We start from the raw sequence: 42,278 nt of genomic DNA, 5'->3' as shown, positions 1-42,278 counted from the left end.
CCCTGCCCCAAACACCACCGGCTGAAACACACCACCGCCTGGACACCCACCGAAGCCAGCATCGACAAACCACCCGGCTGGACCTCACCCACCGGCCGCCACTACCAAAGCGAACACCAAGACTGGGAACCACCCCACTGGCCAGCTCAAGTACAGAGCGAACTGGTTCCCGACCAGCACCTTTAGCGCTGGCCCAAGGCTAGCGCTGGTCCAAGGCGGCCAGCAGCCGTTTAACAGAGCTGCCCAGATTCCAGTCGACAGCAAGACGCTCCAGTTCGGCGCGCGAGTCGGCGCCGACGGGATGAAGCTGTGCTCCCGCTTCCTCGAGGGTGGGCAACTTGAGGTCGCGTACCACTTTCACTACCGTGGGCGCGACCATGAGGTAATCGGCAGCGGCTTCGAGTCTTGCCCGCACGGATGCGGAAACGCCGCCTCCCCCGTCAGCTGCCGCCGCGAGCAGATTGTCCAGCGTGCCGAACTGCCCGAGCAGCGACGCGGCGGTCTTTTCACCGACACCGGCGACGCCTGGCAGCCCGTCCGATGCGTCGCCGCGGAGCGTGGCATAGTCGGCATACTGTTGGGGCAGCACGAGGTACTTGCCGACGACGACCACCTCCGTCAACACTTCGAGGTTCCTCATCCCCCGCGCAGTGTAGATCACGCGCACTTGGCGGGCGTCGTCGATCACCTGGAATAAATCGCGGTCTCCCGTGACGACGTCGACCGGAAACTCGGCGTGGCTGGCGTACGTGCCCACGACGTCGTCCGCCTCGTGCTCGTCAGCCCCGACGACGGCTATGCCAGCGAGGTCAAGAACGTGGCGGATCATCGGAATCTGGGCCTCCAGCGCATCCGGAACAACCTCGATATCGGCGGCATCCGTCATGACCTCCGCGACCCGGTGGGCCTTGTAGGTCGGAATGAGATCCACCCGCCACTGCGGGCGCCAGTCGTTGTCCCAGCAAGCGATCAGGTGTGTCGCACCGTAGTCGGTGGTGAGCCTGGCAATCATGTCCAGAAGGCCGCGGACAGCGTTCACTGGTGTCCCGTCGGAGCGACGGATGCTATCCGGCAGGCCGTAGAAGGCGCGAAAGTACAGTGACGCGGTATCGAGCAGCATCAGGCGGTGTGGCATACCTGATCCTGACACGGATGCGTCGGCAGCGTTAGACCGCGCCCGCCCACCGTGGCCCGGCGGGCTGACGGATCGGCCTGATACGGCCATGAAGGTCAGCGGCCGGAATACGCCGGACCTCATGGGGCTGGACAACCGGGAGGTCGTAATTATCCGGCCGCGCCTCCTTCATGGCCTTCGGGCAGAGATCGGTGATGTGTCCCATGCCGGCATACTCACGCACCTCGGCAATGCCGGCAACCGCTGCGGTCTTGGTGTCAAAGGCTTTGGAAATGGCCATCACCGTTCCATCCGGTGCTGTGAGACGAAACCTGAAACAGGATTCTGGGTCCACGTAAAGTTCAAACATGCCGGCCATGGCTCTCCTCAAGTCTGCGCGATCAAACCCCGCGACGGCTTTGCCGCTGAGCTGAGGGACGCGACGCTGCGTCCCTTACCGCTGGTTTTGTTGTGCAATCCCATTGATCGGTGCATCAAGTTCCTAAAGAGTCTCGCTCAGCCGTGGGAGGGTGCGCAAGAGTCTTCAGTTAAGCTCTCCGCGTTCCCGATGGCCTTGCACGCGGGCCTTTCGCAGGTTAACTGACAGGCCTACGCTGGTGGCATGCCTCAACCCCGCGTCAGCGGTGTCGAGCTCTACTACGACGAAAACGGTAACGGGGTCCTCGTCGTGGGCCTCCACGGAACGCCCGTTTCAGCCGCGATATGGGAGGACGCAGGCAAGGGACTGGTCCTGCTCGGCGGCTCAGACTCCTGCACCTAGCCGGACGTCACGGACCCTGCAAATCTTGTTCATATCTTGAGGGCCACGCCGCGCTGCTCACCTTGGCGCTTCCTGTGACATCGGGCACAATGTGCTTCATGGGGCGATGGAGCGAGCAGCAGGTGATAAGCGCCGCTCCCGACGCGTCGTCCCTCGCGGCCGCGCGGAAGCTGGCACGGCCGGGGCCGTGGTCGGATACGGGCAGCAACGACGACCTGGTCTGGGGCAAATGCCAAGGCAGTGGAAAGACGCCCTATCAGGTGAGCGTGGACACCGTGGCCCCCGCCTACCGGTGCTCCTGCCCCAGCCGGAAATTCCCCTGCAAGCACGCCCTGGCTTTGCTGCTTATGTGGTCCCGGGGTGAAGCGGCCGACGCCGGCACAGAGACCGCCGGTTTCGCCCAGGAATGGGCGGCCCAGCGGGCGGAACGGTCCGCTGCGCGGGAAAAACGCCCTACTGATCAGCCGACGGATCCTGCAGCACAGGCCAAGCGGCTGGCCGACCGAATGGCACTGATGGATGCGGGGATCGAGGACTTCGCCCGGTGGCTGACGGATCTGGTCAGGACCGGGTTGGCGTCCGCACACACCCAGCCGTACTCCTGGTGGGACGGCGTGGCAGCCCGCCTTGTTGACGCCCAGCTTCCGGGTTTGGCTGAACAGGTGAGGGCCATGGGTTCGGACGTACACGCCCGGGCCGACTGGGCCGACCATCTGCTGTTCCGGGCAGGCCGCTGGTGGGCCGTGACCAAGGCCTGGCGCATGAGAGAGATCCTGACGCCAGAGGAGGTCGCCGAACTCCGGGTGGCCGTCGGCTGGGCAGTTCCGACGGCGGACGTCCACGGCACCGAGGCCCTGCACGGTCCCTGGCTGGTCCTGGGCGCCCACCGCAGCGACGACGGCAGGCTCAAGCAGCAACGGACCTGGCTCCGAGCCCCCGACGGAACGGTCGTCGTCGTCCTCGATTTCGCTGCCCAGAGTGAGTCCCTGGCGACGCCCCAGCTCGCCGGCGCTGTCCTGGACGCCACGCTCGCACGGTACCCCGGCTCCGCACCGAGGCGCGCTATGTTCACCAGCCCCGCCGCACCCATGGGAACGGCAAGCAGCCTGGGCGACGGTGGCAGTATCGCCCAAGCGATGGAAGCCGAATCGGCCGCGGTAGCCCTCTCCCCCTGGCGTGAGCGCCACCCCGTGCTGCTGGGCGGAGTGCGCGTCTGTCCAGGTGACCACGGCTGGCTGCGGGACGGAGCGGGAGACGCCCTCCCCCTGGTCGACGCACCATTGGACGCCTTGCTGGCCCTGACCGGCGGTCATCCCGTGGACGTGTTCGGCGAACTGGACGAGGGCCACCTACGGCCACTGTCCGCCGTCGTTGGTGGAACGGTGGTGACGCCATGACCTGGCTGGCCGAGCTCAGGACGGCGGCGCTCGTCGGGACCGCCCGGCATCCGGCACCGCCGCCGCCCAGTGAACTGGGCGTCCGCCCCCGGGAAGGCCTGTCCAGCGAGGAATTGGTGCTTGACCAGGCGGCCCTGGCCGACGCCGTCAGCCGTTCCTCCCGGGAATCCACCACTTTGGATGCAGCTGACTTGCCCGAGCCAGCCCCACCGGATGATGCCCCCATAGCCTCTGATGCGGCCGCCCGACTGCTGGAACTGCTGCTTACCCAGCCGCCGGTCGGACAGGAGCTTCGGGGCCTGCTGGTGGCCGATTGGCTTCAGCTGGCCCAAGCCTTCGGCCGACGCGTTCCGCACAGACTGCTGCCTGTGCTGCTGGCTTTGGCGGAAACGAAGCCCGGGGTCGCAGCGTTTCTGCAGCCGGCGATCGGCACCCGGGGCCGCTGGCTTCAGGACCTCAAAGCGCGGGCGTCCGACCTTCCGGCAGCCAGTGCAACGGATTGGGCGGAGCTGAAAAGCGCGGACGCCACCAAAGAACTGGAACGCCTCCGCAGGAGTGACCCCGCCGCCGCCCGCGAATACCTTGCCGCCCACTGGGACACGCTCGGAGCGCGGGAGCGGGCCGCCCACCTGGGCACCTTGGCGATGAACCTCGGGGACGACGACGAGGACCTGCTCGAGCAGGCGCTCGATGACAAAGCCAAGGTGGTCCGCGAGGTCGCCGCCGGCCTGCTCGACCAACTCCCGGCCAGCGCCCGCGGCCGCCGTATGGCCACCCGGCTTCTCCCGCTGCTGCGCGTCAAGGGCATGCTGCGCAAGCAATTCGAGATCGACCTCCCTTCGGAACCGGACGCGGCCGCCCTGCGGGACGGGATCGCGCCGGACCCGCGCACCGGTGAGCCCGACCTGCTGGGCCGGCTCGACACCGTCGTCCGCGGCGCCCCGCTCGACGTCTGGACAAAGGCCTCTGGCCGCAGCCCCGCGGCAACTGTGGCACTGCTTAAAAGCGAAAAGCGCGTCCTCGAAACGATCCGGGACATTGCCGCACTGCGGGGTGACGGTGACTGGGCTCGTGCGCTCCTGGAGCTCCGCTTGGACTTGCGGCTGCTCAATTGCCTGCCTCAGGATGAGCGCGAAGAGACACTGATCCGGCACATCCGGGCCAGCGCCGCAAACCCCTTCGCACTGGCCACACCGCTGCGTGACATGCCACGTCCCTGGGGAACTGCCCTGGCTGAAGCCGTGCTTGAGCAGATTTCGGCCAAGAACGGCGGACAGCTGGCAAGCATGCTGGCCGACGTCCTGCCCGCGGCACTACCGCCGCAGGCGGCCGAGCAGGCCCGGCGATTGCTGGAGCGTTCAGACGACGACGCCGCGCGGCGCCGCGTGCTCCGTGAGGCCCTGCAGTACCAATCATTCCGACAATCCCTGACGGAGGCTTTTCCATGACCAATGCCCCTAACGGCACCGATGTCCTTCGCGCCCACGCCGAGAACGCGTACGCCGACGAGCTCAGCGCGCTGGCCACCGTCGACGACCGGCCCCGTCCGCCCAGCTGGCGGCTGTCACCCTGGGCGGTAACCACCTACATCCTCGGCGGCACCCTGCCAAACGGAGTGCAAGTCACGCCCAAATACCTGGGCTCGGAACGGCTGGTGGAAATCGCAGTGGCATCCCTGGCAACGGACCGGGCCCTGCTCTTGCTTGGTGTGCCGGGCACCGCTAAGACCTGGCTGGGAGAGCATCTCGCCGCAGCCGTTTCCGGATCCTCAAAGCTCGTGGTCCAGGGCACCGCCGGAACTCCGGAGGAGGCACTGAGGTATGGCTGGAACTATGCGCGGCTGCTCGCCGACGGCCCGTCCCGGGCGGCCATGGTCCCCGGGCCGGTGATGCGCGCGATGGAAACCGGAAGCCTGGTTCGCGTGGAGGAACTCACCCGTATCCCGTCCGACGTCCAGGATTCCCTCATCACGATTCTCAGCGAGAAGACGCTGCCGATCCCCGAACTGAACGAAGAAGTGCAGGCACGCAAGGGCTTCAACATCATCGCGACGGCCAACAACCGCGACAAAGGCGTCAACGATCTCTCCTCGGCACTGCGCCGCCGCTTCAACACCGTAGTGCTGCCGCTGCCGGACAGCATCGACCAGGAGGTGGAGATTGTCACCACCCGGGTCCGCAGCCTGGGTGAGGCCCTTGAGCTTCCGGCTGACCTGGCCGCGCTCTCCGAGATCCGAAGGGTGGTCACCGTCATGCGGGAACTGCGCGCAGGCGTAACCCAGGACCAGCGAACCACCCTTAAATCGCCCTCGGCGACCCTGTCGACAGCAGAAGCCATCTCGGTCATGACCAACGGGCTCTCCCTCGCTGCGCACTTCGGTGACGGAACCGTCCGGGCCCAGGACGTAGCGGCCAGCCTGGTGGGCGCGGTGGTCAAGGACCCTGTCCAGGACCGGGTGATCTGGCAGGAATACCTGGAAACCGTCGTGCGGAACCGGCCAGAGTGGAAGGACCTTTACCGGGCCTGCCGCGACCTCGAATCGACCAACTGACTGTGGCTTCTGACCGATCGGCCCTGACCGATGAGCCCTGACCGATGACAGACGTCCACATCCTGGGGATCCGGCACCATGGCCCCGGCTCAGCACACTCCGTCGCTGAAGCACTGGCCAGCCTCAAACCGGATTTGGTGCTGGTCGAGGGACCTCCGGAACTGGACCAGGTCATCCCCTTACTATCCGATCCCGAGATGGTGCCGCCAGTCGCCGGCCTCATCTACGTAGCAGATGAGCCACGGCTGGCTTCCTTCTATCCGATGGCCGGTTTCTCGCCGGAATGGGTGGCGATCCGCTGGGCCCTCTCCACCGGCACTCAGGTGCGGGCGATCGACCTACCGGCCGTGCACACCTTCGCGCTGCAGATGGCCCCTGCGCCCTCTGTGCCTCCCGTGCCGCCGTCGGACGTGCCAACTGTGCCTCCCGTGCCGCCGTCGGACAGTGAGAGCGAGGACGACGACGGCCCCTCCGCAGAAGGTACGGAACCACCTGCCCCTCCACAGCAGCCTTACCGGCCCGACGCGATCGGGATGCTCGCCGCGGCCGCCGGCTACAGCGACGCCGAACGGTGGTGGGAGGATGCCATCGAGCACCGCAACACTGACCCAGTCGACCGGTTCACGGCACTGACCGAGGCCATTGCAGAGATCCGTGCGGCCGACGGCCGGCCGGGCGACCACCCCGACGTAATGGAGAACAACCGGCGGGAAGCCGCGATGCGGCGCCTGATCAGGGCGGCCATGCGTGAAGGGCACGCACGGATCGCCGTCGTGTGCGGTGCCTATCATGCCCCGGCGCTGGTGCCCGCCGACTTTCCCCCGGTGTCTGCAGACAATAAAGTGCTCGCCGGCCTGCCTAAAGCCAAGGTCGCCGTCACCTGGGTGCCATGGACCTCGGGCCGGCTCAGCCTGCGCAGCGGATACGGTGCCGGGGTCACCGCACCGGGCTGGTACCAGCATCTTTTTTCGCACTGGATGACCCGGGGCTCCGGCCCGGACGTGTCCACCACCTGGCTGGTCCGGGTAGCCCATGCCCTGCGCCGGGAAAACCTGGACGCATCAACAGCCTCGGTGGTGGAAGCGAGCAGGATGGCGACTGCCCTGGCCGCCGTCCGGGGCCGGCCGAGCCCGGGATTGGCGGAACTGGACGACGCCGCCCAGGCAGTGCTGTGCGACGGTTCGCCCCTCCCGCTGGCTCTGGTCCATCGCGAACTCACCGTTGGACTCGAACTCGGGAGCGTGCCGGACTCCGCGCCGACCCTCCCCCTGGCCGCCGATCTGGCAGCCACACAACGCAGGCTCCGGTGGAAGCCCAGCGCCATGGAAGAGGTCCTGACCTTGGACCTGCGCAAGCCTAACCAGCTGGCCCGCTCGGTCCTGCTGCACCGGCTGGCACTGCTCGGAGTGCATTGGGGCGCGCAGAGCGAAACCGGCCGGACCACGGGCACTTTCAAGGAGGTCTGGACGCTCCATTGGCAGCCGGAACTCGCGGTTGCAGTGGTTGAAGCCAGCCGCTACGGCACGACGGTCGCCTCGGCTGCCTCGACCTGTGTGTCCGAACGTGCGCAGGCCGCCGGCAGCCTGGCCGAGCTTAGCGAACTGCTCGCAAGCTGCCTGCTCGCTGACCTGCCCCACGGCATAGGTGGCGTCGTCACGGTACTTGCTGAACGCACGGCCCTGCAGCAGGACGTCGCGCCGCTGCTGGAAACCATCGCCCCGCTAGCCCGGACCTGTAGGTATGGAAACGTCCGCGGGGTTGACGTCACGGGTGTACGGAAGATCCTGGACACAACGGTGGTGCGCGCCTGCGTGGGACTGCCCACAGCCTGCGCAGGCCTGGACGATGAAGCTGCGGACGCCATGCGGCGCGCCATCGACTCGGCCCAGCAAGGACTGTCCTTGATGCCCGACCTGCCGCTCGGCGACTGGCACCGGGCGCTCGCTGCCGTCGCCGGCTCGGACCGGATCCACGGTTCGGTGGCGGGACGCGCCACCAGGCTGCTGCTGGACGCGGGCCTTGTGGACGCGGACGACGTCGCCGCCCGGCTCAGTCGCCGGCTCTCAGTGGCCACTCCGGCGCGGGAAGCCGCTGCCTGGCTGGAGGGCCTGCTCTCCGGCGACGCGACGCTGCTGGTTTATGACCGGCGCCTCCTCAAGATCGTGGACGACTGGGTCGCCGGCGTTGACGACGACGTCTTCGACGACGTCCTCCCGCTGCTGCGCAGGACCTTTTCGGCATTCAGCCAGCCGGAGAGGCGGGAGATCGGCGAGCAGGTGAGCCGCATTGACGACGCCGGGCAAACGGACAGCCAGACAACCCTGGACTTGGCGTCGGCCGGCCCTGCGATCCGGACCATGGCCAGGTATCTCGGATGGGAGGTGGTCGCGTGACGGACGCGAACCCTGATGTCATCGGCCCGCGCGGCCGGCTGAACCGCTGGCGCCTGGTTCTAGGCGGGCAGGCTGCGGACGGCATCAGCACGGCGGACGGCGATAGCGTGGTGCTTTCAACCGCAGACGCGCGCCGGGACCAGGCCCTGGAGGCTTTGTACGGGGCGGAAAAGAACGGCCGTGGTGGCCTCGGCGCCTCCAGCCCACGGGTGGCCCGCTGGCTGGGTGACATACGGAGCTATTTCCCGTCCAGTGTCGTGCAGGTGATGCAGGCCGACGCCATGGACAGGCTCGGGCTGCGCCAGTTACTCCTCGAGCCGGAGATGCTGCGAACGGTACAGCCCGACGTCGGCCTCGTCAGTACGCTGGTAGGCCTCGGCCGGGTGATCCCCGAGCATTCCCGCGAGACTGCCAGGACAGTCATCCGGCACGTGACGAATGAGCTTGAGGACCGCCTGCGCGCCAAGACTGTCCAGGCGGTCTCCGGGGCGCTGAACCGGGCGGCACGGTCCCGGCGGCCCCGCCATCGGGACATTGATTGGGCCAGGACGATCGCGGCCAACCTCAAGCACTACCAGCCCAAATACCGGGCGATCGTGCCCGAGCGGCTGGTCGGCCATGCCCGGCGCAGCACCGAGATCCAGCGTGAAATCATCCTGTGCATCGACCAGTCCGGGTCCATGGCCGAGTCTGTGGTGTACTCCAGCGTGTTCGGGGCTGTGCTCAGCTCGCTGCGGTCCGTGCGCACCCGGCTCGTGGTCTTCGACACCGAAGTCGTGGACCTGACCGACGAACTGGACGATCCCGTTGATGTGCTCTTTGGCGTGCAACTTGGCGGCGGCACTGACATCAACCGAGCCCTGGCTTACTGCCAGGAGCAGATCACCCAGCCCACCGAAACGATCCTGGTGCTGATCAGCGACCTCTACGAAGGAGGGATAGCGGAGGAAATGCTTCGGCGCGCGGCCACGATCGTGGGTTCGGGGACCACCATGATCGCGCTGCTGGCGCTGAGCGACAGCGGCCACCCGTCCTTCGACTCGGGCCATGCCGCGGCCCTCGCGGGAGTCGGCGTCCCTGCCTTCGCCTGCACGCCCGACCTGTTCCCTGACTTGATGGCAGCGGCCATTGAACGCCGCGACGTGGGCGAATGGGCGGCGTCCCAGGACATTCCAACGACCCACGAAGCGTAGGGGGTGCTGGGGTTTCGCCGGCGCTCTGGCACACCACGTTGAACGGGGCGAGAATAGCCTCGTGTTCCTAACTCGCCGCGGCGGGGACGGCGAAACGATGAACGCTGCCGCCCGAAAGATTCAGCGCATCTATCTGACGTTGACGCTGGGCAATACCCTTGCGGCCTCCTTCATCTGGGGCGTCAACACGCTATTCCTGCTTGACGCGGGGCTGACAAACTTCGAAGCTTTCGCCGCGAACGCCTTCTTCACGGCCGGAATGGTAATTTTCGAGGTTCCCACGGGAGTGATCGCCGACGGTTGGGGCCGTCGGGTTTCGTTCCTGCTGGGCACCGTAACCTTGGCCGGTTCGACCTACCTTTACTACCTGCTGTGGCTGCTGTCTGCGCCGTTCCCCTGGTGGGCTGCGGTGTCGATACTGCTGGGCCTGGGTTTCACGTTCTTCTCGGGGGCGGTTGAGGCCTGGCTGGTGGATGCCCTGCACTTCTCGGGGTATGAAGGCGGGCTCGAGTCGGTCTTCGGACGCGGGCAGATGGTGTCCGGGGTGGCGATGCTCGGTGGCTCGGTGGCCGGCGGCGTCATTGCCCAGGCCACGGACCTCGGCGTGCCGTTCCTGGTGCGGGTGGGCGTGCTGTTGGCCATGTTCGCGTTGGCGTTTTGGCTCATGCACGACGTCGGGTTCACCCCTGAGCGGTCAGCGCACCCCTTGCGTGCGACGCGGGCTGTGCTGTCCGCTTCGATCGACAACGGCCTGAAAATCCCGCCCGTGCGGTACGTGATGCTGGCTGCCCCCTTCAGTACCGGCGTCGGATTTTACGTCTTCTATGCCCTGCAGCCGTACCTGTTGGAACTCTTCGGGGATCCGCGGGCGTACTCAGTGGCCGGCTTGGCGGCGGCAATCGTGGCCGGCGCGGAGGTAGTGGGCGGCTGGCTCGCCCCCCATGTCCGAGGCCTGTTCCGCAAACGCACGTCCGTGTTGATCCTTAGCGCCTGTATCAGCGCGCTGCTTCTCCTGGTGCTCGGGTTTACCCAGGTGTTCTGGGTGGCCTTGGCACTGCTGACGCTGTGGGCTGTGGTCGACTCCGCGGCAATGCCCGTGCGGCAGGCCTACGTCAACGACATGATCCCGTCCAAGCAGCGGGCCACAGTACTCAGCTTTGCTTCGCTGATGGGATCGAGCGGTGGCGTAGTGATCCAGCCGGCGCTCGGCCGGGGTGCCGACGTGTTCGGCTACCCCGCATCCCTTGCCATGGCCGGTGTGATCCAGCTCTTTGTGGTCCCGTTCGTGCTGGCGAGCCGCCGGCAGGGCTCCCCCGCCGACGTAGCCAAAGCTTCGACGACGCCATCGACCGAGGAGACCAGCCCCTAGGTGCCGTAGCGCTTGTCGAACCGTACGCGTCCCATGCGGCCAAGCCTTTCCACGGTGTGCCAGCTGATCACCGCCACGAGCAGGGTCAGCACGATGGCCAGCACTGCCACGAGCGGTGGAAGGTTGGCCGTTGATCCGTGGTTGAGCCACAGAATGATCGGATAGTTCCAGAGGTACGTCGCGTAGGACACCGTGCCCAGCAACTGCAATGGCCGGGACCATTGAGGCATTTGGTGTTGAGTGGAAGAGGCCAGGACCACCAAGACGGCGGCGGCAACCATGGCCAGGGGGCCGCCGGCGAAAAAGAACGCCGGGGACTCGTTGGCCTTGGGAAAGAACATCAGCGCACCCAGGACCGCGGCCGCACCAAGAAGGGCCGCCCGCCGGGTGCTGCGCCCCGAGAACCAGCCGGACAGCCGCACACGATACAGGCGCAGTGCGGCACCGATGATCAGCCCGAGGCCCCACGTCGTCGGAAGCGCGTAGACCAGGGAGTGCAGGTGCGGGGCCAGGATCAGCATCCCCAAAACGCTCGCCGCCATTAGTGAATAGACGACGGCGGCCGACCAGCTAATCAGGAGCGCCTGCCGGTTCGTCCGCAGGGCAAGCACCAGGAGGGCCGGCCAGATGAGATAGAACTGTTCCTCCACCGCAAGTGTCCAAAGCGGCCCGATGGCCATGCTGACATCGAACGGCAGCGGCAGGTCTTTGAGGTACCCGAAACCGGCCAGGAGTGTGTAACCGATGATTCCCTTCGACCGGTCCCCGAGGACGTCGGCCATGAGTTCCACGATGGCGTATACGCCCAGGAAGGCGGTCAATGCCGGCAGCAGTCGGAAGGCCCGGTGCGCGTAGAAGCGTCCGTAACGGACCTTTCGGTGCCGCTCGACATCCCTCATCAGGACGCCCGTGATCAGGTAACCGCTCAGCACGAAGAACACAATGACACCGACGATTCCGGCGCCCTGGAAGACTCCGGGCCACGAATGCCCCAGCAGGACGGCGCCAACAGCGGCGCCGCGTAGAACATCCAGTCCGCCCAGCCTCTGGCGAACCGTAGTTTGCGGGGCGGCCGTCTTCACGGGTCCACCAATGAGTAACGTCACATAACCTCCGGGGCTTTCGTCCGGCCAGTGCCGGCCTTGGCTGGTCCAAGGCAGGAACTGGGCCCTCGATGCTCGACTGAATTTCGCGGGCGCAAGGCCCGCAGCCTTCCACTCTTCCGGAGTTTTCTGGATGAAACCTGACTGCCGAGCCCCCTCCGGCACGTGTGGGCGGCTGACTGAAGAGGAATGCAGAAGGGCCCGTTCGTCCGAACGGGCCCTTCTGCATGTGGTGGGTCAGCTTCGTGGGCTGACCGAGTTGCGAGCTAGACGCCCGCCGGCCTGTCGTACTTCTGGCCTTCCGGTTTGGACGGCAGGATCGTCAGGACCAGCACCGCCAGGGCGCCGATGAAAGGCACCAGCAGGAGCAGGGCCAGCAGGCCGCTGAAGCCACCGTCGTGGAGACGACGCACAACCAGCGCCAGGGACGGGACGATCGTGGCCAGCCCCCAGATGAGGGCCAGAATGCTTCCGACGCCAAAGTTTGGCGTGCCGTCGGCCGTCGTCGCCGGGCCGCTGATGATGTTAAGGACAATGCTCACAGCAAATGAAACAAGGGCCCACCACCAGAACTCGCTTCGGCTGGCCCGGCCGGAGAAGGTGGCGTACTTCTTGAAGAACCGCTTGACGGCAGCCGGGAACGGCGCTCCGTAGTACGGTGCCCAGAGCGGCGGCTCGCCGCCCTGGAAGGTCTGCGGCTGTGCCTGCTGCTGCGGGTATTGCGGATAGCTCATGGTGATTTCCCCCAAATTTGAGTGATAGGACGAGGCCATCGTACGACTCCACCCGGGGAAGTTTGGCATTTCAATGGACAAAATTTACCTGAACTTACGAAGCGCAGGCGCAATGGCCCCCAAGCTGTTCGGGCTTCTCCTTCATGTCCTGCGTCAAAATTACTGGCGGCTGGACTGCCTCCCCTATGGCGTCACGCCACGGGGCAACCGTCAGGCAAGGAGTGGGATGCGGAAGACTTGGCCGGGAAAGATCAGGTTCGGGTTGCTGATTCGATCCCTGTTGGCTTGGAAAATGTCGTCGGCCGTGGTGTTTTGTCCCTGATCCCGGGCGATCTTTGTCAGGTTGTCACCGCTAACCACTTCGTAGAGCCTGAAGCCCTCCAGCCCCGTGAATACCGTAACCGGGACGACGTTCAGATCCGTCCCGGGCGGATTCATACCGGAGGCGTCCTCGCCGAAGACCTGAAGCATCATGTGGGCGGCCCGGGCCGTGAATCCGCCGAGTGAAACCTGATGCCCAAAGTCACGGATCACCCCCATGCTCCCCGCGCCCTGGATGTGGCCGGTGGCCACGATGTGCCCGGCAGCGTCGAGCACCCGCCACAGCACAGTGGCTTCAAAACCCGTGCCGAGGCCGGCGATCGTAAAGTCCCGGCCAACGACATCGTTTGATTTGGGCTGACGGACTTCGATGAGTCGCGGCGCCATGGCTTACCTCCCACTGGTCGGTTCGGTCCACCTTGAACTTACGGAAGTGCCGTTACTGCGGCGTTATTGCTGAACCTTCCCGGCTCACCCCAGCGACGAGGCGTCAGTGGGGGCGGCCCGGTGGTCTATTCCCCCGGTCAAGTCGTCGATGCGGTCCAGGGCGGCATTGAAGCGCTCAACAGTGGCCCACAAGACAGGATGCTGTTCCCGGATCTGTTCGAGCGTGGCACCGGCGGCGGTCAGTTGTGCCAGGTCAAAACTGACGTTGGTGCGTGCCCCTGTCACCGCGGCGCGCAGGGCACCGAACGCGACGACGACATCGGAAATGAGCGCTGGGTTTCCGTTGGATGCCAGCCACCCCAGGTCATCGATGGCGTCGATAGCGCGTTCGCCGAGCACCGCCGATGCCTTCGCGGCTTCGATGGAGGCACGGTGTATCGCCTCCTCACGTTGCGGCCCCGGTTCAAGCCTGAAGGCAGCCCCGAAAGCAGCAGACGCCGAAGCATCGTCGTCGGCCAGCCGAAGAGCGGCTTCCCGCAGGGAATGCGCCCGCGCGTGGAGAGCCTTGAGCTCCCCGTGCTGGGCCGCCCCTGGTTCCGTGTATCCGGCAACCATGGACGTCAGTGACGCGGCGATGGCCAGCATCACTCCGGTGCCGGCCCCACCGCCCGGCGAACCGTGGGACTCCGCTAAAGCCCGCGTCCAGTCTTCAACCGTCGAACGTTGCGTTGTAACCGCTTCAGAATCAGCCATGACTCTAAGTTAGCGCTACGGTTGAGGCTCAATGCGTGGTACGCCTTCCAATGAAAGGTCCGCCGGCGGGGCCGTGACGACGCTAAACGCTTGCGTCCGGCCATTGATCCGGGTCGTAGCCGTGCAGGCCTGGAATGCGGCGCGGCCTTTGTGCTTGGTCAGGACGGTCCTCATGAACCTTCTCACCGCTGTCTGCCGATTCAGAAGCTTCGTCTCCGGCCTGCTCCTGGGCTTCGTGACGTTCTCCATCGTTGTGCTTGCTGTCAGCCATTCGGTGCTCCAACCACTCAGAGTGGGGGTCCATCTGCCTGAACCACTACGGAAACAGTAGCTTCAGGAGTACTTGCGGACACGCCGGATCGGCTCAAGATCCGGGCAATATTGCCTAAACTCCAAGGAACGGAACGTACAGGGGAAGACCCCTAGCCGTGGTGGCGAGTGAGGATTTCTCCGCTGCGGGCGAGGTGGTCGGCGACGTCCCTGAGTTTGATATTGGATTCGGAACTGGCCCTCGTCAGGATTTGGAACGCCTGTTGGGAGCTGATTTTGAACCTTTCCATCAGGATTCCCTTGGCCTGTCCGATGAGGTCTCGTGTGTCCAGGGCATGGTTGAGCTGGCTGATTTCCTGTGCGTCGGAAAAAGCGACCGCCGCGTGGGCGGCTACCAGCAGGCCGACCTGTTCTGATTCCTGATCGAAGACGTCAACGTCGTCGCCGTACAGGTTGAGGGCGCCCAGGTTGTCCCCCTCGACGAAAAGCTGGAATGACAGCATGCTCCGGGCACCGGCGTCGTAGGCTGCGCGCGCGAAATCCGGCCAACGTTGCTCACGGCCCATATTCGGGACCCGGACAATCCGTTCCTCGTAGGCGGCATCAATACAGGGTCCCTGACCCGTGGCGCTCTGCAATGCGTCCACCTTCCTGGGGAGATCTCCTGAGGCTGCCCGGGACTGGACGGTCCTCCTGCCCATGACGAGACTGACGGAGGCATCGGCAACGTGCGGGATCAGGTCCAGGGCAGCGTGAACAATGTCCACCAGCAGCGCTTCAGTGTCCTCCTCCTGCTGAAGCTCCCGGGCGAGATCGCTGAGCTGGCCGGCGAGATCGCCACCAACCGCCGGTTCAGAGGCAGCGGCTGCCCGGGCTTCTCCCGTCCTGAAGGTCATGTCCTTCATCTCTGCTACGGTCCTTGCTCCTGTTCGCCTGCCTGGGATGCCTGCTTGTCCTCCGGTTCGGGGACGACCTGATTGGCAATCAGGTCCACGCGGTCGGCGGCGGTCAGCCGCTCATCGTTCTGTATGGCGGCTACATCCCCACCGTTGACCTCCGGAGCACCGGAACTCCCCGTTTCCGTACCCGGCTTGGCCGTCTCCTCATGGTGTTCGGCCTTATGGCGTGCCTCATCGAGGTGATGCTCCAGCTTCTCCTCCGCGTCCCGCCGGCGCTGTCCGACAGTCCGTATCTGCTGCGTGGTTGGAGCCGCATGCGCGTGCTGGTGCGGGCCAAGATCATGCGGCTGTTCTGGGTATTTATCACTCATAAAGGCATCGTCCCACCGGACGCGCGCTGCGGGAAGAGGACCTCTGGACCGGGAGGATCAATCGTCCGGACTGTCATTCGTTAACACCTCGACAGCGACGACGTGCACTTCCGACAGCCCCTGCGCCGGAGCCGGCTTCTCCAGCAGGACCGGCTGGTGATGGTTGTGGGCCCATTCCCGGGCGTCGGACCCCAGCACGTCATCGATCCACACCACGGCGTCCCAGTCGGCTTTGCCCAGGAGTTCCATTGTGGCCAGCCACCGGCGCACCGACCGGAGCTTCGGCGTCGGCTCTTCGATGTCCTCGGCACGCATGGACACCGTTACTCGCAAGGGTTCCTCGTCCAGCTGCAGCTGCGACTCCAAGCTGGCCGTTGAGTCTCCCGGCCATGTTGAAACCCACGCGATCCGGCCGCACCGGGCAAGTCTTCTGACGAGGGAAACGGTGCCATCCGACAGCACCAACTCCGTCGGATCCCCTTCCCTGCCAGGGCGGACCACAGGGTTGAGCACGCCATCAACGTCGAGGAGGATAATCGGCTTCACAGATGCGGCCAGGAACTAATCGCAGCGGTTCCCGCAACTAACCGGCGGGCGCAACGACGTCCTCCAGCATCGACCTGTCAAAGAAACGGATCTCGCCCGTCGCCTCGAAGAAGACCGGGACTACTGATGTGCTGGGGTCCTTGGACGTTTCGTAGATGTCAGGCGCATTTCCATGCTTCCGGGCAATTGTTCCAACCAGGTCGGTACCGCGAACCCGGACGGTTCGGTATTTGTAGCTCATGGTGACCCCTTCGTCGACTAGGGCAAACCCTACTCCTGGAGTTGTACTCCTGGGACCTTGCGACCCAGCCGGGACCCCGGTGTTGCCGCCCGAAAGGAGTCTTCACCGTGCCCATGTTGTGCAACGCTTGGTACATGGATCTGGAAGTGTCGCCCGCGCTCACGATACCCGCCTCGGAACTCGGCTGGCGGTTTTCGAGGTCGTCCGGACCTGGCGGACAACACGTCAACACCTCAGACAGCCGCGTGGAGCTTTTCTGGAACGTCTGCACCTCGTCGGCGCTGTCGGACGTCCAACGAGTGAGGCTGCTGACGCGTCTCGAACCGCGTCTCATCGCCGGGGTGATCACTTTAACCGCCTCCGAGCAGCGCTCCCAGCTCCGCAACCGCGAGATCGCCCTGGCCAAGCTCGCCGGCCTGGTGGCAGAGGGTATTGCTCCCGAAGCGGCCCGCCGCCGGGCGACCAAACCCACGCGGGGCTCGAACCGCCGTCGCCTTGCCGCAAAGCAACAGCGTGCGGCGACCAAACAGCAAAGGAAGCGTCCGCCCGCCGAGTAGCTCAGCCGCCACGGGTGTCCATTCGGATAGTCAGCTCGCCTCGGATTGCAGGTTCTGCGCTACCACTGCCAGCGTACGGGCGAGCTCGTCGGTCGGGCTGAACTCCACCAATTCCGTACCTGGAGCAAGCTCGTCGGTATGGCCAGGAGCCGTGTAGTAGGCCTCACCCGCTTCGACGATCTCGTCCCCCGCGGGCGTGTGCATGATGAGCCTGCCCTTGACGACATACCCCCAGTGGTGGCTCTGGCACAGGTCATCCGGCAAGCCTTGGTAGAACGGCGTGTAATCGCCTCCCTCCTCGAATTTTTCGAATGCGATCGTGTATCCGTCGGCTTCCCGATAGCGGCCCTCATAGCCGGTCATGCGCTCCACCCGTGCGGTCTCGTCGTCTTTTGATAGCTTTGCCATCGTCTTGTTCCTTTTCTAGTCTTCTGCGCGGGTCACGCCCGTGCTGTGGTTTCCGCCGCCGCGATCAGCCGCTGCAGCCCTGCCCTGCTTGCCCGCGCCCACGCACGCGCGGCGAGTGACCGCAAAACGGGAGTTCCAAACATCGCCAGCATGCCGGGCAGGGCGGTCGCCCGGACCAGGCGGCAGGTGTAGGTCACGTCGCTCTGGTTTCCGTCCGGACGTATTTCATACCGGTGCACCAGGAGCCAGTCCGCTGGCGTCCCGTTTTTCTTGGACTCCAATGCCGACTCCGTGACCCGCTCGAACGTTGATGGTCGAATGGCTTCCGTGACCACTGAGGAGTCCCGCATCCGGCATATGGAGTCCTCGGCCGTGGACGTGAACTCCGTCCCGGCCGTGGCCTGCCCCGGTGGGGCATCCATGGACAAGAGCGTTGAAGCCTCGGCGCCTCCCCACCCGGGATGGCCTGCCAAATCAGCGAGGACATCGAAAACCATATGTGCTGGGGCGGCGCTGTGTTCACGGACGGTCACGGCAACCTCGCGATTAAGGACGTTGGCTGCTGTTCTTTGCTGCTTCATTTCCGCACCTCCTACGGCAATATTCTGCGGACACCCCAAGAATGCGCTGCGGCCGGATGAAAAGGATGGGGGGCATCCCCCATTTGCGGTCCTATTCCACGAGGGAGTGCCGCAGCGCGAAGGCGGCTGCTTCGCCACGGCTGCGAAGCTGCAGCTTGGCCAGGATGCTGCTCACGTGGTGCTCGGCTGTTTTGGCGCTGATAAAAAGGCGCTCCGCGATTTCGGCGTTGGTCATGGCCTCTGCGAGCAGGGCGAGTACTTCACGTTCCCGCCGCGACAGCAGGCCCAGTGCCTTCGGTCCCGTGCGGGCAGGGCCGCCCAGGGATCGAAGGAGCGCAGCCGCCTTGTCGGCCAAACCGTTAGCGCCGGCGCCGTCGAACACTGCCAGTGCCACCCCGGCCTCGTGCACAGCCACTTCACGGTCCGACTCGCGCAAGGCTTCGGCTAATGCGAGCCGTGCCCGCGCAGCCTCAAGCGGCATGGTCAACTCGCCGAAGATCGCGATCGCTGAGTCGAGCCGTTCGTGCGCCAAGTCGGTGTTACCGACGGCGGCCGCGACGCGACCACCTGTCAGGAGGGACGACGCGATGGCGCGGGGCCAGCGTGTCGCGGAAGCAATCCTGTCCAGGCGTTCTGCGGTCGCCACGGCCTGGCTCGGGACGTGTTGAGCAAGTTCGACCTCGGCAAGCAGCGCGAGCAGTGGAACGGTAAGCAAGCCCTCCCCGACCTGATGGATCCGGCGGTGCAGCAGCGCCGCAGCCACGGCTGTGTCACCAGCCGCGAGACGAACCGCCGCCGTCGCCCGCAACGCGTCGGTGCGGTCTTCAAAGCCCGCGAGCAAGCGGCTTGCTTCCTCCACGCGGCCCTGCAGCAGCCGCAGCTCCGCAAGCTTTGCTGCCGGGTGCACGCACCGGGCACGGTGACCGCCCTGTTCCAGCTCGCGGAGCGTCTTGCTGAGCCAGTCCTCGGCACTGGCGATGTCGCCGGAGGCGAGGAAGATCTCCGCGCAGCACGTGCCACAAAATTCCAGGAGCGCGGGGTGCCCCGTACTTTGCATAAAGCGCAGGAGGATCTTGTTCCACTGGCCCAGGCGGGAGGTGTCGCAGGCCTCTTCGCTGGCCCGTGTAACCATGCAGCAGATATCGCCGAAAACTATCTTGTCGCGAAGTTCGCCCGCCGTAACCACCACCATTGCCTCATCAACCAGCGTCATCCCCTCCGGCACGTCGCCAGCGGCAATGGTCCCGAGGCCCAGGAGCGCCAGGGCCGTTGCTTCAAGATCCGGATCTTTGCAGCTCCGCGCAACTTCCAGCGCGGTCCGGGCGTCGTCGCGCGCCGTTGCCGGGTCAGTGCGCAACAGCCCGCGAGTCACAGCCAGCCACCCGCGGTCGACGCCGTTCGGGAGGCCGGCCGCGATGCCCTCGGCACGCGCAAGCCAGCCGCGGCTGACCGGCTCGTTGCCCAGCGACTCTGCATATTCCCGCGCCAACCACAGTGCTGAGCGGAATGCCCTCGCGTCCTGGCCGAAACGACGAAAGCCGGCGTAAGCCGCCGTGCGCGCGGCCACAGCCTGGTCCACGTTCCGAAGCCACCACAAAGCGGTTGCCAGTCCGTCGTGGGCCTCTGGCTGGTCATGGACCGCCAGCACGGAGTCGAATACGGCTGCGGCCGCTGCCCAGTCGGCAGACGCAAGGAGGCTTTCGCCTTCTCCAAGGCGTTCAGACACCGCGGCGTCGACCATGAATCCATTCTGCTCCCGCGAGTGCCCCCCTCATAGCGTCCGGGTCCCTGTCGCCCGTGTTAAGCCGGCGATAAACTGGCCCTAGCTTGATCTCCAGACACTGCCGGGGCGGAGCCCGCGCCGGATGTGCCGCCGAAAATTGCTGACGGGCCGCAGGGCCGGGGTTGGAGCGTCATGAGCGCGAACCGTGCCGTCATTGTGGGCGCCGGCGCCGCAGGGTTGTCCGTTGCCCTGTCGCTCGTGGACCGGGGCGTTCATCCATTGATCCTGGACCGGGCCGCTACCGCCGGTTCATCCTGGCGGAGCCGGTATGACAGGTTGCGCCTCAACACAAGCCGTCCGTTCTCCCATCTTCCGGGCAGGCGGTTCGCGAAGGGCACGCCGATTTTCCCGACACGCGACCAAATGGTCGAGTACCTTGAGCGCCATTCACAGAATCCGGGCATCACACTGCAGCTGGGGACCGGGGCCGACCGCATCGAACGGGTACCGTTCCGGCATGGATGACGCCGCCATTCGATTCCTATCCTGAGTACAGGAACATCCCCGAAACTGTCTCGTCCCGCGGGATCAGGGTCACCATGGTCGGCCGCTCCGTCTGCCCAGGGTTTCCTGCCCTTGAGCGACCTGCGCTGTGGACGGCCGTTGCCACCCCGAAGGGCTAACGCAATGGCGAGTCTACGCAAACACCCCGCAGGCGCGAGTCGCGCCCTCCTGAGTAAAGCAGTACCCGGTCCGTCCAACGTCGGCTTCACCACCTTGTCGAAACCCAACAAAATCTCGCCTGCAACCGGGAACTACCGTCAGATCACAAGAAATATCCGCACCTAAGCACCCTAGGACGATCAATGACGATGCAGCCAGACCTCCAGGCCAAGCCCGGCACCATCCTCGAAACCGCCCGCACGCAGGTCCTTGACCAGGGTATCGGCCTCTCCGAAAACCAGCTCCTGGAAATCCTCCGGCTGCCGGACAGCGACTTGCCCGCCGCCCTGCAACTGGCGCACGAAGTGCGGCTCAAACACTGCGGCGAGGACGTCGAAGTCGAGGGCATCATCTCCATCAAGACCGGCGGCTGCCCCGAGGACTGCCACTTCTGCAGCCAGTCCGGCCTCTTCGACTCCCCCGTCCGCGGCGTCTGGCTCGACATCCCCGAACTGGTGAAGGCCGCCAAGGAAACCGCCGCCACGGGAGCCACCGAATTCTGCATCGTCGCGGCTGTCCGCGGGCCCGACATCAAGCTCATGAATCAGATCAAGTTCGCCATCGACCGAATCAACGAAGCAGTGGATATCAACATCGCCTGCTCCCTCGGCATGCTCACCCAGCGGCAGGTGGACCAGCTCGCCAGCTGGGGCGTGCACCGCTACAACCACAACCTCGAGACCGCCCGCAGCTACTTCCCAGAGGTCGTCACCACCCACAGCTACGAGGAACGCCTGGACACCTGCAACATGGTCAAGGACGCCGGCATGGAGCTCTGCTGCGGAGCGCTGATCGGCATGGGCGAAACAGTGGAGCAGCGGGCAGAACTCGCAGCCCAACTGGCGGCACTGGAACCCCACGAGGTGCCACTGAACTTCCTCAACCCCCGGCCCGGCACTCCCTTGGAAAACCAAGGCATCATGGACGGCAAGGACGCCCTCCGCGCCATCGCCGCGTTCCGCCTCGCCATGCCCCGCACCGTGCTCCGCTACGCCGGTGGCCGGGAACTGACCCTCGGCGACCTCGGAACCCGCGAAGGCCTCATGGGCGGCATCAACGCCGTCATTGTGGGCAACTACCTCACTACCCTGGGCCGGCCGGCTACCGCGGACCTGAACCTTCTGGTCGAGCTGAACATGCCCATCAAGGAACTCCAGAAGACGCTATGAACCGGGTTTCGCTCCCCCACGCTTCCACCACCGCCGACGCAGTGGGCCCAACCACGGCTGCGTTCTGCGGTCTCTGCGGCGAGCCGTCCGACGGCGGCACCGGCCCGGCGTCGGACGTTCACCACCGTTGCCGCGAACGGCTCGCCATGGAGCCGCCGCGGTACTGTGCCACCTGCCGGCGCCGCATGAAGGTCCAGGTGACTCCGCTGGGCTGGTCCGCCGAGTGCTCCCGCCATGGGGTGCTCGCACCATGATCGATGAGGCGCAGCCGGGCCTGATCCAGCGGGACCGTGCGCGGTTGTGGCATCCGTATGCGCCCGCCTCGCCGGGCCTTCCGCTGTGGGAAGTGGAGGCGGCCGACGGCGTGCGGCTGCGGATTCGGGGCGAGGACGGCACGCGCCACGAGGTGGTGGATGCGATGTCTTCGTGGTGGTCGGTCATCCATGGTTACCGCAATCCAGTGTTGGATGCGGCGGCAAAGCGGCAGTTGGACAGCTTCAGCCATGTGATGTTCGGCGGCCTCACGCACGCCCCGGCGGTTGAACTGGCCGAGCGGCTGGTGGAGATGGCGCCGTCCGCACCTGGACGGCCGGGGCTGGAGCGGGTGTTCCTGGCCGACTCGGGTTCGGTGGCCGTCGAGGTTGCGCTGAAGGTGGCCGTACAGTTCCAGACCGCCTCCGGGCACCCCCAGAGGCAGCGTTTCCTCAGCATCCGTGGCGGGTACCACGGCGATACCTTCGCGGCGATGGGTGTCTGCGATCCCGTTGACGGCATGCACTCCGCCTTCCCGGGCCTGCTGGCCGCCAATGTCTTTGCACCCCGACCGCCGGCGGCTTCTTCCGCGACACCGGAGACCGTGCGGGTTTGGGCGTCCGAACTCGGGGACATTGCGGCCGCGCATGCCGGGGAGTTGGCCGCGATTCTCGTCGAACCGGTCCTCCAAGGTGCCGGCGGGATGCACGCGTACCCGGCCGAATGCCTGACGGTGCTGCGAAGAGTGGCGGACAGGCATGGGCTGCTGCTCATCTTCGACGAGATCGCCACCGGTTTTGGCCGTACCGGCGAACTGTTCGCGGCTGATCATGGTGGCGTTGTGCCGGACATCATGTGCGTGGGCAAAGCCCTCACCGGCGGGTACCTGACCCTGGCCGCCATGCTCTGCACGGGGGAAATTGCGTCGACGGTATCCGGCGGCAAGGTCGCGGCGCTGCTTCACGGCCCCACGTTCATGGGCAACCCGCTGGCGTGCGCAGTGGCCAACGCCAGCCTCGGCATCATCGACGGCGGCGGCTGGCGGGCCGACGTCGCACGGATCCGTGCAGGCTTGGAAGCGGGGCTCGCCCCTGCAGTTGACCTTGAGTCCGTCCGTGATGTCCGCACCATCGGCGCCGTCGGCGTCATCGAACTGCACGACGCCGTCGACGTCACGGCGGTCACTGCCGCCGCCATCCGGCACTCGGTCTGGCTCCGGCCGTTCCGCAACCTCGTCTACACGATGCCACCGTATATCAGCACCGCGGCCGATATTGGGCAGATTACCGCGGGGATGAGGGCCGCCATCGCCGAAGTCCATGAGCGTATCCCGGCACGGAAGTACGTCCCTACAGGATTGGGTGATCGGGGATGACCGGATCGATGACCCAGTGGCTTGAGCGGCAGGCCGCAGTCCGGGACCGCCGGGGCCTTGTCCGCCGCCCACTCGCCCGTGGCGCGGACGAACGGTTCACCGACCTGGCCAGTAACGACTATCTGGGCCTCTCGGCCGACCCTCGGGTGGCTGCTGCTGCGGCGGCGGCCGCATCTCTGTGGGGCGCTGGGGCCACGTCCTCACGCCTCGTCGCCGGCACCACCAGGCTGCACTTGGACCTGGAGCAGGAACTGTCCGGGCTGGCGGGAATGGAGACGGCGCTGGTGTTCTCCTCCGGCTATCTGGCCAACATCGGGGTCATCACTGCGCTCGGCGGCCCCGGGACCCTGATCGTCGCTGATGAACACTGTCACGCCTCGATGATCGACGGCTTCCGGCTTAGCCGTTCCCGCACCGAAACGTTCGCCCACAACAGCGTGGAGGAAGCCGGGCGCCTGCTGGCCGACCGGAATGAACCGCGCGCTCTCATCGCCGTCGAATCCGTTTACAGTGTCCTGGGCGACGAAGCCCCGCTTCCAGCCCTGCTGGCCCTGGTAGAACAGTACGACGCCACGCTGCTTATCGACGAGGCGCACAGCCTCGGCGTCACCGGGACCGGTAACTTCCGGGGCCACGGCTCTGTGGCCGGAACTTTCCTGGCCGGACATCCGAACGTGGTGGTGACGGCGACGCTGTCCAAAGCCTTGGGGAGCCAGGGCGGGGCTGTCCTGGGATCCGGACTGCTGCGCGAGCACCTCGTCAACAGGGCCCGGAGCTTCATCTTCGACACTGGCCTGGCGCCCACCTCTGCGGCGGCAGCCCTCGCCGCGGTACGGATCATTCGGGACGAGCCCTGGCGGGCCGGAGCTGTTCACCGCAACGCAGCGGCGCTGGCCGACGGCCTCGCCCCGGCCCTCGAGGCCCGCGGCACGGCTGACGTCGTGCCCGTCGTCGGCCGTCCCGTCGTCGAACAAACAGCAGGGGCGGTCCAATCTGTCGCCATGCCGTCCGCCGAATCGGCCTTGGCGGCTGCCGCTGCCGCGCGCACCGCCGGCGTCCGGATCGGCTGCTTCCGTCCCCCATCCGTCCCGGATGGGATTTCACGGCTGCGGCTCACTGCCCGCGCCACCCTTACCCTCGAGGAAATCGAAGACGGCTGCGCAGTGCTGCGCGGCATTTTGGAGGAGCATCAATGAGTTTGCCTGGCATCATCCTGGTCACTGGAACCGACACCGGCGTTGGCAAAACCATTACGACGGCGGCCCTCGCCGCCGTCCTCCGCGGAGCAGGGCGCAGCGTTGCGGTGTACAAACCGTGCCAATCAGGCGCCGCCGAGGGCGATTCCGACGCCGCCGAGATCGTCCGGCTCGCCGGCGCCGTGACTGCTGAGACGGGAGTGGTACTGCAGCCGCCGCTGGCACCCGTGGCCGCAGCCGCCGTCGACGGGACGCTGCTCCCACGAGTGGCTGCGCACGCCGAGAGGGTCCGCGAGCTGGCAACGTCGCACGACCACGTCCTGGTTGAGGGCGCGGGTGGCCTGCTGGTGGAGCTGGATTCCGACGGCGGCACCCTGGCGGAGCTCGGGTCAATCCTGGCCGCGGCATTCGTACTGGTCGCCCGGCCGTCCCTCGGCACGCTGAACCACACTGCCCTGACACTCGAGGCGCTGGCCGCGCGGGATCTTCTGGTCCTGGGCGTGGTACTCGGAAGCTGGCCACACACCCCGGACGTCGTGCACTTCAGCAACCGGCAGGTGTTCGGATCGCTGCGTGTGCCCTTGCTGGGCGCCCTCCCGGAGCACGCCTCTGACCTGTCCCCTGCGGATTTCCGTACCGGGGCAGCTGCCTGGCTCAACGGACTGCCCGCATGAACCCCGCGTTGATGGGCCAGAAACCCGCGGAGGGTCTGGTAGACAGCCCGGGACCGCAGGGCGTCCCAGGAGTGGTCGACGGCGTTGCCGGGGCCCGCTGCCCGTACCTCGTGGTGCGTGACCCGGACGCGGTCCGTGACGTGTTGCACCGGCCTGGCGACTTCAGCCCAGGGAACGCACTCGTCGCGGTCACGCCCCTCGCAGGGCCTGCCCTGCGCGTGCTGCAGGGGGTGCGCTTTGCGCTGCCTCCCGTTTTGGCCAGCAACGATACCGACACGCACGCCGGAATCCGCAAGGTCGTGGCGGGATTCTTTACTCCAGCTACCGTTGCGGCCTTCGAGCCGCGGATCCGTGAACTGGCCCGCGAAGCTGCACGGAACGCCGCGGACGGGCTCGAATCTTCCGGCCACGTGGACCTCGTGCAGGCAGTTGCGGCGTTTCCGCCCGCCGTCGTGATGCTCGAACTTCTCGGGCTTCCCGTTCGGGATCTTGTTGACCTCAAGCGCTGGGGCTTGGATTCCATGGAGCTGTTCTGGGGCTGGCCCGATGAGGACCGGCAACTGGAACTGGCCCGCAGCGCCGCCGATTTCTACGTCTGGCTCCGGCAGCTCGCAGCGGAATCCAAGAAGGCCCCCGGGCGCAACCTGTTCAAATCCCTGGCCGAACACGGGCTGTCCACACCTGAAATCTGCTCGCTGGGCTACTTCCTGCTGATCGCCGGACAGGAAACAACCACGCAGCTGATCAGCACCACGCTGTTCCGCCTCCTGGAGGGGTCTGGGCCCGTGGGCTGGAAAGACGCTGCCACCGAAGCGGGTTCCAGGACCATGGTCCAGCATGTCCTGGCCACCGAGTCGTCCGTGCCGACCTGGCGCCGCGTGGCAGCCCACGATACACAGCTTGGTGGCGGCCTGATCCCTGCCGGTGCGGAAATTCTCCTCGAACTCAGTGGCAATCACATCACCGCTCCGGGCGGAGCCGAGCGTCTGTCCATGTCTTCGAAGGAGGCCCAGCATTCGAAGGAGGCCCAGCGCTGTAGAACTACAGGCCCTGGCCTGGTCTTCGGCTCCGGCATCCACCGCTGCCTCGGGGCCAAGCTGGCGGAACTGGAAGCTGCTGTCATTGTTCAGGAGGCCGCCACTGCACTGCCGGAAGTGCAGTTGCGGGTGGACCAGCCCGACTGGATCAGGCTCCTGTCCTTTCAGGCTCCCCGGACTGTCACCGTTGCAAACCGCGGGTGAGCCATTGCGGCGGGCGGGCGGGACAACAAACTGAGCCGCTGCCCACGGTTTGACTCAGGCCGGACTGCTGCCAGGCGGGCCGCTGAGCACCGTAGGGATGTATTCGAGCAACTGGAGCCTGCCATCGAAGATCCTGCTATCCACCATCTCGAGCGATACGTCCGGATAGCCGTCGTAGATCCGCTCCTGCCCGGTGCGGCCTGTGATGACCGGGAAGATGACGAGCCGGAATCTGTCCACCAGGCCAGCCGTCAGCAGCGAACGACAGAGGCTGAGGCTGCCGAGGGTGCTCAGGGATCCAGTCCTGGTCCTTTTCATCTCCCTCACGGCCTCCACCGCGTCCCCGGTGACCAGCTCCGAGTTCGGCCACGTCAGGGGCGCCTGCAGCGTCGAGGAGAAGACGACTTTGGGGACGGCGGCAAGGCCGGTCAGGCTGGCACCCTCATTTTCGGAGAATCCCGAGCCCTCAGCCGCGGCTTCCTCAGACATGCTGGACATGAGCCGGTACGTGTTGGCCCCGAGAAGGAAGGTGTAGTCCTTCTCCCCTTCCTGCTCCAGCCAAGCCAGGTACTCCGGCCCCTCCAAACCCCACCAGCCGGGCCATCCCTCGGCTGAGGCATACCCGTCAAGGGAGATGATCAGGTCAATCATCAATGTCGCTGATGACGTTTCCGCAGTTTGCTCGCCCATGGCCGTCTCCTGAATCTGGTCGACGTCGCTGTTTGCCCGGGACGCTCAGTCCATGACCGGCGCCACGCTGCAGAGGTGCGCCGTCGGCGCCCGTGCCGGCAATGCTAGCCCCGGGGCGAACAGGAGTTCAAGGGGGCAGGACTGAGGGAAAGTGGCGCCTTTGATCTTCGTGGCGTTCACCATCCCAGACCATCGCCAAAAGATGGGCGTGCCCTCAATCTGAAGTCAGTGGGAACATACAGGCATGGCATCCATACAGCGCATCCGTCCCCAGGGGCTCGTCTCGAGCCCGGCCTTCAGCCACGTCGCCATCGTGCCGCCCGGCGCGACCACCATCTACGTCGGCGGTCAGAACGCGGTCGACGTCGACGGCTCGCTCGTCGGCGGGGGCGACGTAGCGGCGCAGTCCGCCCGCGCCCTCGAGAACGCGAGAACCGCCCTCGCCGCGGCCGGCGCGACCCTCGCCGACGTTGTGCACTGGACGGTGCTCTTCGTCGACGGCGCCGACCTCGCGGCGGGGTATGGGGCGATCGCGTCAGAGCTGGCGTCCGATGAACCTGCCCTGGTTACAGCAGCACGAGTGGCCGGGCTGGGTGTGCCCGGCGCCCTCGTCGAGATCAGTGCGGTGGCCGCCGTGCTGCGATGAAGGTCCGGAGCGCTTGAGATGCTTGAGCGCAGCCTCTGAAGGCCATCATCCAAGGTCAGGAGCCAGCGTTACGCCGGAGTGCCCGGCTCAACATGACGTGCTTCCTGATGGTTCTCGTCGTACCTTTCTTCACGCGGCTCGTCGAACGGGGACCCACCAGGAAGGCCTCCTTCCGCCAGGCCTCGAATAAGCACATGCCGCAGCGATGGCTGGCTGTCAGCACCGGCAGCGAAGGCGGTGACTGAGGCGGTGTTCGTCACCATGGTGTTTGCGATCTGGTCCACCCCTGCAGCACCAGCCGCCGCCAACAGAACGACCGCCACGGCCGCCAGCGCAGGAACAACGGTCTTCTTCCAAAGCCTCATAACCCGATCATGATGCTGCAGGTTGAGAACAGATCCAGAAACCTCTTTGGAGACGCTATGAATTTCCTCCGCACAAACGTTCGCCCATAACCGAATGGCGTGCGGCACGCCCGCTCCCTTTTGTTCACCTGGTCCGCGAAAGATTCATCATGCTTTATGTTGCGCCCAGGGCCACTGATCATTCAGACTGACTACAGATCCGCAGGAGTTCTTCCGCCGATCCACACAGCCGGCCCTCGCCGACCACCGCCCCATCAGAGCATGCCGGGCACCCCTTTCGAATCACAGCCCTTCAGCCTCCCGGGGGCGTTCCCGCCCCGAAACAAGCCCGAGGCACGGGCATCTCTCCCCTGAGAAAGAGACCACAATGATCCAGCGCCACTCTGACCTCGTCCTGGAAATCACCGGCTACGATCCCCACACCATAGAAAATGACCTCAATACCGCCGTAGAGATCGCGCGCGAGCACGCCATGCAGCAAGGACTTTACGGAATACTGGTCACCCAGCACGGCTACACCAGATACACAGTGGCAGTCAGCCGCGACGTCCCCTTCGGTCAAACACTCGAATACCGCGAATAACGCCTCCCACGATGTTCCGCACCTCATCCGGCGGCCCGAAACGACTTCACGAAGAGTTGGGCTACTCCGGTGTCTGCATAGAGCTGGGGGCCGGGCAGAGGCCATTGACCGCGTCCCGAAGTTCACCAGGATGGAAAGGTTTGATGAGGTACGCGGAAGCTCCCGCAGCCATGCCGTTGAATTGGTCGGCTGCTGAGGCCCGTGCCGTGATCATCAGCAGTGGGGCGGCGCTCAGTTCCCGGACGTTTTTGGCTATTTGAAGCCCGTCCAGGTCAGGCAGGCCCAGATCCAGGGTAATGAGTGCCGGGTCAAGGCCCCGAAGCTGATGCAGGGCGGCAGAAGCTGTTCGCACGGCGCGGACTTCAAACCCAACACGTTTGAGGACGACGCCGATCAGGCCGGCGATATCCTCGTCATCCTCGATGACAAGGCAGATTCCCCTCGACATGGCGCCCCCCGGCTCGTGTATGGCATCAGCATAGCGATCCTGGGCCTACTCCACCTAGGACGGCCAGCTATTAACCGTGCGACCCCGGCCAACGGATGCAATCCGGGTACGGCAGAGGCGCACGCGCGGCAGTTGACTGTCCTGCCTGTCGGGCCGAAACTTTGGGGACCAACGAACCCGAAGTCCGGGACTACGTTCCACTTCTTGTCGAACGGGCCGAGAGACTTCGCCTGTCCCGTCCCGGCCGGCTTCGTTAGCGCGTACCCAAGTTCAGGTGTGCGTCCCTGATACCAGGGGGTGTCATGCCCTGCAAGACCCAGCGGTTGCCGTCCGGGTCACCGAAGTAGGCAAATTGCACTCCGCCCATGTCGTGGATTTCACTGATGTCTGCGCCCCGCCCCAGGAGCTCCGCGCGAACTGAGCCGATGTCGGGGACAACGAGCTGTAGCCCCTCCAGGCTGCCAGGCACCATACTCGTCATTCCGGTACCTATGACGATCGACGTAGCGGATCCTGGAGGTGTCAGCTGAACGACCCTCATCCCAGGGATGTGCTCAACATCGTGGTCGAGGACAAATCCCAGCTTTTCCGTGTAGAAGGACTTGGACGCGTCAACATCCGCGACCGGCACTTGCACAACCTCAAGGCGCATCTCCATGTGCCCCACAGTACCTCCATGGCCTCGGGACACTGGGGGTCACGTCCGTCATACCTCAGCACTCCGTGGTTCCACAGAATAAAGTAAGTTGCCTTATGATTTGGAGTGTAGTGTGCCGTGGGGCGCCGGGAGGAACGAATATGGTGGCGGAATCGCCCAGCTCCATCAGGACTGAAGTCGTCGGCGGCCGTTACCGCCTCGGTGATGTGATCGGCCGTGGCGGGATGTCGTCCGTGTACTGCGCGCGGGACGAGAATCTGGGCCGCGACGTTGCACTGAAACTCTTCGCGCCGCAGGCCCCGGATGCGGACGAACTCAAACGCCAGGAAGCTGAAATCAGGCTGCTGGCCACCCTGAACCATCCCAGCCTTGTAACGCTGTTCGATGCTGGCATCGACACGCGCATCCCGGATGAGCCACGGCCGTTCCTGACCATGGAACTCGTCGAAGGACAGGACCTGCGCAGCCGCATCCGGCACAGCGCTGTTCCACTGGACGAGCTGGCCGTTATTGGAGCCGGAATCGCTGACGCCCTGGCCTACGTCCACGGCCTCGGCATCATCCATCGGGACATCAAGCCAGGAAACATCCTCCTGGTGCAGACCCGGCCAGGGGAACCACTCAGGGCAAAGGTCACCGACTTCGGCATCGCAAGAATTGCCGACAGCACACGCCTGACTGCCACCGGAGCCATGGTGGGCACCGCAGCCTACCTCAGCCCTGAACAGGCCATGGGATCGCCGCTCAGCCCGGCCACCGACGTGTACTCGCTGGGACTGGTCCTGCTCGAATGCGTCAAGCAGACAATGGAGTTCCCGGGCAGCGCGGTGGAATCCGCTGTGGCCAGGCTGCACCGCCCGCCAGGCATTCCCGAGGATCTGCCGGCCGAGTGGACCGACCTGATCCGTTCAATGACCGCGATCGAGCCTCTGGACCGCCCCACAGCAGCTGACATCGAGACCGCGCTCCGGCAGGCCCTCATCTCCCCGACATCCACCCCTGGCCAGCTTGCACCGGAAACTACTCGAGTGCTGCCCGCCATGCCGTTCAGGGCACCCGCCATCACTGCGGAGCCACGCTCGCCAAATTCACGACCGGCCGATTCCGGTACCAACGATAGTGGCCAGGTGGGCCCGCTCTCCGCCGGCGTCGGGTGGTCGGGGTTGGTGCCTGGTGAAGATCAGCCCGGCGGCCCGTTAAGGACGCGCAGGGCTGCGCGCTCCACCCGCCCCACGCGCAAAGGCCGGCTCTGGGCGGCGGCCAGCTTGGTGGTTATTGCACTGGCGGGCGGCGGCGCGGCACTCACGGCGGCCCAGACCCCGGACTCAACGTCCGGCGTCGTTCCTTACCCTGCGGTTACTGGCACGCTGGGTGACCACCTCCTGGAACTGCAAAAGAGCGTGGAACCGTGACCCGGTTTCATGCCGCCATTCGGCGGCCCGGTACAGGGGCAGCCGGTCCACGAAGAGCAGGTACACGGGGAGCCGGCTTCGCCGCGGCCCTGATGCTGGCGGCGTCCATGGCCGGCTGCGCCCCGGCCGATACCGGCCTGCAGCCGGACACGGCCCGGCACTTTCAGGAACTGGTGCTGGGCGTAAGCCAGGCAGCGGCAGCGAATGATCACCCGGCTGCGCTCACAGCCTTGGAGAGCCTGGAAGCGGACGTAGCGTCGGCGGCGGGCAGCGGCCAGGTTTCGGAGGAACGGCGCCGGGCCATCATGACCAGTATCACCGCTGTCAGGACCGACCTCACCACCGCCATCCAAGCGGCCGCCGAGGCTGCCGCGAAAGCACGCGAGCAAGAAGCAGCCGCTGCCGCAGCAGCAGAAGCGGAGAAGGCAAGTGCCGAAGCAGAAGCGGCGGCGAAGGCAGCCCAGGAACAGGTATCGGTGGTCCCGCCGCCGGCCCCTGTACCTGCGCCTGCTCCCGAGCCGGCAAGAGGCAGCGAGGGTAAAGGCAAAAATAAGAACGGCTAGCCCGGAGGAGCAAGCAAGCGAGGCGCCGTTGGAAGGCCGTGCGGGGTGCAGACCAAGCGCGGAAGCATAGTTGCTAAGTGTACTTACGGAATCGGATCTAGACTTGATCATGGACACGATCCCGGCGGTTTTCCTCGTTATTGGGGCAGCATTCGTCTGGCTGGGCCTGACGGCGATCGCGATGCTCCGGCTACGGCGGCGCAGAAGTGGCTCGACGCTGGTACGTTCCGCTACCGCCCCCGCAGACCAAGCCCCCGGCCGCCCCGACCGGCCAATGCGCCGACGCCATGCGATCCCGGACCGGAACGCCGGAGTTCCCGTGAGACGGCGCAGGCTGAAGGTCAGGAAGGTCCGTCGGGAAAGGCCCTCGTCCGGCAAGCGGCCGTCGTCGCTGTAAGAGAGTCACCGGGTCGGGGAAGAGCGGCCAACGCCCACAGCCCCGGCCATACGCGCTACGCGCCACGCTCGAGGGGGCACATTTCTGGCCCTTCACGCAAGGCTCGGCTGGCTCCACAAAATGTAATCCACCGCGGCCGGACCGTCATGCCCAGGCCTGGCCTGACGGCCGGCCTCGACTCGACGCTGATTGTGCGGAACAGGCTCCATCTGCAGGTCAGCCCTGTCCCGTACTCACCGTCGGGGGAATATACCAAAATATGATCATCATGCTTACTATTGACTGGCATTAGGCACATCGGTGTAGGAACTGCTCACTGGGGGCAGCGGCGACCGTGCCGGAACTGGAGTTTCGCATGAGCACTGAACAGGGAATGACTCCGCTGACCAACGAAGAATTGCAGGCACAGGGCGGCACGGCGCTCCCCGACAAGGAAGTAGCTTCCGTGCTGGACCTCAACGCCGATCTTGACTTGGGCATCAACGCTGCGGCCCCCATCGACCTCGCCGTCGCGGCCAACGCCAACGTAGCAGCTCCGATCGACGCGGCAGCGTCCGCGAACATCCTCTCCTACGGATCCGAGGCCCAGGCTCTAGCGGACCAGGGAGTGATCATCGAACAGGGCATCACTGCCGATGCCACGGCAGACTCCACGCAGGACAGCAGCATTGACCAGGGCGCAGATACAGAGGCCGGTGACGCCGGAACTGCGGACAGCGGGACCGCACCGGACGGAACCGCAGGCGGTGACCTTCTCCCGGATGGCACACTCCCCGACGTCGGTGCCTTGCCGGTGGATCCGGCTGCCGCGCTGGACGGGGACCTGCTGAACGTCAACGTTGACCTGGCGGCGCAGGCAGACATTGCGGCCCCTATCAACGGCGCCGTGGCTGCCAACGCGAACGTCGCCGCGCCGATCGACGCCGCCGTTGCCGCCAACATCGGTTCCATCGACAGCGACGCTTTCGCAGTGGCCCAGCAGGACGCCATCATCAGCCAGCACATCGACGGTGAAGCAACCGCGTCCGCCAACCAGCAGTCAGACCTGAGGCAGTAGAGTCCGCACACTACCTCCGAGAATGAGCACTGCTTCATGAGCACAGTAAACGGCGGGCCGTCCCGGCCGGACGGCCCGCTGACTTCTCCCGCGTCTGCCGGTACCGACACTGTTAACCCTTCCCACGTCCTCCTGCCTGACGTTCCTGTGCTGGCCGACGGCGTGGAACTGATGGGTGAAACAAAGGGATCGGGGTACCGGGAACCGCCTTCGCTGGTCCGCCGGGCAGACGGCCAGGCCATCCAGCTGACCCGCCTGCTGTACCTGGTACTTGAAGCAGTGGACGGCCAGCGCACTACCGAACAGATTGCCGCCCACGCCAGCACACGCTTCGGAAGATTAGTCAGCGAAGACAACGTCCGCACACTGGTCGCCTCGCAGCTGCTGCCGCTGGGACTGCTCCGGCTGGGTGACGGTTCACAGCCAGAGGTGCGGAAAGCGGACCCCCTGCTGGGCATGCGCTTCCGCTACACCGTCACGGATCCGGAACGTACCCGAAAGCTCACGGCGCCGTTCGCGTTGCTCTTCAACCCGGTCATCGTGGCGGCCATCTGCATAGCCTTCATCGCCGCGTCCTGGTGGGTTCTCGGGGTCAAGGGACTCGCCTCCGCGACCCACGACGCTTTCGCCAACCCGGCCCTGGTACTGCTGGTCCTGGCCGTAACAGTGCTTTCGGCCGGCTTTCACGAGTTCGGTCACGCCGCGGCCGCACGCCGGGGCGGCGCCACGCCCGGTGCCATGGGGGCGGGTCTCTACCTCATCTGGCCTGCATTCTTCACGGACGTCACAGACTCGTACCGGCTGGGCCGCGGGGGCCGGATCCGGACCGACTTGGGCGGGCTGTACTTCAACGCGATCGTTGCCGTGGCCATAATGGGTCTCTGGTGGGCCACCGGCTTTGACGCCCTGTTGTTGGTTGTGGTCACCCAAATTCTCCAGATGGTCCGGCAGCTCCTGCCCCTGGTCCGATTCGACGGGTACCACATCCTGGCCGATGCCACCGGGGTCCCGGACCTCTTCCAACGTATCAAACCGACGCTGCTGGGGCTGCTCCCCTGGCGCCGCACGAGTCCCGAAGCACAGGCCCTCAAACCATGGGCACGGGCCGTAGTCACTGTCTGGGTGTTGGTCACTGTGCCGCTGCTCGTGGTCAGCATGGCCATGATGGTCCTCTCGCTCCCTCGGCTCCTCGCGACGGCGTGGGCCAGCGTCCTGGATCAGCAGGCGCAGTTTGCCGGAAGCCTCGCCGACGGCGACCTTGGCGGCGCTGCGCTGCGCGCCTTGGCGATCGCCGCCGTCGCCCTTCCCATTCTTGGCATCCTCTACATCCTGCTCCGACTGGCCCGGCAACTGACCCTCGGGCTCTGGCACAAAACGCGCGGAAAGGCATTGCAGCGAGCCGCCGCGATGGCCACCATCGCAGCGGTGACCGCCGGGCTTGGCTGGGCCTGGTGGCCCGGGGCAGACACCTACCGGCCCGTCCAGCCGTACGAACGCGGAACCCTGGCAGACGTAGCCACCGCCGTTTTCCCCGCTGCGTCGCACTCTCCCCTGCGGGAAGGGCATGCCGGGAAGACCGTAGCGTTATGGCCCGCAGGGGCAGCCATGCCGACACGCGAGAACCCCCAGCTCAGCACGGTCCTGGTACCGCATACTGGTCCCGCCAGTGCTGGGACCCGGGCCGACAGCGCTCCAGGGGCCCGCCCGGCGCCGTCGTGGGTGTTCCCGTTCAACCAGCCTGCCGCACCAGAGGAGGACGGAAACCAGGCCCTTGCCGTGAACACGAGCGACGGCTCTGTGGCCTACGACGTCGCCTTCGCGCTGGTCTGGGCAGAAGACGGCAAACCCGTCGATACCACCAACGAGGCCTACGCCTTCGCCAGCTGCACAGACTGCACCGCAGTCGCCGTCGGCTTCCAGGTAGTGCTGATCGTGGGTCAGGCCGACGTGATAGTTCCGGAGAATTTGTCAGCCGCCGCCAACTACAACTGCCTTCGGTGCCTCACCTACGCGCTGGCCAGCCAATTGGTCCTCACCTTGGACGGACCCCTCAGCGAGGACAGCACAGCCCGGCTCAACACGCTGTGGGCCGAGATCGCCGAGTACGGCCGGGAGCTCCACAACGTCCCCTTCTCTGAGATCCAGGGACGCCTCAACGCATTCAAGGAACAAATCATGGAAATTGTCCGCAGCGACCCCGGCGCCATGAACGGTACTCCCCCGGCCTCGGCCCCCTCTGCCGGCACAACGGCCCCCTCTCCTGGAACCACTGCTCCGGCATCCGGGACGTCCAAGGCCACGACGGCGGCACCCACTCCCGCCGCGCCTGTCACTGGTGGTGCGGCTACCGACGGCAGCCCCACGCAGGAAGGTCTCACCCAGGAAGGTCCCACGCAGGAACCGAGTACCGCGCCCGCTGAACCAACTGTTGTCGCCCCGACGCCCAATCCCACCCCGACCGCCGCTGGGGCACCAGGCAGCTAGGCTCGCGCGGCCGGTGGCAACCCTTCGCGTTTCGTGGATTGAGTCCGCCCGCTGTTGACGGGTTTCCCAGGGGCTGCAGTTCCCAAGCGAAGCAGGCGGCCCATGATCCTCATGGACACTGCCCAGTACGCCACTCCTACGGCCAGGGATAGGACCACTGCCAGCACGGGGGTGTGCTCCTTGAAATCGGGAAAAATCACCCAGTGCGTCACATATGCGTAGAGGGAGGCGCTGGCCAGCGTGCCGAACAGTCCATGAAGGACTGCAGGCAGGGGAAGGGCAGGAATCCAGGCGAGCAGGAGGATCCCGGCGAGGATTGTGGCTTCGCGCCAGGGGTTGTCAAAGTAGCCAGGAAGGGCCAAAGCCGCGATGACGGAGAGGATGAGCCGTTGGGGAACCGTGCGGGCCCGCGCCAGGGCCCACCCGAGCGCGAACAGCCACAGGACGGGCCTGGTGTGCAGGATGTCGATCGGTACGAGGTTGTAGCGGGCCAGCAACCCCACCCCGATAAGCGCCACGGGAAAGGCCAACGGGAACCGCTTTTCTGCCCGGTCCGCCCACGGGATGGCCAGAAGTGCCATCATGGCCACCAGCACATAGACCAGGACTTCCACGAACCAGAAATGCCAGGCATCTGTCCAGCCGCTGGGCCCGATCATCGTGTTGAGCATCAACAGGTTGGCCGGTGTGTAGTTGAATTTGTCCGTCAGGAGCATCACAGCGCCGATGAACGCGACAGTGGGCACCACCACCCGGGCCAGGCTCCGTGCCTGGCGTTTCAACCGGGGAAGCCGGTCCCCGCCCAGTTGGAAGCGCGCGAAGTTGTAGCCGGCCAGGGCCATCAGGACGTGTGCGGTGCCCGGCCACGCAATGAGGTCCATATGGGTGCTGATGATCACCACGATGGCAACGGCGCGGAGCACAATGCTTGTCTCCAGTGGCGCAAAGAGCCTCCAGCGTTTGCGAGCTGGCCGCGCCTTGGCAACCAGGTTCCCGACCGGGGTTACGTGCCAGTCGGCAGGCAGGTGCCCGAGGGCTTTCTCGAGACGGACCGAGGCCGCCACATATGAAAGCGAATCGCCTCCGAGGGATACGAACGTGTCGCCGTCGTCGATGTCCGTGATCTCGAGCGCTTCGGCGAAGATTCGGCGGATGTCCTCGGGGGCCGCTGACGCTTCGGCGCCGGGGCTCGCCGTCGTCCGCACCGGCCCTTCGGGCGGAGCCGCAAGCCCAAGGATAGCCGGGTAGTCGGTTTTGCCTGTGGCCAGGCGCGGGAGGCGCTCGACGGCGCGCACCTCCACCGCGGCCCGCGGCAGGCCCAGGCTCTGGGCAAGGGTTTTGGTGAGCAGGCGCTCGTCGTGGTTGCCCTCGACGGCGGCCACGAGTCTCTGGTCTGTTCCGGCGCAGGCGGCCTGGAGGCCAAGGTTGTGGAGCGTCTTCTCCACCTGGCCGAGGTCGATGCGCAGCCCGACGATCTTGACGAACCGGCTCCTTCGGCCCACTACCTCATAGAGACCGGAATCATGCTTGCGGGCGAGATCGCCCGTGCGCAGTTCGTGGACGGCACGGCCGGCCGCGAGGTCGGCCGGACTTTCCGCGTAGCCGAGCATCACGTTGGGTCCGGTGTAGACGAGTTCTCCATCGTCCAGGCCAGGGACGGGTTCGATGCGGAAGTTCCCGCCCGGCACCGGGATCCCGATGCTGCCGGGAAAGGTGGTGGCCAGGTGCGGTGGAAGATAGGCCATCCGTGCCGTGGCCTCCGTCTGCCCATACATAACGAACAGCTCCCAGCCGTTCCGATGGCCCTCCTTGGAGTACCGGACGATCGTTTCCGGTTCCAGGCGGCCCCCGGCCTGCGTGATGTAGCGCAGGCTCGGCAGCTCCATGTCGGTGAACCGGACCCGGTCCAGCAATTCGAAGGTGTACGGCACGGCAGCAAAGGAAGTGGCACGCCGGTTGCGGAACAGTTCCCAGAAGCAAGGATCCACCACAGACAGCTCAGTGAGGACGATCCCGGCCCCGCGGAGAAGGTGGCTGTTGATCACTGACAGCCCGTAACAGTAGTACATGGGGAGCGTTGTCATGGCCCGGTCGCCGGCATGGATGTTGAGATACTCGGCGATCGACTCGGCGTTGGACTGCACGTTCTGGTGCGACAGGCGCACGAGCTTCGGAGATCCTGTGGAACCGGACGTGCTGAGCATGAGCGCGAGGTCCGGGTGCAGCTCATGCCGGGTACCGGGCCGGAGTTCTTCCAGGAGCGGCCCCGCCTGATGGCCCGGCACCGTACTCGGCAGGGAGGCGCCCGGCCGGATGATGACGTCGGGATCGTAGGAGGTGATGAGCGATTCCAGCGCGGCGTCGTTGCCGGCGGGAGCGAGGATGAGGGGGTGTCCGGATGCCAGGGCCGCGAGGTAGGCAACGAGCGACTCAATGCTGTTGTCGGCGGCAAGCACCACAAGGCGGCGCACGGTACCGAGGCGCGCTGCGAAAGCTTCCACGCGTTGGGCGAGGTCGCTGTAGCTGAGGACGCGGCCGCCGGTCAGGACGGCGGGCCGGTCACCGTGGCTTGCCAGATTGGCGGCAAGGGCGACCCCTGTGAGTTCGAGGGGTAAGGTCACGGCGTAACCATAAAGTAAGCCTTGCCTAACTACAACTGGATAAATGGCAACCCAAGCAACGGCGCGAATTACGTTATGCAACAGTTCCGTAATTGATGTGATCTCCATCACTTTAAGCGCTTTCCTTGTTGGGACTTAGGTTGGGCTAACCTAAAGTTCCTTTGTGGGCAATCTCAGCCCGTCGGCCCCAGGGTCCACCAGACTTGTTCCCAGAAAGCAGCCTCCATGAAGATCCGCACCCACGCGCTGGCCGGCATCGCCATCGCCGCCACCGCAGCCCTTGGGCTGACCGCCTGCGGCGGCAGCACTGCCCCCGCAGCCTCCGGTTCCGCTTCCGCCGAAGCCGGAGACATCACGGTCTACAACGCTCAGCACGAGAGCCTGACCAAAGAGTGGATCGAGGCCTTCACGGCCGAGACAGGCATCACGGTGACTATGCGGCAGGGCTCGGACACGGAACTGTCCAATCAGATCGTCCAGGAAGGCACTGCCTCGCCGGCCGATGTTTTCCTCACCGAAAACTCCCCCGCCATGGCCCAGGTGGAAAACGCGGGACTTTTTGCGGATGTTGATGCGGCCACCATCGCGCAGGTCCCCGAAGAGTTCCGCCCGTCTACCGGCAAGTGGACCGGCATTGCCGCCCGCTCCACCGTCCTGGTCTATGACAAAGCCAAGGTGGCCGAGGATAAGCTGCCCAAGTCCATGCTTGATCTGGCCAAGCCGGAGTGGAAGGGCAAGTGGGCCGCGTCCCCGTCGGGCGCCGACTTCCAGGCCATTGTCTCCGCACTGCTTGAGCTCAAGGGCGAGGCCGCAACGGAGGAATGGCTCAAGGGCATGAAGGAAAACTTCAAGGCCTACAAGGGCAATAGCACGGCCATGAAGGCCGTCAACGCCGGCGAAGTTGATTCCGCACTGATCTATCACTACTACTACTACGGCGACCAGGCCAAGACCGGCGAGAACTCCAAGAACGTCACGCCGTACTACTTCAAGAACCAGGATCCGGGCGCGTTCGTGTCCGTCTCCGGCGGCGGAGTCCTGAAGACCACTAAGAATGCAGAAGCTGCCCAGGCGTTCCTGAAGTTCATTACCGGCAAGAAGGGCCAGGAAGTCCTGCAGAAGGGCACCTCCTTCGAATACGCCATCGCCTCTGACGTCCCCGCCAACGAGAAGCTGGTTCCGCTGGCGGAACTGCAGGCTCCCACCGTGGATCCCGCCAAGCTGAACTCCGAGAAGGTCACCGAGCTGATGACCAAGGCAGGACTCCTGTAATTCAGTGACAACCGATCTATCGGCTTCCCCGTCAAAAGGGAGCACGACGACGGCGGGCCGGGGCAGCAGCCCCCGCCCGCCTTTCGGCGTCTCAGCAGTGTCCGTCATCGCGGTGCTGATCGCACTCTTTTCGCTTATTCCCCTGGGCTACGTCGTGTTCATGACCGCAGCCACCGGCTGGGACACCGCCGTCGAACTGATCTTCCGCCCCCGCGTGGGCGAGCTGCTCCTCAACACCGTCCTGCTGATGTTGGTGACAGTGCCCCTTTGCCTCGTCCTGGGAATCGGAGGGGCTTGGTTGGTGGAACGCACCAAACTGCACGGCCACAAACTCTGGGCTGTCCTGCTGGCCGCTCCCCTGGCCATCCCGGCTTTTGTGAACAGCTACGCGTGGGTATCCGCTGTTCCGTCCCTGGAGGGCCTGGGCTCCGGCGTCCTGATCGCCACACTGTCCTACTTCCCCTTGGTCTATATCCCCGCAGCAGCGACTCTAAGCCGGCTAGACCCGGCCATTGAACAGTCCGCCGCAGCTCTGGGGCTCGGGGCCTGGCGGGTGTTCTTCCGCGTGGTTCTCCCGCAGCTCCGGCTTGCCATCACCGGCGGCGCACTGTTGGTGGCCCTGCACCTGCTGGCCGAATATGGGGCCTTTGCCATGATCCGTTTTGATACGTTCACCACCGCGATCATGGTCCAGTTCCAATCCACGTTCAACGGCACCGCCGGCAACATGCTGGCCAGCGTGCTCGTGTTCTTCTGCCTGGTCTTGCTGCTCCTCGAAGCCCGCGGCCGCGGATCGGCCCGGTATGCGCGAATCGGTTCCGGAGCCCAAGGAAAGGCCCTGCGCCTGCCGCTGCACGGCTACCACGTTCCTGCCCAGCTCTTCCTCCTGACGCTCACCGCCCTGGCCTTTGGGCTGCCGCTGGTGTTAGTCCTGCGCTGGGTCTTCGCCGGTGGCCCCGTGATTTGGGTTGCAAACGAATTCGTGCCCGCCCTTCTGACGACCCTCGGCTACGGCCTGGCCGGGGCGGCGGTGACTACCGTGGTCGCCTTCCCCATGGCCTATCTGGCAGTGCGGCACCCAGGCTGGTTCAGCAAGGCCCTCGAGCTCTCCAACTACGTCACCAGCTCCCTCCCCGGCATCGTGGTGGGCCTGGCGTTCGTCACCGTCAGCATCAGGGTGGTTCCCGGCGTTTACCAGAGCAGTGCGGTCCTGGTTGCCGCCTACGTCCTGCTGTTCCTGCCGCGGGCGCTGGTGAACCTGCGTGCCGGCCTGGCCCAGGCCCCCAAGGAACTCGACGAAGCCGCGCGGGCACTGGGTAAACCTCCGCTCCTTGCCTTCATCAGGGTGACCCTCCGGCTCACTGCGCCCGCCGCTGCGGGCGGCGCCGCCTTGGTGTTCCTTGCCATCGCCAACGAGTTGACCGCAACGCTGCTGCTGTCCCCCAACGGCACACGGACGCTTGCCACGGAATTCTGGATCAAGAGCAGTGAAATCGACTACACAGGTGCGGCACCCTACGCCCTGCTGATGATCCTGCTCTCCGCCCCTATGACCTACCTCCTCTTCCACCAGTCCAAGAAAGTGGCCGGACAGTGACCGAACAATCCCCCTCGCGGCTCCCGGAGCCGCGGATTGCGGCGTCGGTGGCCCCCAGCACCAACAGCCATCTGCAGATCACCGACGTCACCAAGAATTTCTCATCCCAGGCGGTCCTCAAAGGCGTAAATCTGTCTGTCGCCAAGGGTGGGACTACCGCCATCGTTGGTCCCTCCGGGTCCGGCAAAACTACTCTGCTGCGGCTCATCGCCGGTTTCGAGCACCCCACCACCGGCAGCATCTCGCTGAACGGTACCAAGGTGGCGGGCGACGGCGTCTGGTTGCCGGCGCACAAGCGCCACGTGGGATATGTGGCGCAGGATGGTGCCCTCTTTCCCCACCTCACCGTGGGGCAGAACGTCGCCTTTGGCCTGGACGCTGGAAAGCTCGACGGCGGGCGGCGCGCCGTGGCGGGCCGGATCAGTGAACTGCTGGAGATGGTCTCCCTGGACCCGGCAATGGCCGGGCGGCGGCCGCATCAGCTTTCGGGCGGGCAGCAGCAGCGGGTCGCCCTGGCCCGCGCCCTGGCCCGCGAACCCGAACTCATGCTTTTGGACGAGCCGTTCTCGGCCCTTGACGCGGGCCTGCGCGTTGCCACCCGGCGTGCGGTAGCCAAAGTCCTCAACCAGGCTGGCGTCACCACCATCCTGGTCACCCATGACCAAGCCGAAGCACTCTCCTTCGCGGACCAGGTAGCCGTGATGCGCGGTGGCAAGCTGGCCCAGATCGGCAATCCTTTCGTCGTCTATACCCGTCCCGCAGACCGTGCCACAGCGGAATTCCTGGGCGACGCGGTCATCCTCGATGCCTGGCTGGAAGGCTCACTGGCCACCTGTTCGCTGGGCGGAATCCCGGTCCGCCGGCCGCCCGCCCAGGGCCGTGTGCAGCTGATGCTGCGGCCCGAACAGATCCGGATTGCCGAGGACGGCCCGATCCGTGGCGTGGTGGTGGATACCGACTACTTCGGCCCTGAGACGACCGTGCGCCTCAAGCTGGCAGTTCCCCCGGAGCTGGCGTCCGGCGCCGACCACCGCTACCCCGGTGGGGGCGAGGTCATCACCATCCGCCACTGGAATGCGTCCATCGCGCGGCCAGGCATGGAACTGTGCCTTCGGGTTGTGGGCGAGGCCGTCGCATTTCCGCTGGACGACTAGAAAATACGG

General features: G+C 65.6%; 44 protein-coding genes and 1 pseudogene. 26 read left to right on the top strand and 19 right to left on the bottom strand.

Going from position 1 to position 42,278, the window contains the following annotated elements:
- Positions 1 to 186, top strand: a pseudogene (locus ACFC25_RS17295) (endonuclease); the annotation flags it as partial.
- A gap of 13 nt (positions 187 to 199) precedes the next feature.
- Here the strand turns inward: ACFC25_RS17295 and ACFC25_RS17290 are convergent.
- The gene (locus ACFC25_RS17290; RefSeq protein WP_376047382.1) at positions 200 to 1,135 is read right to left on the bottom strand and encodes a 5'-3' exonuclease H3TH domain-containing protein; all 936 of its coding nucleotides are present in this window, start codon (positions 1,133 to 1,135) and stop codon (positions 200 to 202) included.
- Positions 1,136 to 1,166: 31 nt separating this feature from the next.
- On the bottom strand, positions 1,167 to 1,415 hold the full coding sequence (locus ACFC25_RS17285; protein WP_376047368.1) for a hypothetical protein: 249 nt from the start codon (positions 1,413 to 1,415) through the stop codon (positions 1,167 to 1,169).
- A gap of 321 nt (positions 1,416 to 1,736) precedes the next feature.
- Here ACFC25_RS17285 and ACFC25_RS17280 point away from each other — a divergent pair, with 321 nt between their 5' ends.
- From ACFC25_RS17280 to ACFC25_RS17250, 7 genes are all read left to right on the top strand, one after another.
- Positions 1,737 to 1,895, top strand: a complete 159-nt coding sequence (locus ACFC25_RS17280; protein ID WP_376047366.1) for a hypothetical protein — start codon at positions 1,737 to 1,739, stop codon at positions 1,893 to 1,895.
- A 98-nt stretch (positions 1,896 to 1,993) separates the two neighbouring features.
- Positions 1,994 to 3,292: an SWIM zinc finger domain-containing protein gene (locus ACFC25_RS17275; protein ID WP_376047363.1), complete on the top strand. Its 1,299-nt coding sequence runs from the start codon at positions 1,994 to 1,996 to the stop codon at positions 3,290 to 3,292.
- Positions 3,289 to 4,740, top strand: coding sequence for a DUF5691 domain-containing protein (locus ACFC25_RS17270; RefSeq protein ID WP_376047360.1), 1,452 nt, complete (start codon positions 3,289 to 3,291; stop codon positions 4,738 to 4,740). The genes ACFC25_RS17275 and ACFC25_RS17270 overlap by 4 nt, the downstream gene beginning before the upstream one ends.
- Positions 4,737 to 5,843 (top strand): AAA family ATPase, encoded by a 1,107-nt coding sequence (locus ACFC25_RS17265; protein WP_376047357.1) that lies wholly within the window; start codon positions 4,737 to 4,739, stop codon positions 5,841 to 5,843. Before ACFC25_RS17270 ends, ACFC25_RS17265 begins: the two co-directional genes overlap by 4 nt.
- A gap of 44 nt (positions 5,844 to 5,887) precedes the next feature.
- Positions 5,888 to 8,236: a DUF5682 family protein gene (locus ACFC25_RS17260; RefSeq protein ID WP_376047354.1), complete on the top strand. Its 2,349-nt coding sequence runs from the start codon at positions 5,888 to 5,890 to the stop codon at positions 8,234 to 8,236.
- Positions 8,233 to 9,429 carry a VWA domain-containing protein gene (locus tag ACFC25_RS17255; protein WP_376047351.1) on the top strand — a complete coding sequence of 399 codons (1,197 nt, stop codon included), beginning with the start codon at positions 8,233 to 8,235 and terminating at the stop codon, positions 9,427 to 9,429. The genes ACFC25_RS17260 and ACFC25_RS17255 overlap by 4 nt, the downstream gene beginning before the upstream one ends.
- Before the next feature lie 97 nt (positions 9,430 to 9,526).
- Positions 9,527 to 10,798 (top strand): MFS transporter, encoded by a 1,272-nt coding sequence (locus ACFC25_RS17250; protein WP_376047379.1) that lies wholly within the window; start codon positions 9,527 to 9,529, stop codon positions 10,796 to 10,798.
- Here the strand turns inward: ACFC25_RS17250 and ACFC25_RS17245 are convergent.
- From ACFC25_RS17245 to ACFC25_RS17205, 9 genes are all read right to left on the bottom strand, one after another.
- Complete coding sequence (locus ACFC25_RS17245) at positions 10,795 to 11,904, bottom strand: acyltransferase (RefSeq protein ID WP_337347231.1); 1,110 nt, start codon at positions 11,902 to 11,904, stop codon at positions 10,795 to 10,797. The two genes, ACFC25_RS17250 and ACFC25_RS17245, sit on opposite strands and share 4 nt — an antisense overlap.
- A 263-nt stretch (positions 11,905 to 12,167) precedes the next feature.
- A complete protein-coding gene (locus ACFC25_RS17240; RefSeq protein ID WP_337347230.1) occupies positions 12,168 to 12,635 on the bottom strand; it encodes a DUF805 domain-containing protein in 468 nt (155 codons plus the stop codon).
- A 210-nt stretch (positions 12,636 to 12,845) separates the two neighbouring features.
- Positions 12,846 to 13,343, bottom strand: a complete 498-nt coding sequence (locus ACFC25_RS17235) for a LysM peptidoglycan-binding domain-containing protein (RefSeq protein WP_376047346.1) — start codon at positions 13,341 to 13,343, stop codon at positions 12,846 to 12,848.
- 84 nt (positions 13,344 to 13,427) lie between these two features.
- Positions 13,428 to 14,096: a cyclodeaminase/cyclohydrolase family protein gene (locus ACFC25_RS17230; protein ID WP_376047344.1), complete on the bottom strand. Its 669-nt coding sequence runs from the start codon at positions 14,094 to 14,096 to the stop codon at positions 13,428 to 13,430.
- An 82-nt stretch (positions 14,097 to 14,178) separates the two neighbouring features.
- The gene (locus ACFC25_RS17225; RefSeq protein ID WP_337347227.1) at positions 14,179 to 14,367 is read right to left on the bottom strand and encodes a hypothetical protein; all 189 of its coding nucleotides are present in this window, start codon (positions 14,365 to 14,367) and stop codon (positions 14,179 to 14,181) included.
- 151 nt (positions 14,368 to 14,518) lie between these two features.
- Entirely contained in the window at positions 14,519 to 15,262 is a 744-nt protein-coding gene (locus ACFC25_RS17220) for a GAF and ANTAR domain-containing protein (protein WP_376047341.1), read from the bottom strand.
- A 14-nt stretch (positions 15,263 to 15,276) separates the two neighbouring features.
- Positions 15,277 to 15,636 (bottom strand): hypothetical protein, encoded by a 360-nt coding sequence (locus tag ACFC25_RS17215; protein ID WP_337351276.1) that lies wholly within the window; start codon positions 15,634 to 15,636, stop codon positions 15,277 to 15,279.
- A 57-nt stretch (positions 15,637 to 15,693) separates the two neighbouring features.
- Positions 15,694 to 16,182 (bottom strand): HAD domain-containing protein, encoded by a 489-nt coding sequence (locus ACFC25_RS17210; protein WP_376047339.1) that lies wholly within the window; start codon positions 16,180 to 16,182, stop codon positions 15,694 to 15,696.
- 37 nt (positions 16,183 to 16,219) lie between these two features.
- On the bottom strand, positions 16,220 to 16,423 hold the full coding sequence (locus ACFC25_RS17205) for a hypothetical protein (protein ID WP_337347223.1): 204 nt from the start codon (positions 16,421 to 16,423) through the stop codon (positions 16,220 to 16,222).
- 134 nt (positions 16,424 to 16,557) lie between these two features.
- Here ACFC25_RS17205 and arfB point away from each other — a divergent pair, with 134 nt between their 5' ends.
- On the top strand, positions 16,558 to 16,980 hold the full coding sequence (gene arfB, locus ACFC25_RS17200; protein ID WP_337347222.1) for an alternative ribosome rescue aminoacyl-tRNA hydrolase ArfB: 423 nt from the start codon (positions 16,558 to 16,560) through the stop codon (positions 16,978 to 16,980).
- A 30-nt stretch (positions 16,981 to 17,010) separates the two neighbouring features.
- Here arfB and ACFC25_RS17195 read toward each other — a convergent pair whose 3' ends face one another.
- The 3 genes from ACFC25_RS17195 to ACFC25_RS17185 form a co-directional block, all read right to left on the bottom strand.
- Entirely contained in the window at positions 17,011 to 17,388 is a 378-nt protein-coding gene (locus tag ACFC25_RS17195; protein WP_376047335.1) for a hypothetical protein, read from the bottom strand.
- A 32-nt stretch (positions 17,389 to 17,420) separates the two neighbouring features.
- A complete protein-coding gene (locus ACFC25_RS17190; protein WP_376047332.1) occupies positions 17,421 to 17,969 on the bottom strand; it encodes an SRPBCC family protein in 549 nt (182 codons plus the stop codon).
- Between the two features lie 91 nt (positions 17,970 to 18,060).
- A complete protein-coding gene (locus ACFC25_RS17185) occupies positions 18,061 to 19,710 on the bottom strand; it encodes a response regulator transcription factor (RefSeq protein WP_376047329.1) in 1,650 nt (549 codons plus the stop codon).
- 174 nt (positions 19,711 to 19,884) lie between these two features.
- Here ACFC25_RS17185 and ACFC25_RS17180 point away from each other — a divergent pair, with 174 nt between their 5' ends.
- The 7 genes from ACFC25_RS17180 to ACFC25_RS17150 all read left to right on the top strand — a co-directional run bounded on the left by ACFC25_RS17180 (position 19,885) and on the right by ACFC25_RS17150 (position 26,322).
- A complete protein-coding gene (locus ACFC25_RS17180; RefSeq protein WP_376047326.1) occupies positions 19,885 to 20,217 on the top strand; it encodes an NAD(P)-binding protein in 333 nt (110 codons plus the stop codon).
- A gap of 341 nt (positions 20,218 to 20,558) precedes the next feature.
- Positions 20,559 to 21,584, top strand: coding sequence for a biotin synthase BioB (gene bioB / locus ACFC25_RS17175; protein WP_337347217.1), 1,026 nt, complete (start codon positions 20,559 to 20,561; stop codon positions 21,582 to 21,584).
- On the top strand, positions 21,581 to 21,838 hold the full coding sequence (locus ACFC25_RS17170; RefSeq protein WP_376047323.1) for a hypothetical protein: 258 nt from the start codon (positions 21,581 to 21,583) through the stop codon (positions 21,836 to 21,838). The genes bioB and ACFC25_RS17170 overlap by 4 nt, the downstream gene beginning before the upstream one ends.
- Positions 21,835 to 23,211: an adenosylmethionine--8-amino-7-oxononanoate transaminase gene (locus ACFC25_RS17165; RefSeq protein WP_376047320.1), complete on the top strand. Its 1,377-nt coding sequence runs from the start codon at positions 21,835 to 21,837 to the stop codon at positions 23,209 to 23,211. The genes ACFC25_RS17170 and ACFC25_RS17165 overlap by 4 nt, the downstream gene beginning before the upstream one ends.
- An 8-nt stretch (positions 23,212 to 23,219) precedes the next feature.
- Entirely contained in the window at positions 23,220 to 24,407 is a 1,188-nt protein-coding gene (locus ACFC25_RS17160) for an 8-amino-7-oxononanoate synthase (protein ID WP_376047317.1), read from the top strand.
- Entirely contained in the window at positions 24,404 to 25,081 is a 678-nt protein-coding gene (gene bioD / locus ACFC25_RS17155; protein ID WP_376047314.1) for a dethiobiotin synthase, read from the top strand. Before ACFC25_RS17160 ends, bioD begins: the two co-directional genes overlap by 4 nt.
- Positions 25,078 to 26,322 (top strand): cytochrome P450, encoded by a 1,245-nt coding sequence (locus ACFC25_RS17150; protein ID WP_376047311.1) that lies wholly within the window; start codon positions 25,078 to 25,080, stop codon positions 26,320 to 26,322. The genes bioD and ACFC25_RS17150 overlap by 4 nt, the downstream gene beginning before the upstream one ends.
- A gap of 54 nt (positions 26,323 to 26,376) precedes the next feature.
- Here the strand turns inward: ACFC25_RS17150 and ACFC25_RS17145 are convergent, their stop codons facing one another.
- On the bottom strand, positions 26,377 to 27,012 hold the full coding sequence (locus ACFC25_RS17145) for a dihydrofolate reductase family protein (protein ID WP_376047308.1): 636 nt from the start codon (positions 27,010 to 27,012) through the stop codon (positions 26,377 to 26,379).
- A 244-nt stretch (positions 27,013 to 27,256) separates the two neighbouring features.
- On the opposite strand from ACFC25_RS17145, the gene ACFC25_RS17140 reads away from it, so the two are divergent.
- On the top strand, positions 27,257 to 27,658 hold the full coding sequence (locus ACFC25_RS17140; protein ID WP_376047306.1) for a RidA family protein: 402 nt from the start codon (positions 27,257 to 27,259) through the stop codon (positions 27,656 to 27,658).
- Between the two features lie 68 nt (positions 27,659 to 27,726).
- Here ACFC25_RS17140 and ACFC25_RS17135 read toward each other — a convergent pair whose 3' ends face one another.
- On the bottom strand, positions 27,727 to 28,131 hold the full coding sequence (locus tag ACFC25_RS17135; protein WP_376047303.1) for a hypothetical protein: 405 nt from the start codon (positions 28,129 to 28,131) through the stop codon (positions 27,727 to 27,729).
- Between the two features lie 259 nt (positions 28,132 to 28,390).
- On the opposite strand from ACFC25_RS17135, the gene ACFC25_RS17130 reads away from it, so the two are divergent.
- Positions 28,391 to 28,606, top strand: coding sequence for a hypothetical protein (locus tag ACFC25_RS17130; RefSeq protein ID WP_337347208.1), 216 nt, complete (start codon positions 28,391 to 28,393; stop codon positions 28,604 to 28,606).
- Between the two features lie 61 nt (positions 28,607 to 28,667).
- Here the strand turns inward: ACFC25_RS17130 and ACFC25_RS17125 are convergent, their stop codons facing one another.
- Together ACFC25_RS17125 and ACFC25_RS17120 are read right to left on the bottom strand one after the other, a co-directional pair.
- Entirely contained in the window at positions 28,668 to 29,054 is a 387-nt protein-coding gene (locus tag ACFC25_RS17125; protein ID WP_337347207.1) for a response regulator, read from the bottom strand.
- A gap of 253 nt (positions 29,055 to 29,307) precedes the next feature.
- Complete coding sequence (locus ACFC25_RS17120; RefSeq protein ID WP_337351287.1) at positions 29,308 to 29,712, bottom strand: VOC family protein; 405 nt, start codon at positions 29,710 to 29,712, stop codon at positions 29,308 to 29,310.
- Positions 29,713 to 29,852: 140 nt separating this feature from the next.
- Between ACFC25_RS17120 and ACFC25_RS17115 the strand changes: the two genes are divergently transcribed.
- The 5 genes from ACFC25_RS17115 to ACFC25_RS17095 all read left to right on the top strand — a co-directional run bounded on the left by ACFC25_RS17115 (position 29,853) and on the right by ACFC25_RS17095 (position 35,625).
- Positions 29,853 to 31,124 (top strand): serine/threonine-protein kinase, encoded by a 1,272-nt coding sequence (locus ACFC25_RS17115; RefSeq protein WP_376047299.1) that lies wholly within the window; start codon positions 29,853 to 29,855, stop codon positions 31,122 to 31,124.
- Positions 31,121 to 31,687 carry a hypothetical protein gene (locus ACFC25_RS17110; RefSeq protein ID WP_376047296.1) on the top strand — a complete coding sequence of 189 codons (567 nt, stop codon included), beginning with the start codon at positions 31,121 to 31,123 and terminating at the stop codon, positions 31,685 to 31,687. The genes ACFC25_RS17115 and ACFC25_RS17110 overlap by 4 nt, the downstream gene beginning before the upstream one ends.
- A gap of 109 nt (positions 31,688 to 31,796) precedes the next feature.
- Positions 31,797 to 32,084: a hypothetical protein gene (locus tag ACFC25_RS17105; protein WP_337347203.1), complete on the top strand. Its 288-nt coding sequence runs from the start codon at positions 31,797 to 31,799 to the stop codon at positions 32,082 to 32,084.
- Positions 32,085 to 32,439: 355 nt separating this feature from the next.
- A complete protein-coding gene (locus tag ACFC25_RS17100) occupies positions 32,440 to 33,141 on the top strand; it encodes a peptidoglycan-binding protein (protein ID WP_376047293.1) in 702 nt (233 codons plus the stop codon).
- A gap of 36 nt (positions 33,142 to 33,177) precedes the next feature.
- Positions 33,178 to 35,625: a hypothetical protein gene (locus tag ACFC25_RS17095; protein WP_376047290.1), complete on the top strand. Its 2,448-nt coding sequence runs from the start codon at positions 33,178 to 33,180 to the stop codon at positions 35,623 to 35,625.
- Here ACFC25_RS17095 and ACFC25_RS17090 read toward each other — a convergent pair.
- The gene (locus ACFC25_RS17090; protein WP_376047287.1) at positions 35,622 to 38,246 is read right to left on the bottom strand and encodes an AMP-binding protein; all 2,625 of its coding nucleotides are present in this window, start codon (positions 38,244 to 38,246) and stop codon (positions 35,622 to 35,624) included. The two genes, ACFC25_RS17095 and ACFC25_RS17090, sit on opposite strands and share 4 nt — an antisense overlap.
- 225 nt (positions 38,247 to 38,471) lie before the next feature.
- Here ACFC25_RS17090 and ACFC25_RS17085 point away from each other — a divergent pair, with 225 nt between their 5' ends.
- The 3 genes from ACFC25_RS17085 to ACFC25_RS17075 are packed head-to-tail and all read left to right on the top strand — an operon-like array spanning position 38,472 to position 42,269.
- Positions 38,472 to 39,518 (top strand): iron ABC transporter substrate-binding protein, encoded by a 1,047-nt coding sequence (locus tag ACFC25_RS17085; protein ID WP_376047284.1) that lies wholly within the window; start codon positions 38,472 to 38,474, stop codon positions 39,516 to 39,518.
- A 4-nt stretch (positions 39,519 to 39,522) separates the two neighbouring features.
- Complete coding sequence (locus tag ACFC25_RS17080) at positions 39,523 to 41,115, top strand: ABC transporter permease (RefSeq protein WP_376047281.1); 1,593 nt, start codon at positions 39,523 to 39,525, stop codon at positions 41,113 to 41,115.
- Positions 41,112 to 42,269 carry an ABC transporter ATP-binding protein gene (locus ACFC25_RS17075; protein ID WP_376047278.1) on the top strand — a complete coding sequence of 386 codons (1,158 nt, stop codon included), beginning with the start codon at positions 41,112 to 41,114 and terminating at the stop codon, positions 42,267 to 42,269. Before ACFC25_RS17080 ends, ACFC25_RS17075 begins: the two co-directional genes overlap by 4 nt.
- Positions 42,270 to 42,278 lie beyond the last annotated feature (9 nt).

Source organism: Pseudarthrobacter sp. NPDC055928 (assembly GCF_042270935.1).
Taxonomy (GTDB): Bacteria; Actinomycetota; Actinomycetes; order Actinomycetales; family Micrococcaceae; genus Arthrobacter.
This window is presented reverse-complemented; position numbering and strand designations above follow the sequence as displayed.

Excerpts from the sequence above, each read along its gene's own strand:
- ACFC25_RS17125 (WP_337347207.1), bottom strand. The coding sequence starts at position 29,054 with ATGTCGAGGGGAATCTGCCTTGTCATCGAGGATGACGAGGATATCGCC.
- ACFC25_RS17215 (WP_337351276.1), bottom strand. The coding sequence starts at position 15,636 with ATGAGTGATAAATACCCAGAACAGCCGCATGATCTTGGCCCGCACCAG.
- ACFC25_RS17095 (WP_376047290.1), top strand. The coding sequence starts at position 33,178 with ATGAGCACAGTAAACGGCGGGCCGTCCCGGCCGGACGGCCCGCTGACT.
- ACFC25_RS17260 (WP_376047354.1), top strand. The coding sequence starts at position 5,888 with ATGACAGACGTCCACATCCTGGGGATCCGGCACCATGGCCCCGGCTCA.
- bioB (WP_337347217.1), top strand. The coding sequence starts at position 20,559 with ATGACGATGCAGCCAGACCTCCAGGCCAAGCCCGGCACCATCCTCGAA.
- ACFC25_RS17085 (WP_376047284.1), top strand. The coding sequence starts at position 38,472 with ATGAAGATCCGCACCCACGCGCTGGCCGGCATCGCCATCGCCGCCACC.
- ACFC25_RS17165 (WP_376047320.1), top strand. The coding sequence starts at position 21,835 with ATGATCGATGAGGCGCAGCCGGGCCTGATCCAGCGGGACCGTGCGCGG.
- ACFC25_RS17250 (WP_376047379.1), top strand. The coding sequence starts at position 9,527 with ATGAACGCTGCCGCCCGAAAGATTCAGCGCATCTATCTGACGTTGACG.
- ACFC25_RS17160 (WP_376047317.1), top strand. The coding sequence starts at position 23,220 with ATGACCCAGTGGCTTGAGCGGCAGGCCGCAGTCCGGGACCGCCGGGGC.
- ACFC25_RS17180 (WP_376047326.1), top strand. The coding sequence starts at position 19,885 with ATGAGCGCGAACCGTGCCGTCATTGTGGGCGCCGGCGCCGCAGGGTTG.
- ACFC25_RS17185 (WP_376047329.1), bottom strand. The coding sequence starts at position 19,710 with ATGGTCGACGCCGCGGTGTCTGAACGCCTTGGAGAAGGCGAAAGCCTC.
- ACFC25_RS17120 (WP_337351287.1), bottom strand. The coding sequence starts at position 29,712 with ATGGAGATGCGCCTTGAGGTTGTGCAAGTGCCGGTCGCGGATGTTGAC.
- ACFC25_RS17275 (WP_376047363.1), top strand. The coding sequence starts at position 1,994 with ATGGGGCGATGGAGCGAGCAGCAGGTGATAAGCGCCGCTCCCGACGCG.
- ACFC25_RS17265 (WP_376047357.1), top strand. The coding sequence starts at position 4,737 with ATGACCAATGCCCCTAACGGCACCGATGTCCTTCGCGCCCACGCCGAG.
- bioD (WP_376047314.1), top strand. The coding sequence starts at position 24,404 with ATGAGTTTGCCTGGCATCATCCTGGTCACTGGAACCGACACCGGCGTT.
- ACFC25_RS17115 (WP_376047299.1), top strand. The coding sequence starts at position 29,853 with ATGGTGGCGGAATCGCCCAGCTCCATCAGGACTGAAGTCGTCGGCGGC.
- ACFC25_RS17285 (WP_376047368.1), bottom strand. The coding sequence starts at position 1,415 with ATGGCCATTTCCAAAGCCTTTGACACCAAGACCGCAGCGGTTGCCGGC.
- ACFC25_RS17145 (WP_376047308.1), bottom strand. The coding sequence starts at position 27,012 with ATGGGCGAGCAAACTGCGGAAACGTCATCAGCGACATTGATGATTGAC.
- arfB (WP_337347222.1), top strand. The coding sequence starts at position 16,558 with ATGGATCTGGAAGTGTCGCCCGCGCTCACGATACCCGCCTCGGAACTC.
- ACFC25_RS17240 (WP_337347230.1), bottom strand. The coding sequence starts at position 12,635 with ATGAGCTATCCGCAATACCCGCAGCAGCAGGCACAGCCGCAGACCTTC.
- ACFC25_RS17140 (WP_376047306.1), top strand. The coding sequence starts at position 27,257 with ATGGCATCCATACAGCGCATCCGTCCCCAGGGGCTCGTCTCGAGCCCG.
- ACFC25_RS17230 (WP_376047344.1), bottom strand. The coding sequence starts at position 14,096 with ATGGCTGATTCTGAAGCGGTTACAACGCAACGTTCGACGGTTGAAGAC.
- ACFC25_RS17225 (WP_337347227.1), bottom strand. The coding sequence starts at position 14,367 with ATGGCTGACAGCAAGCACAACGATGGAGAACGTCACGAAGCCCAGGAG.
- ACFC25_RS17190 (WP_376047332.1), bottom strand. The coding sequence starts at position 17,969 with ATGAAGCAGCAAAGAACAGCAGCCAACGTCCTTAATCGCGAGGTTGCC.
- ACFC25_RS17130 (WP_337347208.1), top strand. The coding sequence starts at position 28,391 with ATGATCCAGCGCCACTCTGACCTCGTCCTGGAAATCACCGGCTACGAT.
- ACFC25_RS17105 (WP_337347203.1), top strand. The coding sequence starts at position 31,797 with ATGGACACGATCCCGGCGGTTTTCCTCGTTATTGGGGCAGCATTCGTC.
- ACFC25_RS17280 (WP_376047366.1), top strand. The coding sequence starts at position 1,737 with ATGCCTCAACCCCGCGTCAGCGGTGTCGAGCTCTACTACGACGAAAAC.
- ACFC25_RS17150 (WP_376047311.1), top strand. The coding sequence starts at position 25,078 with ATGAACCCCGCGTTGATGGGCCAGAAACCCGCGGAGGGTCTGGTAGAC.
- ACFC25_RS17170 (WP_376047323.1), top strand. The coding sequence starts at position 21,581 with ATGAACCGGGTTTCGCTCCCCCACGCTTCCACCACCGCCGACGCAGTG.
- ACFC25_RS17220 (WP_376047341.1), bottom strand. The coding sequence starts at position 15,262 with ATGACCTTCAGGACGGGAGAAGCCCGGGCAGCCGCTGCCTCTGAACCG.
- ACFC25_RS17100 (WP_376047293.1), top strand. The coding sequence starts at position 32,440 with ATGAGCACTGAACAGGGAATGACTCCGCTGACCAACGAAGAATTGCAG.
- ACFC25_RS17205 (WP_337347223.1), bottom strand. The coding sequence starts at position 16,423 with ATGAGCTACAAATACCGAACCGTCCGGGTTCGCGGTACCGACCTGGTT.
- ACFC25_RS17195 (WP_376047335.1), bottom strand. The coding sequence starts at position 17,388 with ATGGCAAAGCTATCAAAAGACGACGAGACCGCACGGGTGGAGCGCATG.
- ACFC25_RS17270 (WP_376047360.1), top strand. The coding sequence starts at position 3,289 with ATGACCTGGCTGGCCGAGCTCAGGACGGCGGCGCTCGTCGGGACCGCC.
- ACFC25_RS17235 (WP_376047346.1), bottom strand. The coding sequence starts at position 13,343 with ATGGCGCCGCGACTCATCGAAGTCCGTCAGCCCAAATCAAACGATGTC.
- ACFC25_RS17290 (WP_376047382.1), bottom strand. The coding sequence starts at position 1,135 with ATGCCACACCGCCTGATGCTGCTCGATACCGCGTCACTGTACTTTCGC.